47 protein-coding genes, 3 tRNA genes, 1 other RNA gene and 1 pseudogene (2 of these 52 only partly in view) are annotated in these 57671 nt (G+C 59.7%); 27 read left to right on the top strand and 25 right to left on the bottom strand.

Translation table 11 applies throughout. The features are described 5' to 3' along the window. The 4 genes in view from WFM45_RS12530 to yejF are tightly spaced (at most 9 nt apart) and all read left to right on the top strand, a layout consistent with a single transcriptional unit that may run on beyond the window. Positions 1 to 1249, top strand: partial view of an extracellular solute-binding protein gene (locus tag WFM45_RS12530; RefSeq protein ID WP_033632554.1) — the 3' portion only. It extends 560 nt beyond the left edge of the window; only the last 1249 of its 1809 coding nucleotides appear in the window; its start codon lies beyond the left edge, outside the window; its stop codon occupies positions 1247 to 1249. 9 nt (positions 1250 to 1258) lie between these two features. Next, positions 1259 to 2350 (top strand): microcin C ABC transporter permease YejB, encoded by a 1092-nt coding sequence (locus WFM45_RS12535; protein WP_004935753.1) that lies wholly within the window; start codon positions 1259 to 1261, stop codon positions 2348 to 2350. Further along, positions 2347 to 3372, top strand: a complete 1026-nt coding sequence (locus WFM45_RS12540) for an ABC transporter permease (RefSeq protein WP_048324427.1) — start codon at positions 2347 to 2349, stop codon at positions 3370 to 3372. Before WFM45_RS12535 ends, WFM45_RS12540 begins: the two co-directional genes overlap by 4 nt. 1 nt (position 3373) lies before the next feature. Further along, positions 3374 to 4975, top strand: coding sequence for a microcin C ABC transporter ATP-binding protein YejF (gene yejF / locus WFM45_RS12545; protein WP_336955896.1), 1602 nt, complete (start codon positions 3374 to 3376; stop codon positions 4973 to 4975). 8 nt (positions 4976 to 4983) lie between these two features. Here the strand turns inward: yejF and WFM45_RS12550 are convergent, their stop codons facing one another. The 3 genes from WFM45_RS12550 to rsuA all read right to left on the bottom strand — a co-directional run bounded on the left by WFM45_RS12550 (position 4984) and on the right by rsuA (position 7874). Beyond that, positions 4984 to 5328, bottom strand: coding sequence for a YejG family protein (locus WFM45_RS12550; RefSeq protein WP_004935763.1), 345 nt, complete (start codon positions 5326 to 5328; stop codon positions 4984 to 4986). Between the two features lie 594 nt (positions 5329 to 5922). After that, entirely contained in the window at positions 5923 to 7119 is a 1197-nt protein-coding gene (locus WFM45_RS12555; protein WP_015378537.1) for a Bcr/CflA family multidrug efflux MFS transporter, read from the bottom strand. Between the two features lie 41 nt (positions 7120 to 7160). After that, entirely contained in the window at positions 7161 to 7874 is a 714-nt protein-coding gene (gene rsuA, locus WFM45_RS12560) for a 16S rRNA pseudouridine(516) synthase RsuA (protein WP_004935770.1), read from the bottom strand. A 319-nt stretch (positions 7875 to 8193) separates the two neighbouring features. On the opposite strand from rsuA, the gene WFM45_RS12565 reads away from it, so the two are divergent. Both WFM45_RS12565 and rplY read left to right on the top strand, forming a co-directional pair. After that, entirely contained in the window at positions 8194 to 9951 is a 1758-nt protein-coding gene (locus tag WFM45_RS12565; protein ID WP_336955898.1) for a DEAD/DEAH box helicase, read from the top strand. 162 nt (positions 9952 to 10113) lie between these two features. Then, positions 10114 to 10398, top strand: a complete 285-nt coding sequence (rplY, locus tag WFM45_RS12570; RefSeq protein ID WP_004935776.1) for a 50S ribosomal protein L25 — start codon at positions 10114 to 10116, stop codon at positions 10396 to 10398. Between the two features lie 84 nt (positions 10399 to 10482). Here the strand turns inward: rplY and yejK are convergent, their stop codons facing one another. Continuing rightward, positions 10483 to 11490 carry a nucleoid-associated protein YejK gene (gene yejK / locus WFM45_RS12575; protein WP_004935779.1) on the bottom strand — a complete coding sequence of 336 codons (1008 nt, stop codon included), beginning with the start codon at positions 11488 to 11490 and terminating at the stop codon, positions 10483 to 10485. Between the two features lie 211 nt (positions 11491 to 11701). Here yejK and WFM45_RS12580 point away from each other — a divergent pair, with 211 nt between their 5' ends. From WFM45_RS12580 to WFM45_RS12595, 4 genes are all read left to right on the top strand, one after another. Beyond that, a complete protein-coding gene (locus WFM45_RS12580) occupies positions 11702 to 11929 on the top strand; it encodes a YejL family protein (RefSeq protein WP_004935782.1) in 228 nt (75 codons plus the stop codon). Between the two features lie 9 nt (positions 11930 to 11938). Next, positions 11939 to 13720, top strand: a complete 1782-nt coding sequence (gene yejM, locus WFM45_RS12585) for an LPS biosynthesis-modulating metalloenzyme YejM (protein WP_048324436.1) — start codon at positions 11939 to 11941, stop codon at positions 13718 to 13720. A gap of 78 nt (positions 13721 to 13798) precedes the next feature. Then, a tRNA-Pro gene (locus WFM45_RS12590) sits at positions 13799 to 13875 on the top strand. Positions 13876 to 13909: 34 nt separating this feature from the next. Next, a non-coding RNA gene (locus tag WFM45_RS12595) (RtT sRNA) lies at positions 13910 to 14039 on the top strand. Between the two features lie 47 nt (positions 14040 to 14086). Here WFM45_RS12595 and ttrA read toward each other — a convergent pair. The 3 genes from ttrA to ttrB are packed head-to-tail and all read right to left on the bottom strand — an operon-like array spanning position 14087 to position 18910. Further along, positions 14087 to 17158 carry a tetrathionate reductase subunit TtrA gene (gene ttrA / locus WFM45_RS12600; protein ID WP_235363102.1) on the bottom strand — a complete coding sequence of 1024 codons (3072 nt, stop codon included), beginning with the start codon at positions 17156 to 17158 and terminating at the stop codon, positions 14087 to 14089. Beyond that, the gene (ttrC, locus tag WFM45_RS12605) at positions 17151 to 18176 is read right to left on the bottom strand and encodes a tetrathionate reductase subunit TtrC (RefSeq protein WP_336955905.1); all 1026 of its coding nucleotides are present in this window, start codon (positions 18174 to 18176) and stop codon (positions 17151 to 17153) included. The genes ttrA and ttrC overlap by 8 nt, the downstream gene beginning before the upstream one ends. Beyond that, complete coding sequence (ttrB, locus tag WFM45_RS12610; protein ID WP_015378545.1) at positions 18173 to 18910, bottom strand: tetrathionate reductase subunit TtrB; 738 nt, start codon at positions 18908 to 18910, stop codon at positions 18173 to 18175. The genes ttrC and ttrB overlap by 4 nt, the downstream gene beginning before the upstream one ends. 229 nt (positions 18911 to 19139) lie before the next feature. Here ttrB and ttrS point away from each other — a divergent pair, with 229 nt between their 5' ends. The 4 genes from ttrS (at position 19140) to WFM45_RS12630 (ending at position 23272) form a co-directional block, all read left to right on the top strand. Then, positions 19140 to 20858 (top strand): tetrathionate respiration histidine kinase TtrS, encoded by a 1719-nt coding sequence (gene ttrS / locus WFM45_RS12615; RefSeq protein WP_229705519.1) that lies wholly within the window; start codon positions 19140 to 19142, stop codon positions 20856 to 20858. Beyond that, the gene (ttrR, locus tag WFM45_RS12620; RefSeq protein ID WP_336955908.1) at positions 20833 to 21432 is read left to right on the top strand and encodes a tetrathionate respiration response regulator TtrR; all 600 of its coding nucleotides are present in this window, start codon (positions 20833 to 20835) and stop codon (positions 21430 to 21432) included. Before ttrS ends, ttrR begins: the two co-directional genes overlap by 26 nt. Positions 21433 to 21523: 91 nt before the next feature. Then, positions 21524 to 21766, top strand: a complete 243-nt coding sequence (locus WFM45_RS12625; protein ID WP_197753366.1) for a DinI-like family protein — start codon at positions 21524 to 21526, stop codon at positions 21764 to 21766. A 357-nt stretch (positions 21767 to 22123) separates the two neighbouring features. After that, positions 22124 to 23272: an acyltransferase family protein gene (locus tag WFM45_RS12630; protein WP_336955910.1), complete on the top strand. Its 1149-nt coding sequence runs from the start codon at positions 22124 to 22126 to the stop codon at positions 23270 to 23272. 161 nt (positions 23273 to 23433) lie between these two features. Here WFM45_RS12630 and WFM45_RS12635 read toward each other — a convergent pair. The 4 genes from WFM45_RS12635 to blaSPR form a co-directional block, all read right to left on the bottom strand. Further along, positions 23434 to 23509: transfer RNA gene (locus WFM45_RS12635), tRNA-Thr, on the bottom strand. Positions 23510 to 23515: 6 nt separating this feature from the next. Further along, a tRNA-Ser gene (locus WFM45_RS12640) sits at positions 23516 to 23603 on the bottom strand. Between the two features lie 157 nt (positions 23604 to 23760). Next, entirely contained in the window at positions 23761 to 24090 is a 330-nt protein-coding gene (gene osmE / locus WFM45_RS12645; RefSeq protein WP_004935874.1) for an osmotically-inducible lipoprotein OsmE, read from the bottom strand. A 102-nt stretch (positions 24091 to 24192) separates the two neighbouring features. Continuing rightward, positions 24193 to 25092, bottom strand: a complete 900-nt coding sequence (blaSPR, locus tag WFM45_RS12650; protein WP_085337395.1) for an SPR family subclass B3 metallo-beta-lactamase — start codon at positions 25090 to 25092, stop codon at positions 24193 to 24195. Positions 25093 to 25174: 82 nt separating this feature from the next. Here blaSPR and WFM45_RS12655 point away from each other — a divergent pair, with 82 nt between their 5' ends. Further along, positions 25175 to 26077: a LysR family transcriptional regulator gene (locus WFM45_RS12655; protein ID WP_015378549.1), complete on the top strand. Its 903-nt coding sequence runs from the start codon at positions 25175 to 25177 to the stop codon at positions 26075 to 26077. A 6-nt stretch (positions 26078 to 26083) separates the two neighbouring features. Here WFM45_RS12655 and WFM45_RS12660 read toward each other — a convergent pair whose 3' ends face one another. Then, positions 26084 to 26551 (bottom strand): nuclear transport factor 2 family protein, encoded by a 468-nt coding sequence (locus WFM45_RS12660; RefSeq protein ID WP_033633619.1) that lies wholly within the window; start codon positions 26549 to 26551, stop codon positions 26084 to 26086. 105 nt (positions 26552 to 26656) lie between these two features. Between WFM45_RS12660 and WFM45_RS12665 the strand changes: the two genes are divergently transcribed. Continuing rightward, complete coding sequence (locus WFM45_RS12665) at positions 26657 to 27235, top strand: TetR/AcrR family transcriptional regulator (RefSeq protein WP_033632529.1); 579 nt, start codon at positions 26657 to 26659, stop codon at positions 27233 to 27235. Here WFM45_RS12665 and WFM45_RS12670 read toward each other — a convergent pair. Next, entirely contained in the window at positions 27229 to 27645 is a 417-nt protein-coding gene (locus WFM45_RS12670) for a VOC family protein (protein WP_082996570.1), read from the bottom strand. The genes WFM45_RS12665 and WFM45_RS12670 overlap by 7 nt on opposite strands. Positions 27646 to 27796: 151 nt before the next feature. Beyond that, entirely contained in the window at positions 27797 to 28927 is a 1131-nt protein-coding gene (gene ompC, locus WFM45_RS12675; protein ID WP_031300730.1) for a porin OmpC, read from the bottom strand. A 695-nt stretch (positions 28928 to 29622) separates the two neighbouring features. Here ompC and WFM45_RS12680 point away from each other — a divergent pair. The 4 genes and pseudogenes from WFM45_RS12680 (at position 29623) to rcsB (ending at position 34605) form a co-directional block, all read left to right on the top strand. Further along, positions 29623 to 30030, top strand: coding sequence for a DUF4186 domain-containing protein (locus tag WFM45_RS12680; protein ID WP_072010097.1), 408 nt, complete (start codon positions 29623 to 29625; stop codon positions 30028 to 30030). A 54-nt stretch (positions 30031 to 30084) separates the two neighbouring features. Continuing rightward, positions 30085 to 31239 carry an MFS transporter gene (locus tag WFM45_RS12685; protein WP_031300733.1) on the top strand — a complete coding sequence of 385 codons (1155 nt, stop codon included), beginning with the start codon at positions 30085 to 30087 and terminating at the stop codon, positions 31237 to 31239. 20 nt (positions 31240 to 31259) lie between these two features. Then, complete coding sequence (rcsD, locus tag WFM45_RS12690; RefSeq protein ID WP_085337394.1) at positions 31260 to 33962, top strand: phosphotransferase RcsD; 2703 nt, start codon at positions 31260 to 31262, stop codon at positions 33960 to 33962. Then, a pseudogene (gene rcsB / locus WFM45_RS12695) lies at positions 33955 to 34605 on the top strand (response regulator transcription factor RcsB). Before rcsD ends, rcsB begins: the two are co-directional and overlap by 8 nt. Before the next feature lie 61 nt (positions 34606 to 34666). Here rcsB and rcsC read toward each other — a convergent pair. Both rcsC and gyrA read right to left on the bottom strand, forming a co-directional pair. Next, positions 34667 to 37528: a two-component system sensor histidine kinase RcsC gene (gene rcsC, locus WFM45_RS12700; RefSeq protein ID WP_033632526.1), complete on the bottom strand. Its 2862-nt coding sequence runs from the start codon at positions 37526 to 37528 to the stop codon at positions 34667 to 34669. A gap of 166 nt (positions 37529 to 37694) precedes the next feature. Beyond that, positions 37695 to 40337 (bottom strand): DNA topoisomerase (ATP-hydrolyzing) subunit A, encoded by a 2643-nt coding sequence (gyrA, locus tag WFM45_RS12705; RefSeq protein ID WP_015378557.1) that lies wholly within the window; start codon positions 40335 to 40337, stop codon positions 37695 to 37697. Positions 40338 to 40549: 212 nt separating this feature from the next. Between gyrA and ubiG the strand changes: the two genes are divergently transcribed. The 4 genes from ubiG (at position 40550) to yfaE (ending at position 45464) form a co-directional block, all read left to right on the top strand. Beyond that, positions 40550 to 41275, top strand: coding sequence for a bifunctional 2-polyprenyl-6-hydroxyphenol methylase/3-demethylubiquinol 3-O-methyltransferase UbiG (gene ubiG, locus WFM45_RS12710; RefSeq protein WP_004935909.1), 726 nt, complete (start codon positions 40550 to 40552; stop codon positions 41273 to 41275). Positions 41276 to 41713: 438 nt separating this feature from the next. Beyond that, positions 41714 to 44002 (top strand): class 1a ribonucleoside-diphosphate reductase subunit alpha, encoded by a 2289-nt coding sequence (gene nrdA / locus WFM45_RS12715; protein ID WP_004935912.1) that lies wholly within the window; start codon positions 41714 to 41716, stop codon positions 44000 to 44002. Between the two features lie 67 nt (positions 44003 to 44069). After that, positions 44070 to 45200: a class Ia ribonucleoside-diphosphate reductase subunit beta gene (nrdB, locus tag WFM45_RS12720; protein ID WP_004935915.1), complete on the top strand. Its 1131-nt coding sequence runs from the start codon at positions 44070 to 44072 to the stop codon at positions 45198 to 45200. Positions 45201 to 45203: 3 nt separating this feature from the next. Continuing rightward, positions 45204 to 45464, top strand: coding sequence for a class I ribonucleotide reductase maintenance protein YfaE (gene yfaE, locus WFM45_RS12725; RefSeq protein WP_019453695.1), 261 nt, complete (start codon positions 45204 to 45206; stop codon positions 45462 to 45464). 59 nt (positions 45465 to 45523) lie between these two features. On the opposite strand, the gene WFM45_RS12730 is transcribed toward yfaE, so the two are convergent. Together WFM45_RS12730 and WFM45_RS12735 are read right to left on the bottom strand one after the other, a co-directional pair. Then, on the bottom strand, positions 45524 to 45676 hold the full coding sequence (locus WFM45_RS12730; RefSeq protein ID WP_004935921.1) for a Hok/Gef family protein: 153 nt from the start codon (positions 45674 to 45676) through the stop codon (positions 45524 to 45526). A 231-nt stretch (positions 45677 to 45907) separates the two neighbouring features. Continuing rightward, positions 45908 to 46624 carry an AraC family transcriptional regulator gene (locus WFM45_RS12735; protein WP_250602137.1) on the bottom strand — a complete coding sequence of 239 codons (717 nt, stop codon included), beginning with the start codon at positions 46622 to 46624 and terminating at the stop codon, positions 45908 to 45910. A gap of 221 nt (positions 46625 to 46845) precedes the next feature. Between WFM45_RS12735 and WFM45_RS12740 the strand changes: the two genes are divergently transcribed. Beyond that, positions 46846 to 48081: an FAD-dependent oxidoreductase gene (locus tag WFM45_RS12740; RefSeq protein ID WP_250602138.1), complete on the top strand. Its 1236-nt coding sequence runs from the start codon at positions 46846 to 46848 to the stop codon at positions 48079 to 48081. On the opposite strand, the gene WFM45_RS12745 is transcribed toward WFM45_RS12740, so the two are convergent. After that, positions 48071 to 49267 (bottom strand): nicotinamide mononucleotide deamidase-related protein YfaY, encoded by a 1197-nt coding sequence (locus tag WFM45_RS12745; RefSeq protein ID WP_033632521.1) that lies wholly within the window; start codon positions 49265 to 49267, stop codon positions 48071 to 48073. The genes WFM45_RS12740 and WFM45_RS12745 overlap by 11 nt on opposite strands. 245 nt (positions 49268 to 49512) lie before the next feature. On the opposite strand from WFM45_RS12745, the gene tyrP reads away from it, so the two are divergent. Further along, positions 49513 to 50721: a tyrosine transporter TyrP gene (gene tyrP / locus WFM45_RS12750; RefSeq protein ID WP_015378562.1), complete on the top strand. Its 1209-nt coding sequence runs from the start codon at positions 49513 to 49515 to the stop codon at positions 50719 to 50721. A 61-nt stretch (positions 50722 to 50782) separates the two neighbouring features. On the opposite strand, the gene WFM45_RS12755 is transcribed toward tyrP, so the two are convergent. Beyond that, the gene (locus WFM45_RS12755; RefSeq protein WP_004935943.1) at positions 50783 to 51322 is read right to left on the bottom strand and encodes a YfaZ family outer membrane protein; all 540 of its coding nucleotides are present in this window, start codon (positions 51320 to 51322) and stop codon (positions 50783 to 50785) included. A gap of 338 nt (positions 51323 to 51660) precedes the next feature. On the opposite strand from WFM45_RS12755, the gene katA reads away from it, so the two are divergent. Further along, positions 51661 to 53097 carry a catalase KatA gene (katA, locus tag WFM45_RS12760; RefSeq protein WP_015378563.1) on the top strand — a complete coding sequence of 479 codons (1437 nt, stop codon included), beginning with the start codon at positions 51661 to 51663 and terminating at the stop codon, positions 53095 to 53097. Positions 53098 to 53140: 43 nt separating this feature from the next. Here katA and menE read toward each other — a convergent pair whose 3' ends face one another. The 5 genes in view from menE to menD are tightly spaced (at most 11 nt apart) and all read right to left on the bottom strand, a layout consistent with a single transcriptional unit that may run on beyond the window. Continuing rightward, complete coding sequence (gene menE / locus WFM45_RS12765; RefSeq protein WP_336955926.1) at positions 53141 to 54526, bottom strand: o-succinylbenzoate--CoA ligase; 1386 nt, start codon at positions 54524 to 54526, stop codon at positions 53141 to 53143. Next, positions 54514 to 55497 (bottom strand): o-succinylbenzoate synthase, encoded by a 984-nt coding sequence (gene menC, locus WFM45_RS12770; RefSeq protein WP_336955928.1) that lies wholly within the window; start codon positions 55495 to 55497, stop codon positions 54514 to 54516. The genes menE and menC overlap by 13 nt, the downstream gene beginning before the upstream one ends. Further along, positions 55497 to 56354 carry a 1,4-dihydroxy-2-naphthoyl-CoA synthase gene (menB, locus tag WFM45_RS12775; RefSeq protein ID WP_015378566.1) on the bottom strand — a complete coding sequence of 286 codons (858 nt, stop codon included), beginning with the start codon at positions 56352 to 56354 and terminating at the stop codon, positions 55497 to 55499. Before menB ends, menC begins: the two co-directional genes overlap by 1 nt. An 11-nt stretch (positions 56355 to 56365) precedes the next feature. Further along, positions 56366 to 57136 carry a 2-succinyl-6-hydroxy-2,4-cyclohexadiene-1-carboxylate synthase gene (gene menH / locus WFM45_RS12780; protein ID WP_033632518.1) on the bottom strand — a complete coding sequence of 257 codons (771 nt, stop codon included), beginning with the start codon at positions 57134 to 57136 and terminating at the stop codon, positions 56366 to 56368. Beyond that, positions 57133 to 57671, bottom strand: the final stretch of a protein-coding gene (gene menD, locus WFM45_RS12785; protein WP_336955929.1) for a 2-succinyl-5-enolpyruvyl-6-hydroxy-3-cyclohexene-1-carboxylic-acid synthase. It continues 1138 nt past the right edge of the window; 539 of the gene's 1677 nt are visible here — the last part of the coding sequence; its start codon lies off the right edge, out of view; the stop codon is at positions 57133 to 57135. The genes menH and menD overlap by 4 nt, the downstream gene beginning before the upstream one ends.

Here is a 57671-nt window from a genome sequence, read left to right on the forward strand (position 1 = left end):
GCGCGTATTGCCGGAAAGCTTCTGGAAAAACCATAAGCTCAACGAACCGCTCAGCACCCCGCCGCTCGCCAGCGGCCCGTATAAAATCGGCGATTACCGCCTCGGCCAGTACATCACCTATCAGCGGGTGCGCGACTACTGGGCCGCCAATCTGCCGGTGAACCGCGGCCGCTACAACTTCGACAGCATTCGCTACGATTATTATCTGGACGATAAGGTATCGCTGGAAGCCTTCAAGGCCGGCGCCTACGATTTCCGCATCGAGCCGTCGCCCAAAAGCTGGGCCACCCAATATCAGGGCGGCAACTTCGCGCGCAACTACATCATCAAGCAGGACGAGACCAACCAGGCGGCTCAGAATACCCGCTGGCTGGCGTTCAATCTGCAAAAACCGCTGTTCGCCGATCGTCGGGTACGGGAAGCAATCGGCCTGGCTTTCGATTTTAACTGGATGAACAAGGCGCTGTATTACAACGCCTATCAGCGCGCCGACAGCTATTTCCAAAACACCGCCTACGCCGCCCGCGGCTACCCGGACGCCGCTGAACTGGCCTTGCTGGCACCGCTCAAGGGCCAGATACCGCCGGAGGTATTTACCAGCATCTACCAACCGCCCTCCTCCGACGGCAGCGGCAACGATCGACAAAACCTGCTGAAGGCGACCCAACTGCTGAAAGAAGCCGGTTGGGTGGTCAAAAATCAAAAGCTGGTCAACGCCAAAACCGGCCAGCCGTTCACCTTTGAACTGATGCTGCTGAGCGGCAGCAACTTCCAGTACGTGCTGCCGTTCCGCCACAACCTGCAGCGGTTGGGCATCGAGATGCAAATCCGCGAGATTGACGCCTCACAGTACACCCGCCGCATGCGCGAGCGCGATTTCGACATGATGTCGACGGTGTATATGGCGATGCCGTTCCCCAGCGCCGATCTGCAAATTCTGTGGGATTCGCAGTACATCGATTCCAGCTATAACACCCCAGGCGTCAAAGATCCGGCGGTCGACAGCCTGGTCAGGCAAATCGCCGCCCATCAGGGCGACGAAAACGCCCTGTTGCCGCTCGGCCGCGCGCTGGACCGGGTGCTGACCTGGAACAACTACATGCTGCCGATGTGGTACTCCAACCACGACCGCTACGCCTATTGGGACAAGTTCTCCACGCCGTCGATCCGCCCGGCCTATGCGATCGGCTTCGACAACTGGTGGTACGACGTCAACAAGGCGGCGCGCTTACCGGCTCAGCGGCAATAAGGAGTCGGAATGGCGGCCTATCTGATACGCAGACTGTTATTGGTGATCCCCACGCTGTGGGCGATCATCACCATCAACTTTTTTATCGTGCAAATCGCCCCCGGCGGTCCGGTCGATCAGGCCATCGCCGCCATTGAGCTGGGGCACGGCAGCGGGTTTGGCAGCGGCGGTGTCGGCGAAGGCCTGGGCCACGCCCGGACGGGCATCGCGGCTGGCGACGGCCAATATCGCGGTTCGCGCGGCCTGGATCCGGAGGTGATCGCCGAGATCACTAAGCGTTACGGCTTCGACAAACCGCTGCACGAGCGCTACTTCACCATGCTGTGGAACTATATGCGCTTCGACTTCGGCGACAGCCTGTTTCGCGGCGCTTCGGTGATGCAGCTGATCGGCCAGAGCCTGCCGGTCTCCATCACGCTGGGCCTCTGGAGCACGCTGATCATCTATCTGGTGTCGATCCCGCTCGGCATCCGCAAGGCCGTCCACAACGGCAGCGCGTTCGATACCTGGAGCAGCACGCTGATTATCATCGGCTACGCCATTCCGGCTTTTCTGTTCGCCATTCTGATGATCGTGCTGTTCGCCGGCGGCAGCTACCTGGACTGGTTCCCGCTGCGCGGCCTGGTATCGAGCAACTTCGACACCCTCTCATGGCCGGCGAAGATCGCCGACTACCTGTGGCACATCACCCTGCCGGTGCTGGCGACGGTGATCGGCGGTTTCGCCACCCTGACCATGCTGACCAAGAACTCATTCCTCGACGAGATCCGCAAACAGTACGTCACCACCGCCCGCGCCAAGGGGCTGGACGAGAAAAAAATCCTCTACCGCCACGTGTTCCGCAACGCCATGCTGCTGGTGATCGCCGGTTTTCCGGCCACCTTTATCAGCATGTTCTTCACCGGCTCGCTGCTGATTGAAGTGATGTTCTCGCTCAACGGCCTGGGGCTGCTGGGTTACGACGCCACGCTGCAGCGCGACTACCCGGTGATGTTCGGCACGCTGTATATCTTCACCCTGATCGGCCTGCTGTTGAATATCCTCAGCGATATCACCTACACCCTGGTCGATCCGCGCATTGACTTCGAGGCCCGCCAATGAGCCGCCTTAGCCCGATCAACCAGGCGCGCTGGGCGCGTTTTCGCCGCAATCGCCGCGGCTACTGGTCGCTGTGGATCTTTTTGGTGCTGTTCACCCTGAGCCTGGCCGCCGATCTGATCGCCAACGACAAACCGCTGTTGGTGCGTTATGAAGGCCGGTTGTACCTGCCGTTTATGATTAGCTACAGCGAAACCGCCTTCGGCGGCGAACTGAATACCGAAGCCGACTATCAGGATCCGTTCGTGCAGCGGCAGATCGAACGGCACGGCTGGGCGGTCTGGGCACCGGTCCGCTTCAGTTACGACACCATCAACTTCGCCACTGAGGTGCCCTTCCCTTCGCCGCCTTCGCGGCACAACCTGCTGGGCACCGACAGCAACGGCGGCGACGTGCTGGCTCGGGTGCTGTACGGTTTTCGCATTTCGATGTTGTTCGGTCTGGCGCTGACGCTGTTTTCCAGCCTGATCGGCGTGTGCGTCGGCGCGACGCAGGGGTATTACGGCGGGCGTTTCGATCTGTGGGGACAGCGCTTTATCGAAGTGTGGTCGGGCATGCCGACGCTGTTTCTGATCATTCTGCTGTCGAGCATCGTCCAGCCCAATTTCTGGTGGCTGCTCGGCATCACCATCCTGTTCGGCTGGATGAGCCTGGTGGGCGTGGTGCGCGCCGAATTCCTGCGCACCCGCAATTTTGACTATATCCGCGCCGCGCGCGCCATGGGCGTGCCGGATCGGGTAATCATGTCCCGCCATATGCTGCCCAACGCCATGGTGGCGACGCTGACCTTCCTGCCGTTTATCCTCTGCGGCTCGATCACCACCCTGACGTCGCTCGATTTCCTCGGTTTCGGTCTGCCGATAGGCTCGCCGTCGCTCGGTGAATTGCTGCTGCAAGGCAAAAACAATCTGCAGGCGCCGTGGCTCGGCATCACCGCCTTCCTGGTATTGGCAGTGCTGCTGTCGTTATTAATCTTTATCGGCGAAGCGGTGCGCGACGCCTTTGACCCCAGCAAGGCGCATTGATATGGCCACTCCTTTGCTCGCTATTCAGGATCTCAGCATCGCCTTCCGTCAGGGCGACACCGTCACGCCGGTGGTCAACGAACTCTCGCTACAAATAGCGCCGGCGGAAACGCTGGCGCTGGTAGGGGAATCCGGCTCCGGTAAAAGCGTCACCGCCCTGTCGATACTGCGTCTGCTGCCCGCGCCGCCGGTGGTTTACCCTGCCGGCGATATTCTGTTCAACGGCGAGTCGTTGCTGCATGCGCCGGAGACTGACCTGCGCAAGGTGCGCGGCAATCAGATCGCGATGATCTTTCAGGAACCGATGGTGTCGCTTAACCCACTGCACACCATCGAGAAACAGCTGGCGGAAGTGCTGATGCTGCACCGCGGCCTGCGGCGCGAAGCCGCGCGCGCAGAGATCGTCGAATGCCTGAAGCGCGTCGGCATCCGTCAGGCCAAAAACCGGCTGCAGGACTATCCGCACCAGCTGTCCGGCGGCGAACGCCAGCGGGTAATGATCGCCATGGCGGTGTTGACCCGCCCGAAACTGCTGATCGCCGACGAACCCACCACCGCGCTCGACGTGACTATCCAGGCGCAGATCCTGACGCTGCTGCAAGAATTGAAGCAGGAGATGGGCATGGGGTTGCTGTTCATCACCCATAATCTGAATATCGTGCGCCGCCTGGCAGACAACGTGGCGGTGATGCGCCAGGGGCGCTGCGTAGAGCAAAACGGCCGCGCGCAGCTGTTCAGCCGGCCGCAACATCCCTACACACAGCAGCTGCTGGCCGCCGAAGACGTCGGTGAGCCGCTGCCGCTGCCCACCGCGCGCCCCGGCGATGAGCGGCCGCTGCTCAAGGTGGAAGATCTGCAGGTGCGCTTCCCCATCCGGCGCGGCCTGCTGCGCCGCACGGTGGATTATCACTATGCATTGAAATCATTGAGTTTCGAGCTGCGCGCCGGGGAAAGCGTGGGGCTGGTGGGCGAATCCGGCTCGGGTAAAAGCACCACCGGGCTTGCGTTGTTGCGTCTGCTGGCCTCGCAGGGCGCCATCTGGTTCGACGGCGAACCACTGCACCCGCTCACGATGAAGCAGATGCTGCCCTACCGCAGCCGAATGCAAATCGTCTTCCAGGATCCTTATTCCGCCCTGAATCCGCGCCTGAACGTGCAGCAGATCATCGCCGAGGGGCTGGAAGTGCACCAGCGGCTTAGCGCCGAGCAGCGGGAACAACGCGTGATCGAGGTGTTGCGGGAAGTTGGCCTGGATCCGCAGCTTCGCCACCGCTATCCCACCGAGTTTTCCGGCGGCCAGCGCCAGCGTATCGCCATCGCGCGCGCGCTGATCCTGCAACCGCAGCTGCTGATCCTCGACGAGCCGACCTCTTCACTGGATAAATCGGTGCAGGCGCAGATCCTGACGCTGCTGAAATCGCTGCAGCAACGCCACCGGTTGGCTTATCTGTTCATCAGCCATGACCTGCAGGTGGTGCGTTCGCTATGTCACCAGGTCATCGTACTGCGACAGGGGGAAGTGGTTGAACAGGGAGACTGCCGGGCGATTTTCGCGGCGCCCGCAGCCGACTATACCCGTCAACTGCTGCAGTTGGCGGATTAGCGGCGAATTCAGAAGGGGTATTGCGCGCTGAGTGGTTCGGCGATCGCGGCACCGACGTTTTTCAGGCGGCACATGGTGGCGCTCTCGTCGCTGCGCTGCACGAACAGGCAAGGTTCCCCTTCCCATTCGACGATCGCACAGTCGACCTGAATCTCCTGCAGCGACAGATTGAGCTGTTGCATGACCTGCCAGGCCTCGGCCCCTTCATGGCTGAGCAGCTTCAGCCCAATCAGGTTGTTATCTTCGTCTATTCCGTTAAACGGAATCGGTTCGACCTTCACGCCGGTGAAACCGGATAGCCAACGATAACTTTGCGGCAAGCGATGCACTACCGAAAGTTGGATACTCTCCACATGAAATCCCTAGTTTGAAAAGGTGAAACACTTTTACCTGACAGGGTTACTAAGTTATAGCCGTTGACTCCCGACTCTGCCGCGCACAAATGTTATTTAAATGTAAATTTTGCCGCAAGCCATTAACCTGACCCCGTGCTTGCCGATGCCGTGCCACTTTTTGGCGCGCCGTGCGGTGTTATTTCACGGCATTTTGCGACTCAGCTCGCATTTTTGCGTTATATGTAACCCTTTCCCGCAGCGATCTCAACTCTTTTTTCTTGCAATGCGACTACTTTTTCGTCGCCATATTTTTACAATGAAGAAACATCTCACCCGTCACGTTAGCGCTGCCACCGCTGCTAATACCTTGATTTACATCAATCCTAATACAAATCCCCCGCGCGGCTCAGCCGACAGCGCGCCGCGCCTCCCGGGGAATATTGGGCGGCACGGCGGCGGAATTTTTTAACAAAAAGCACACAGGTGAGAAAGTGGCCAATTAATTAGCTTGCGTATATTTAGCAACAAATTTTTCATTGCCGGTTGCACCCTGAAATGGCAGGGCGCAACCCCGTGACGATACGGAGCGACACGCCCCGAATCGGGAGAACGTCAGGCTGCGCGATCGCGCGGCCGGCTGGCGTAAACATAGAACAGCACCGCCACGATGCTGCACAGCGCCATCGAGGTGACCATTGGCCAAGCGCTTTTGCCCGGCGCCATCGACAGCACCGCCCCCACCAGCGCACCGATGCTGAAGCGCAACGTGCCGGCCAGGGAAGAAGCGGTGCCCGCCATATGCGGAAAATCATCCAGGATCACCGCCATGGCGTTGGAGGAGATCATCGCGATGCACCCCAGATAGACCGCAACGCCGATCACCAGCGCCCAGAAGCCCAGGCCCACGGTGCTCACCGCCATTAGCCACAGCCCCATCGCCAGCTGTACCAGCAGCCCCAGCTTGAACATCTTGACCGCGCCGAAGCGCCGCACGTTGCGGCTGTTGATCAGCGTCGTCAGGAACAGGAAGACGATGTTCAGCGCAAAATAGTAACCGAAATGCTGCGGCGAAACGTGGTTCAGTTCGATGTAGACGAACGGCCCGGCGCTGAGGAACGAGAACATGCCCGCAAACGAGAAGGCGCTGGCCAACATGTAACTCAGCACCCGCTTATGGCGGAACAGCGAACCGAAGTTGCCCAGCGTGGTGCGCAGGTGGAACCGCTGGCGCCGCTCTTTCGGCAGCGTCTCCTTGATGAACAAGGCTACCAGCAGCGAACCGATCAGCGCCGCAGCGCCCATGGTCCAGAAGATGGCGTGCCAGCTGAACCACAGCAGCAGCGCACCGCCGATCATCGGCGCCAGCAGCGGCGCAATGGTCATCACCAGAATGACGAACGACATCATGCGCGAGAACTCATCCTTGGTGAACATATCGCGCATCAGGGCGTTGATCACCACGCTGGCGGCGGCCGCCGCCAAACCGTGCAGGAAACGCAGCCCAATCAGTTGATCAATCGACTGCGCCATGGCACAGGCGCAGCCGGCGATGGCGAAGATCAGCGTTCCCCACAGGATCACCGGCTTGCGGCCGATGCTGTCCGACATCGGCCCATAGAACAGCTGCCCGAAGGCAAAGCCGAGCATATAGGCGCTGAGCGTCATCTGCACGCTGCCGGACTCGACGCCAAACTGGGCAGCGATCACCGGCATACTGGGCAGGTACATGTCGATGGCCAACGGCATCAACATGGACAACAGGCCCAGAATGAAAATCAAACCGAGATGAGAGGTTCGGTTCTGTTGCACGTTCCACGACTCCTTAATCGGCCGCAATCAATGATCGGTTATCAGTCCTGCAGGTGCGGCGCGCCCACGCTGGCGATCTCTTCTTCTGTCAATGGGCGGTATTCGCCCGGCGCCAGATCGTCATCCAGCACGATGGCGCCGATGCGCTCACGGTGCAACGCGATCACCCGGTTGCCGACGGCGGCGAACATCCGCTTCACCTGGTGGTAGCGCCCTTCGCTGATGGTCAAGCGCACCACGTGCTCGTCGACCTGCTCCAGCGTCGCCGGCCGCGTCAGATCTTTCTCGTTGTGCAGTTGCACCCCTTCAGCGAAACGCTGCGCGGTGTCTTCCGCCAACGGGTGCTCCAACGTGACCAAATAGGTTTTCTCGCAGTGGTGGCGCGGCGACGTGACACGGTGCGACCATTGACCGTCGTCGGTCATCAGCACCAGCCCTGTGGTGTCGATATCCAACCGCCCGGCGGCGTGCAGCTTGTACGCGACCGGCTCATCGAGGAAATACAGCACCGTCGGATGATCGGGATCGTCGGTAGAGCAGACGTAGCCCTGCGGTTTGTTGAGCATGAAATAGCGCGGGCCGTTCTGCTGCTGCAGCGGATTGCCGTCGAACGCCACTTCTTGCTCCGGGGTCAGTTTGACAGCCCCGCTCTTCACTACCTCACCGTCCACGGTGACGCGTTTAGCCCGAAGTTCGCGCGCGACCAGCGCACGGCTGATGCCTAACTGCTGAGATAAAAACTTGTCCAATCGCATGGGATCTGCTTTGCCTGTCGTTGTTATGATCGCATTGATCGTATTGCCAAAATATGACGCCCGCCGTTGCACCGGGTGCAAATAGCAGGTTCAGGGGGGGAATCGCGTGGGGGAACAGCGATTGCTGTCACACAAGTATAGCGACACAACGCGTTGCCCGACAGAGGTAATTTTCACGCTTCTCGCACCGCGCGCGCGCAGAAGGCATAATAGTAGAAATTTTTCGGCCGCCCGGGGCGTAAAATGTCGCTGTTTCTGTGGGAACGGGGGCGACAAGATCTGTACCCGGCGGCCCATTCCACTCTACGGCGTTCATTTTATGGCCTTTACCCTACGCCCCTACCAACTGGAAGCGGTCGAAGCCACCATCAACCATTTTCGGCAGCGTCCCGAACCGGCGCTGATCGTGCTGCCGACCGGCGCCGGCAAAAGCCTGGTGATCGCCGAACTGGCGAAGCGCGCCCGTGGGCGGGTGCTGGTGTTGGCGCACGTCAAGGAACTGGTGGCGCAAAACCACGCCAAATACTGCGCCTACGGCCTGGAGGCGGACATCTTCGCCGCCGGTCTGCAACAAAAAGAGAGCGCCGGCAAAGTGGTGTTCGGCAGCGTGCAGTCGGTGGCGCGCAACCTGCCGCTGTTCGACGGCGCCTTTTCGCTGCTGATCGTCGATGAATGCCACCGCATCAGTGACGACGACGACAGCCAGTACCAACAAATCATCCAGCATTTGCAGAAAACCAACCCGCAGCTGCGGCTGCTGGGGTTGACCGCCACGCCCTATCGTCTGGGCAAGGGCTGGATTTACCAGTATCACTACCACGGTTTTACCCGCGGCGACGGCGCCAGCCTGTTTCGCGACTGCATCTATGAGCTGCCGCTGCGCTATATGATTAAGAACGGCTTCCTGGTGCCGCCTGAGCGGCTGGACATGCCGATTGTGCAGTACGATTTCAGCCGGCTGGAGGCCAGAAGCAACGGCCTGTTCAGCGAAGCGGATCTGAACCGCGAGCTGAAGCGGCAAAACCGCGTCACGCCGCACATTATCAGCCAGATTGTGGAGTACGCCGACGATCGCAAAGGGGTGATGATCTTCGCCGCCACCGTCGAGCACGCCCGCGAGATCCACGACCTGCTGCCGAACGGCGAGGCCGCGCTGGTCAGCGCAGAAACACCGCCCGCCGAGCGCGATGCGCTGATCGAGGCGTTCAAACAACAGCAGTTGCGCTATCTGGTCAACGTAGCGGTATTGACCACCGGTTTCGACGCGCCGCACGTCGATCTGATCGCGATCCTGCGCCCGACCGAGTCCGTCAGCCTGTATCAGCAGATCGTCGGCCGCGGGCTGCGGCTGGCGCCCGGCAAGGAGGATTGTCTGATCCTCGACTATGCCGGCAACCCGCACGATCTGTTCACGCCGGAGGTCGGCGTCAGCAAGCCGCACGGCGACAGCCAGCCGGTGCAGGTGTTCTGCCCGGCCTGCGGCTTCGCCAATCTGTTCTGGGGCAAGTGCACCGAGAACGGCGATATCATCGAGCACTACGGCCGCCGCTGTCAGGGCTGGCTGGAAGACGACGACGGCCACCGCGAACAGTGCGATTACCGCTTCCGGTTCAAGAGCTGCCCGCACTGCGGCGCGGAGAACGACATCGCCGCACGCCGCTGCCATCAGTGTCAGGAGGTGCTGGTCGATCCCGACGACATGCTGAAAGCGGCGCTGAAGCTGAAAGACGCGCTGGTGCTGCGCTGCGGCGGCATGGAACTGCAGAGCGGCCGCGATGACAAGGGCGAATGGCTGAAGGCCACCTATTACGACGAGGACGGCACCAGCACCAGCGAGCGCTTCCGCCTGCAGACGCCGGCGCAGCGCAAAGCGTTCGAGATGCTGTTCCTGCGCCCGCACCAGCGCGCGCCGGGCGTGCCGTTCGCCTGGCACACCGCCGCCGACGTGCTGGCGCAACAGCAGGCGCTGCGCCATCCGGATTTCGTGGTGGCGCGCAAACGCGGCCAGTTTTGGCAGGTGCGCGAGAAAGTGTTCGATTATCAAGGCCGTTTCCGCCGCGCCAATCAATTGACCTGAGCGAACGGTCCCCAATCTGGACAGGTTTTCGTTGCCCTGCAGGCGGCTTTCCGTTAAAATGCCGCGCGCTTTACTTGGGCCTGCCCAGCGTTAAAGCGGATTTCCGAACTTGCTACTTGGGTCGCCTGTAGCAGGGTAAATTTTCTTTTAAGAGAAAAAACAATGTTCACTATCAATGCAGAAGTACGTAAAGACCAGGGTAAAGGTGCGAGCCGCCGCCTGCGTGCAGCAAACAAATTCCCAGCTATCGTTTACGGTGGCAAAGAAGCTGCAGTTTCCATCGAATTGGACCATGATTCTGTTAAGAACATGGAAGCTAAACCAGAATTCTACAGCGAAGCAGTAACTCTGGTTATCGACGGTAAAGAAACCAAAGTTAAGGTTCAGGCTGTACAGCGTCACCCGTTCAAGCCAAAACTGGCTCACATCGACTTCGTTCGCGTTTAATCGCTACGTTTTCGAACCTTTCGGGACGCCGAAATAAAGAACGCCGCAATTGCGGCGTTTTTTATTGTCTGCGATCCGGCGCGCTTACTTGCCGCTGCCGGTCCGGCGCTGCAGCTGATCGCGCAGGTTCGGCGGCGTGCCTCTGATGGTCAGCGTGTCGGTGGCCGCATCCCAGAAAATGCGCTCGCCCAACAGCATGGCGTCGAAATTCAGGCTGATACCGCCGCCGCTGCCGGCAAATTTGGTCAGCTGGCGCAGCGTGCCGCGATCCGCCGGGAAGCTTTCCTCCAACTCATACCCTTGCTCGCTGGAGAACTGCATGAAGTCTTTCTCGCCGACCGGCGACAGCTCCTGCGACAGGGCCTGCAGTTCAATCTCTTCGCCCGCCTGCAGCTGTTCGTTGCAGTAGCTGTACACCTGTTGGCGCACCGACTGGCGCTCGTTCTTGTCCAACTGCGCATCGGCGCAGTAGTCGTCCACCGCCTGCAGCAGCCCGCGGTTTTGCGCCTTGGTGTCCAACCCTTCGGACGCCGCCAGGAAATCCATGAAGAAATCGGCGACCTTGCGGCCTACGCGCCCGCGCAGGAAGGTCAGATAGCGGGTCGATTCCGGGTTGGTTTCCCATTCGGTCAGATCGATGCGCGCGACGATATCGGCGTTGTTGATGTCCAGATAGTGCGTGGTGTTGATATCTAGCTCTTCGTTGACGCGCATGCTGTTACGGCTGTTCAGCACCGCGATCAGCAAGTACTCCACCGCCAGATAACGGTATTGGCCGAACAGCACCACGCCGCCTTCGGCAAACGGATACTTCGCCAGTTCGTCGCGCAGGCGGCCGGTCGCCGCGCGGCTGAAGGCCAGAAAGTCCTTATCGTCCTTGCGGCAAGTGCGCAGCGCTTCCGCCAGTTCGCTGCCTTCGTTGAACAGGCCCAAGGCCTTGCTCTTGGCGCTGTAGACGCGATGCAGTTCCGTCATCATTTCTTCCACCGCCGCGTTGGTGGGAAGCAAGGTATCGCGCAACACCACGTCCAGCGTTTGCTCGTCGCGTTTCACCAATTGGTGCAGAGCGATCTGGTCGATATCCAGACTCATGATAAATCCTCCTGTTCTTTAGGCGCGTATTCAAACACTGAAGACCCCGCCCTGCAATACTAAAAAGCGGCGGCAAACCGGAAAGGCGCAGCGGGGCCCCGCCCCGGCGCGGGCGAACAATTTCCCGAATGACAGGAAGTGATAAAAGAGCGGAAAATCACTGCCCTATACGGTAAGATAGGGCACTTTGCAGATTACTAAGCGCAATTTTATGCCACAATCATCCCGTTACAGTGACGAACACGTTGAACAACTGCTCTCAGAGCTGGTCAATGTTCTGGAAAAACACCATACCCCCACCGATCTTTCCCTGATGGTGCTGGGCAACATGGTCACTAATTTGATCAACACCAGCGTTGCCCCCGCGCAGCGGAAAACCCTGGCGAGATCGTTCGCGGAAGCCTTGCAGGCTTCTGTCCGTGAAGATAAAGCACATTAATATTGACTTATGGTGACAAACCGTCAGCGTTATCGTGAAAAAGTCTCCCAGATGATCAGCTGGGGGCACTGGTTCGCCTTATTCAACATCCTGCTCGCCCTTGGGCTGGGCAGCCGCTACCTGTTTGTCACCGACTGGCCCGCATCCCTGCTGGGCCGGGTCTATGCTTTTGTCAGCCTGCTGGGGCATTTCAGCTTTATCGTGTTCGCCGGCTATTTGCTGGTGATCTTCCCGCTCACCTTCGTGGTGATGTCGCAGCGGCTGCTGCGATTTATTTCCGCCGCGTTGGCCACCATCGGGCTCACGCTGTTGCTGGTCGACAGCGAAGTGTTCTCCCATTTCCACCTGCACCTCAATCCGGTGGTGTGGGATCTGGTGGTCAACCCGGATCAAAGCGAACTGTCGCGTGACTGGCAGCTGATGTTTATCTGCGTGCCGGTGATCTTCCTGGTGGAGATGCTGTTCGGCACCTGGAGCTGGCAGAAGCTGCGCAGCCTGAACCGCCGCCGCTTCGGCAAGCCGCTGGCGGCGCTGTTTATCAGCGCCTTTTTCGCGTCGCACCTGATTTATATCTGGGCCGACGCCAACTTCTATCGCCCGATCACCATGCAGCGGGCCAACCTGCCGCTCTCGTACCCGATGACCGCGCGCAAGTTCCTCGAGAAACACGGCCTGCTCGACCAGCAAGAGTATGAGCGCCGTCTGGTGCAACAGGGCAACCCGGAAGCGGTATCGGTGGAGTATCCGCTCAGCGATCTCAGCTACGGCGATAAAGGCAGCGGCTATAACCTGCTGATGATCGTAGTGGACGGCATTCGCGCCAAAGACGTGGCGCAGGACATGCCAACCCTGACCCGCTTCGCCCAGGAAAACGTGCGTTTCAGCGATCACTACAGTTCGGGCAACCATGCCGATACCGGGCTGTTCGGCCTGTTCTACGGCATTTCCCCGACCTATCTGGACAGCGTGCTCGCTGGCCGCAAGCCGTCGGCACTGATCAATGCGCTCGGCGATCGGGGCTACCAGCTGGGGCTGTTCTCCTCCGATGGCTTCAATGCCAGCCTGTATCGCCAGGCCCTGTTGACCGACTTCTCGCTGCCGACGCCGGCGCCGCAAAGCGACGCCCAAACCACCCAGCAATGGCAACGTTGGTTGGCAGACCAGGGTAGCAAAGAGCCGTGGTTCTCCTATATCAACTTCAGCGGCGCCGAGCCGACCGAAGGCGACAAAAAACCGGTTCCGGCCGACTTTATTCGGCGCTACCGCACCGGCGCGCAAGATGTGGATGCTCAGATAGCCCGGGTGCTGGACACGCTGAAACAGCGCGGCCTGCTGGATAAAACCGTGGTGGTGATCACCGCCGAGCACGGCGTCGAGTTCAACGACAGCGGCAAAGGCCAATGGGGCGCCGGCACCGCCTTCAACCAGGCGCAACTGCAGGTGCCGTTGGTGATCCACTGGCCGGGCACCCCGGCGCAGACCATCAGCAAGCTGACCGGCCATAACGACGTCATGCGCACCTTGATGCAACGCCTGCTGCACGTGCAAACCGCGCCGAAAGACTATTCGCAAGGCGAGGATCTGTTCACCGCCCAGCGCCGCAACAACTGGATCGCCACCGGCGATGGCAACCAGCTGGTGATCACCACGCCGACACAAACGCTGATGCTGGACAACAATGGCAACTATCGCGTCTACGATCAGAACGGCGAAGAGATAAAGGACGAGAAACCGCAGCTTGCTCTGCTGTTGCAGGTGTTGACCGATGTAAAACGCTTTATCGCCAACTAACTGCTTAAAACTAAAGCAATCAAGTGGCGAGGCGCTTGCATTAACATCGGGAATCGGTAGTATGATTTTTCATAGCGTCGGCATGTAGCGCAGCCTGGTAGCGCACCGTCATGGGGTGTCGGGGGTCGGAGGTTCGAATCCTCTCATGCCGACCAAATTCAAGAAAACCTGCTGTTACAGCAGGTTTTTTTTCGTCTGCACGTCGAGAGGATGAGAATCTCCGCAGGAGGTTTGAGCCGAACGAAGTGAGACCACGTTGCTTTAGCAACGGCCCGCAGGGCAAGCATCGAAGATGCGCATAATCCTCTCATGCCGACCAAATTCAAGAAAACCTGCTGTTACAGCAGGTTTTTTTTCGTCTGCCGTTTACGCGGAAAGTTTAACGATCGCCGCCGGAATACCCTGACGCACCGCCGCACCGGTCACCCAATCCAGCCAGGTGTTCGGCACTTCGCGCGTCGGATCGGCAAAGCCCAAATCGTTGAGATTGATGCCGGCGGCGATGCGCTCATCCATCGCCAGCGGTTCGCCGTCCAGGTAGTGCTGGCTGGCTCCCATCTCCCGGTGGCCGTAGCCGTGTTCCACCGCGATCACGCCGGGCATCACCCCCGCCAGCAAACTGATCTGCGCCTCGCGGCTGCCGCCCGGCGTGCTGATGCGCACCCAATCACCGTGTTGAATGCCGAAACGCGCTCCGTCCGCCGGGTTCAAGGCCACCAGGTTCACCGGCTTCACGTCGTGCAGGCGCCGGATCACCGCGGTGGAGCTGCTCATCACATTAGATTTGAAGGACATCAGGCGCAGCGGCCACTGCCGTTCTGGGTAGAGCGCTTCCACCGCGCGGCCGTCCGACAAACGCGCCGGGTAGCAGGTGGGGCAGCCGCTGAAACGCTCGCCGGTGATCGCATGCCGGTGCTTCGCCACTTCCGCATTCCAGATCTGCAGCGGTTTCTCCCAGCGGTTGCCCACGCTGCCGTCGCGGCGGCCGCTGTCGTGATCGGCGAAGCGGCCGCCGCGGCTGTAGATAAACGCCACGCGGTCGATCTCATCGGCGCGCAGCGTCTGCGCCAGCTGCGGCAGCAAGCGATCGACACCGCTCAGCGTCAGTTCGTCCGCCCTCGCGGCCGGCACCGGCGCCTTGCCGGAAAACGCCACGTTGGCGGCGGCGCGCAGATAATAATCCTCGGCACGGTTGAGCGGCAGCAGCCCGCCCTGGCCGTCGCCGATAGCGCGATCGCCGAACCCCGGCAGCGCCAGGCGTTTGGCGACGGCAATGCAAAACGCCTCCATGGAAATCGGCTGCCCTTGCGCCGTTTGCGCAGTCGCCGGCGTCACTATCGGCCAGCGCGCGGTGGTGGCCTTACTGGCGACGCCGCCCCAGGGGGCGCTGAATCCCCAACTCTCAAAATTATGGGTGTCCGGGACGATATAGTCGGCCAGCGCCGTCGTTTCGTTGATAAACGCATCGATAGCGATAAACAGCGGCAAACGCGCCGGATCTTTCAGCCGCTCCTCCGCCACGCCGCGCAACCCGGCGATACCGTACAAGGGGTTGGTCATGTTCGAGATCCAGGCTTTCAGCCCGTAGGGGTACCCCGCCAACGCCGAGGTCAGCAGCTCGGTCAACTGCCCGGCGACGAACGGATACCAGGGCGCCCTGGCCGGCCAGGGCGAAACGCCCGCCGCCACTTTTTCGCGGTATTCGTCGGAGGTTTCATAGGCGGCCTTGCTGCGCGCGATATTCAGCCCTTTCGGTTTTACCAGGCCAGGAAACTCGACCAGGTTATAGCGCGGCCCCTCGGCGAAGCCGTTGAATTTACCGCCGCCGACGAACACGCCCCCCGCCAGGCTCAGGTTGCCGATCAGCACGTTAAGCATCATCACCGCCCAGGTATTGTAAAACCCGTTCGCCGCCATCATCCCGCCATGGGCGATCACTGCCGCCTTGCGCCCGTGGGCGGTAAAGGCCTCGGCCAATGCCGCGATGCGTGCCACCGGCACGCCGCATTGCCGGCTGTACGCCTCCGGCGACAGCTTGTCGGCGGCCTCTTTCAAACACTGGAAGCCGCTTTTCACCTCCACCTGCGCGCCATCGTGCAGCGTCACCGTACGGGTTACCCACAGCTCGGCGCTGTCGCACGTCTCGGCCGCCACCAGCTCACCCGCGCCGTTGACCACCAGCGGCGACGCCGACCCGGCACCGTTCAGATCGGCCTGCGTCAGATGCTGCCCCGCCCGCGGATGCTCGCTCTCGGCGATCACCAGATGCGTGGCGTTGGTCCAGCTCTTCTCGCCGGCGCGTTGCATGGCGGCCTCCGACGGGATGGCGAGATAATCGGCCTGATAACGCCGGTGGTCGAGGATCCAACGGATCATCGCCATCGCCAGCGCCGAGTCGGTACCCGGCAATATCGGGATCCAATGGCCATGATCGTCCGCCAACGTGGTGGTCAGCGGCAGCGCCGGCGCCACTACCGCATAACGGAATTCGCTGCGCAATCTGGCGCTGGCCAATTGCCGGGCCTGGCGCTTGAACGGGTTGCCGGACTGCGCCGGTGAGGTCCCCATAAACAGCGCGAATTCGACCTGTTCCCAGTCCGGTTTCACGTGCGGGTTCTTGTCCAGATCGTTCATCAACGCGCCGGAACCGGCACGGTAGGCCAGCCCGCAGTAAGCGCCGTGCGCGCCGAAGTTTTTGCTGCCGAAACTGTTCTGGGCGAAGCGCCGCAGGAAGCTATCGCGCCCGTCGTCACCGGCATTGGTCACCAATAGCTGGTTGGCTTTTGGCCCCAGCCCCGGCCGTCGGGCATCGATCGGCGTCTCCAGATCGCGGATCGCCCGCAGGCCGTCCACATGCCCCTCGCCGAACAGATTGCCGCCCTCCACCACTTCGGCGATCAACTGCTCAAAGCTGATGCGCTGCCACTTGCCCTCGCCGCGTTTGCCGACGCGCTTCATCGGCTCCAGGACGCGCAGCGGGCTGTAAAGCCCCTCCAGCAACGTGGCGCCGCGCGCGCAGGCGGTGGAACGGGCGTCGAGGCCGCTTTCGCCGCCCAACTGCGCCAACGCGTCCTGCAGCGGCAACGCAGAGTCGACGTGCCGTTCCTGAGACAACGGATGATAAGGGTTGCCGGCAATGCGCAATACCCGGTCGGTCTGCCTGTCCACCCGTACCCGCACGCCGCATTGCGTCCAGCAGCCGAAACATTGGGTCATCGAGATGGCCTGTTGCGGATTGCCTTGCCATTCCGGCATTGCCCGCCCTTCTGGCGGCAGGGAGTTGCCGTTGATGCGATCCAGAGTCACCCGCCCTGAGGTACCGTGAATCAAGCCGTCGATCGCCCGTTTGGCGACTTCGCGATAGCTCAGGCCGAAAGCGGACAATCCGCCGAAGGCCAGGCCCACTTTCAACCACTGACGCCGGGTGAGTTTAGCCATGTTGTTTTCTCCGCAGTAAAAACGCCTGTGCTTCACGCACCATGATCATTAACGCCAGCCACAAGCCGAAGGTGCCGACGATCGCCAGCAAACCGTCAGTGCCGAGCGGCAGGCTATAAGAGGAGTTAGACGCGCTGTATTTCGGGATGGTTTGTACTTCGATCAACAGCGTCCAGCGCATCAGCCAGCTCAGCCCTAGTGCGCCGGCCACCAGCAGCGGCGCACCACCGCGCGGCAAGCGCCGATAGCCGGCCCAGGCGGCGCACGCCAGCGTCAGCCCCCATAGCGCAATCCATCCCGCGGCATACCGGCGCGCCATCGCCTGCGTCTGCAGCCAGTGGCGTACCGCCGCGCTGGATAACGTATCGCCGCATACCCACAGCAGGATCGCCCCGCCGAGCAGCAGCAGTGTCAGCAACATCCCGCGCGCCAGCGGCGCCTGCTGACCGGGCCGTTCGCGCATCGCCAGCAGCAGCAAAGCCAAGAGCGCCTGCAGCGCGCTGAGGAACATCACGATCGGAAACCCGTAGCTGAACCAGATTGGGCGCGCACGCACGATGGAAACCTCTCGCCCGGTGTACAACAGCAGGCCGATAGCCACCAGCGCGCAGGCGGGCGCTATCCCACGCAACAGCGCAACCGGTCTGCCCGTCAGCCGCGTAAATTCAATCGCGATAAACCACAGGCCGATCAGCAGGGTAAACAGCGGCAAGAACAGCGCGCCCCACGGCATCCACGACCAGGGCGTCGGGTAGGCGTAGAAATGCCAGAAACGGGCGGTTTGATGCAGGTCGGCGGTCAGCGCCAGCGGCGCGGTAATGGCGCACGTCAGCCCGATAAACAGCGCCATGCGCTCCAGATGCGCGGCGTTATCTCCACCGCGCCAGCGCCACACGCAGGCCAGCAGCGCGGCGCAGGCGGCGATGCCGATAAAGAAGAAATATTGTACGGCCCACGGCAGCCAGCTCACCGCCTGCGGCTGGCTCAGCACTTCTGCGATCATCAGTTGGCGGCTCATCGTCTTTCTCCCCATAAGGCGACCTGCGCCCGCCCCGGCAGCGGCGTGACGAAGGCGTCATCCAGCCCCAGATAGAACACGTGGGGCGCGGTTTGGTTCTCCGGCTTGAGGACTTTTATCTCGACCTCGTGGCGCCGCAGCAGCTTGCTCAGCGTGCTGTGCGGATCGCGCATATCGCCGATGATCCGCGCCCCTCCCACGCACGACTCCACGCATGCCGGCAACAATCCCGCCTCCAGCCGGTGCACGCAAAAGGTGCATTTGTCCGCCGTTTGGGTTGTGTGATTGATAAAACGGGCATCGTACGGACAGGCCTGTACGCAATAGGCGCAACCCACGCAGCGTTTGTTGTCGACCACCACGATCCCGTCCTCGCGCTGGAAGGTAGCCTGCACCGGGCACACCGGCACGCAAGGCGGGTTGTCGCAGTGATTGCACAGCCTGGGCAACAGCACGTTGGTCGCAGCGGCTTCGCCTTCGAGGCTGACCTGATACTGGTTTACCGTGGTGCGAAACTCCCCGTGCGGCGTCTGGTTTTCAATGGCGCAGCTCACGGTACAAGCCTGGCACCCTACGCAGCGCCGCAGGTCGATCAGCATCGCGTAACGGCGGCTCGCATCCCCCTCGCGCCGTGTCGGTGCTAACGTCAGCCCGGCCTCCGCCACGGAGATCAGCGAAGCCCCCGCCGTCAACACGCCCAGCCGCTGTAAAAACTGCCGTTTACCGAAATCCATGCGCCTCTCCCACGTCCTGGGCATCACCCCGATCACGCTATTGATGCCCGTTAGATGAATAAACAATGTCGATGATTTACAGTGTAAAAATGACATTGGGCTCAGCTCTATTGTGGTTAACCACATACCGGACCTAACGTTGATCTAAAACAAGTGACGGCAGGCAGATTACCCATCAGGAGGGGCCGTGAGGGTCGTGTTATTACTGCTGCTCAGTCTCGGCTGGGGGATGGCGGCGCAGGCGGGCGAGTGGTCGGTCGGCGTGCTGGCGATGCGCGGCGATGCGGCGACCGCGCGTGACTGGCAGCCGCTGATCGACAGGCTCAACGGCAGCGTCGGCGGTGAGCGCTTCCGCCTGCAGCCGCTTGATCTGGCGCAGATGCGCGAAGCGGTCAATCGGGGCAGCGTGCAGTTCGTGGTCACTAATCCGGCGCAGTTCGTGCAGTTGAACAGCCACTATCATCTGCGCTGGCTGGCGTCGTTGCGCGCCGCCAACGGCGATCGGGCAACGGGCAACATCATCGGCAGCGTGATTTTGGTGCGGCGCGACAGCGGCATAACGACGCCGCAGGCGCTGATGGGCAAAACGGTGGGCGCCATCGCGCCGCAGGCCTTCGGCGGCTATCTGACCGGCTATAAGGCGCTCAGCGATGCCGGTATGCGGCCCGAGCGCGATTTTCACCTGCGCTTTACCGGTTTCCCTGCCGACGCCCTGCTCTATCTGTTGCGCGAGCGCGCCATTCAGGCCGCCATCGTTCCCGTCTGTCTGCTGGAGAAAATGGGTCGGGAAGGCTTGATCAACCCGGCGGATTTTCGCCCGCTGTTGCAACGGCCCACATCGGTGCCCTGCGTCACCAGCACGCCGCTTTATCCCAACTGGTCGTTCGCCGCTCTGCCCGGTCTGGATAACTCACTGGTGGACGCGGTGGCAAGAGCCTTGCTGACCGCACCGCCGCAGTCTCCCTTTCAGTGGGGCGCACCGGCCTCGACCAGCGCGGTGGAAGCGCTGCTGCGCGCCGTCAATCAGCACCCGGAACAGCGGCGCCTGTGGCTGGATATCAAGAGCTGGCTGATCCAGCATCAGACGGCCGTCAGCCTGTCGCTGGCGGTGCTGGCGCTGTTGATCGTCAACCATATCTGGATCGCGCTGCTGGTGCGCCGGCGCGGGCGACAGCTGCTCCATGCAGGAGAACAGCTGCGCCGTCAGGAGCAGGCGCTGGAGAACGCCAGGCAGTTGAACGTGCTGGGAGAGATGGCCTCCGGCTTTGCGCATGAGCTCAACCAGCCGCTGGCAGCCATTCGCCACTATGCGCAAGGGTGCCTGATCCAACTGCGCAAAACGGACGCCGGGCACCCGCTGCTGACGCCGCTGGAAAATATTGATCGGCAGGCGCAGCGTGGCGGCGAGACGATTCATAACCTGCGCCAGTGGGTGCAACCCCCCACCGAGACGGTAGACAAGGCGAGCTGGCGCCCCATCGCGGTAAACGAAACCGCCGAGCGGGTGTGGGCACTGCTGCGCCTGACGCAGCGCTACCCCGACCTGAAACTGTTCAACAACGTGGCGCCTTCGCTGAGGCTAACCCTGCCGCCGGCGCTGCTGGAACAGCTGCTGGCGAACCTGCTGCTGAATGCGGCGCAGGCCGGCGCCAACGCCGTCTGGCTTTCCGCCGACGAGCACGAACGGGCGCTCGATGTACGTTTGCAGGACAACGCGGGCGGGATGAGCGCGGCCGGGCTGGAGCAGGCTTTCCGCCCCTTCAACACCACCAAGGCCGGCGGCATGGGGCTGGGGTTGGCTATTTGCCGCCGTCTGGCCCGCTATGGCGACGGCGAGATCCAACTGGCTAACGGACCCGCCCCCGACAGCCGCAAGGGGCTATGCGTCACCCTGCATTTCATATTTAACGATGAGGAAAACCATGTCGCTAATTCATCTGGTGGATGATGACGTCGCCGTCACCGACGCCTGCCATTTTTTACTGACCAGCCTCGGCCACGACGTGCAATGCTGGAATGACAGCACCGACTTTTTGGCGCAGGCCGATCTGTTTCAGACCGGGATCGTCTTGCTGGACATGCGGATGCCGAAGTTCGATGGCCACCAGGTTTACGGGGAGCTGCGCCGCCTCGGCAGCACGCTGGCGGTGGTGTTCCTGTCCGGCCATGGCGACGTGCCGATGGCGGTGGAGCAGATGAAGTACGGCGCGGTGGACTTCCTGCAAAAACCGATCGCCGCTGAACCGCTGATCGCCGCCCTCGAACGGGCGCGGCAGGTCTCGGCCAAAGCCTGGCGACGCCATGAAACTTGCGGCCGCTACCGCACGCTCACGCCGAAAGAACGCGACATCGCGCAGCTGGTGGTACGAGGCATGATGAACAGGGAAATGGCGGAGCGGTTGAATATCGCCCTGCGCACCGTAGAGGTTCACCGGGCGAAAGTGATGGAGAAAATGCAAGCCGCCAGCCTGGCGGAATTAGTGATTCAGTTGCAGGGGTTACCGCACGCCGCGCACGAATGAACGCATCATGCAAAATTCCGCGCCCCCTCTTGCCAACCGGCCTTCCTCAGGCCAGAATACTGTACATTAAATCAGTGTTTACAGGTGAGTCATGTTTGTAGAATTGGTGTACGACAAACGCAACGTCGCTGGGCTGCCCAACGCCGCCGAGATTATTCGCAACGAGCTGGAAAAACGCGTGCATGCGCTGTTCCCGGAAGCTGACGTGCGCGTGAAACCGATGCAGGCCAACGGCCTGAACTCCGACGCCAGCAAAAGCGATCGTGAGAAGCTGAACCGAATGTTGGAAGAGATGTTCGAAGAAGCGGATCAGTGGCTGGCTATTGATTGTTGATAAGCGGCCTGGACCGTTGAATCCTACTAATAGCTGAACATGGATCTAGCACCAGCAGGCCTTTATGCAAGCAGGGAGTATGGCAATACCTTGTCCGCCGGCTATCCTCCCTTCCTTCTGAGAAAGAAATCACGACTAGAGCTGCATGTGCAATTATCATATATGACGCTCTTCGACTCTCGTTCGTATAACTGAATAATTTCAAACCTATAGTAAAACCAGACAAAACCATAAACTACATATGGTTTATATTCAGAATTTGCCAGCTAATCTCATAACATATCTCATGCTATAATGTCGGAAACACCTTCAACTCATTGGAACTAATGATGAAAATTTATTTTGGGGTTTCTCCTTATGCAACCTGCTAAAAAATGGTCACAGGAACTCGAAGGGTTACGCGGCCTGGCATCGCTTTGGGTTGTTTTGGGACATATCTGCATTTTAACCAGCTTCCATCTGCCTATTCTTTCTGACCCGGCTATTGGTGTAGATCTGTTCATCCTACTTTCTGGCTACCTGATGGCCAAAAACTATGTGGAACGCAAGGAAAAAGAACCTTGGACTGACTCATCAACATTTAAAAAATTTTGGATTAGGCGGTTCTTTCGCATCGCGCCGCTTTACTATCTCTTACTGATTCTGGCGATCGCATTCGGTAGCTACTTTGGTGAAGCCAGAGACATCATTGGCCACTTCTACAGCGAAACGCAAACCAACAGCTCACGCTATAGCGACCATTCATTTTTGAACGTATTCACACACGTCACCTTTATGTTTGGCTTCCTGCCTGATTATTCATTCAATACGGTGCTACCCGACTGGAGCATCGGATTGGAAATGCAGTTCTATTTAATTTTCCCGTTCATCATGTTGGCCGTCTTGAAACTGGGATTTGCCCGAGCATGTCTCTTCGCCGTTCTGCTGTGTGGGCTCGCCAAGTTTTTAGTACCGAGTTACTTTGCTGCCTTCCCCATGCCTTCCATGATTCTGATAAAACTGAACTTGTTTATCGCGGGCATGCTGATGGCCGAATCAATCCGGAAAAAGAGCGTCCAATATATTGCTTATGCTTTGTTGACCGTACTAGGTAGCGTATATTTGCCAAACGAATTGAATAAATATCACATACTTGCTCAGGTAGGTCTGATCTTAATGATGATCACAATGCTTTGGGCTCGGAGTGAAGAGAGTAAATGGGCGCGCGTGTTGCGTTTGCCTCGTTGGTTCCTGACAAACCGCTTTAGCGTATTTCTGGGGGACGTCTCATACTCAGTCTATTTACTTCATCTATTGATAGTCCTACCAGTGGTCGCTTATTTGCTATCAAACACATCGTTTGCAGAGCTTTCTTCACTAATGCGATTTATTGTTGCATCAGGGATTATTCTCCCGATCACTTATGGGATCGCAACATTACTGTATCACTTTATTGAAAAACCGGGCATCAAGTTCGGTAAAATGCTTATCAGCCGCAAACAAGCGAAAGCCATAGTGCTGCCGTAATTCTCTGTCGGGACTCAATACGATGGACATTTATCGGATTTGCTTCCACGCCACCAGGGGCATTAATTCCCCTGGCGCCCTCAAGTAGAAGACTACCTCCTGAGGAGGTAGTTTTGGGCTTACAGCAAAAAGCCCCAGCATCACTGCTGGGGCCTCTGTCATGGTGCCGGCTACCGGAATCGAACTGGTGACCTACTGATTACAAGTCAGTTGCTCTACCTACTGAGCTAAGCCGGCTGAATTTGGCGGAAGGACAGAGATTCGAACTCTGGGAGCTGTTACACTCGACGGTTTTCAAGACCGTTGCCTTAAACCACTCGGCCATCCTTCCAATGGGCGCTGATATTAGCGATACCGTTATGAAATGTCTATCATTTTGATGCAAAAAAATGGCATGGGCGGTGCAGTTGCCTAAACTTCAGGCCTTAAACGCTTAAAAAATGAAAAGCCCCGCAAAAGCGAGGCTTTTATGTTCGGCTGAAACGCGATTACTTCGGCTGCGAATCGTAGTCGGAACAGGTTTGATAGCCCTTGTTCATGACATGGCCCGTGTCGTTGTAGCTGACAAAGTACGTTTGCACTTTGCCATCGCGCGGCGCGACCGCATAGGTATCGCAAGTGCCTTGCGCATGAATCAGCGTGGCAGACGTCGACGGCGGACCGGCAATCGCCCGCACCTGCTGCTTGGTCATCCCTACTTTGACATCGCTGACCACCGGCTCATTGACATAGCTGGTTGCGCGGTCATAGGCGGTGCAGCCGGCAAGAATGGAAAATACCGCGGCAGTGCCGACGGCCAAAACCAACTTCTTCGTCATAGCTTGTCCTCTTGGAGTGCATTTGTTGTTCCCTAAGTCTAGAAGCGAGAAGGCTTTTCTACAAATTCCCGTTTGTCGATCGGTGCGGTTTATGCTTGTCGATCAGCGTTTGACGTTTTCCTGTCGTTTCAGCTGCTCTTCAAACCCCTGCTGTGACTCCTGCACGTAACGCTGCAGCCCTGCGGGATCGATAAATGCCTGCGTATCGCCGGCCCGCAAACGCCGCCATTTGTCGGCTAAAGCGAAACGCGTCCCTTTATTGGCGATAAATATATCCGCCTGCACCCGTGCCAAACGGGCGAAACTGCCGCGAATGTCCTCAATCAGCTGCGGATAGTTTTTGTTGCCGATCAGGTAGTAATCCGGTGTAGCCAGGCTGTCAGCATAGATAAAGCGATACGGCTTGCCGTTATGCCGTAGCGTGGTCAACCACGACGTCGCGCCCGGCAGATGCCCCGGCGTCATCATCGCGGTCAGCGTCAGGCCGCCAAGGGTGATGCTGTCGCCATCGGCAACCACAATATCCGTTTGCACGGCCGGGAAAGTGAGCATATCCCCCAACGCGAAATCCTGCCGCCCACCTAACGCCAACTGCCGCGCATTGGCCGCGCTGGCCACCAGCCTCGCGCCGCTCCAGCGTTTCAGCTGCGCAATGCCGCCGGCCTGATCGAGCCTTGCATGGCTGTTCAGGATATATTTCAGATCCTTAATGCTGAACCCCAGCCGTTCGATATTCGCTTTGATGCCCGGTGCACTGCTCTCCAACCCCGCATCGATCAAAATCAATCCCTGCGGCGTGCTCAACAATACCGACGACAGGTTGCTCGTGCCGACGTAATACACCTGCTCAAAGATCTGGAACGGCGTTATCGGCTGCGCCCACTCTTCAAACAGCGAGTATGGCGGAGCGCTAGACAACGGCTGCGCCGGGTCTAACTTCGCCTGCGTGGAGAAGCTCAAGGAAAAGGCCATCGCCATCAGATAATGCATGCTTTTTTTCATTTTTCTCTTCTGTCTGTGTCAACCGGGCAGGAGTATACTCGGCCTGATATTGAACAGTATTCAATTAAAAAAAGGACAATTGATGAATATTCTACAAATGGACATGAATCTGCTGAAAGTGCTGTATCTGCTGATGGTAACGGGTTCCAGCCGTAAAACCGCCGAGCGGCTGGGCATCAGCACCTCCGCCGTCAGTCATGCGCTGGCTCGCCTGCGGGAAGTGTTGGATGACCCGCTGTTTCGCCGAGAAGGACATCGCCAGGTTCCCACCCTGTTTGCACTGTCGTTGAAAGACAAGTTGGCGCCGCTGTTCTCCTCGCTGGACAGTGAAATGTTCGGCCAACAACCGCAGGCGCCGCGTCGCTTCACGCTGGTGGCGCCCCCCGCTCTGCACCCTATTCTGTTGCCTTTGCTGGCGGAAAAGGGCGCCGCTTGCCATGCCGATATTCACTGCCAAAACTTTGAACGACGCGCCTGGCGCGAAGAGCTGCTTGAGGGGAGCGTCGATCTGGTGCTGGCGGTGGGCGATCATCAACAACGCACCAGCGCACTGCATTATGAAGCGCTTGGGCGCACTCGCCTGATTGCGCTGTATGGCCCGCCGCTATACCCAGTCCTGCAAGATAAACGCGCGCTGGCCTTCAGCGAACTGGCGGATTACGCGCATTATTATTGCCATCCGTGGCCACAAACGGAAAACGAGCTGGATCGGCAGCTTGAGCGCCAGGGGTTGCACCGCCGCATTGCCCTGAACTGCGCCGACTACGCACAACTTCCACCGGTGCTGCGCCGCGCGCCGTTGCTGGCGGTAGTGCCTCAACCATGGTTTACCGCCCAGCCCGACAAGCACGGGTTAAGCGCGCTGCCGATTAGCGATAACCTGGCTATCGGTCACCTTTTTTCTCAATACCGAAAAGGCGAGCCGGAGTGGCGAAAGCGGCTGATTTCCGCCATCCACGCCGAGCTGCGACACTACTACCGCTAAGTAGGATCAGAAACCGAAATCGCTCAGCGCCGGGACATCGTCCGGGCGCCGACCGAGCGGCCAATGAAAACGCCGATCCTGTTCGCGAATCGGCATGTCGTTGATGCAGGCATGGCGGTTAATCATCAACCCTTCCTGATTGAACTCCCAGTTTTCATTGCCGAAGCTGCGATACCAGTTGCCGGAATCGTCGCGCCACTCATAGGCGAAACGCACCGCGATGCGCGCGCCGTCAAACGCCCACAGTTCCTTAATCAGCCGATACTCCAGCTCTTTCGCCCACTTGCGTTGCAAAAATGCGACCACCGCCGCGCGGCCGTCGACAAACTCTGCGCGATTACGCCAATGGGTATCGAGAGAATAGACCTGCGACACCCGCTCAGGATCGCGGCTGTTCCAGGCATCCTCCGCCAACCGCACTTTTTCGCTGGCCGATTCACGGGTGAAAGGCGGTAATGGGGGTTTAATGCTCATGATCATCTCCTGCGTAATAATGTAGACAACTCTGTCTACATTATTACGCTAGCGCATGTAGACAGAGTTGTCTACAATCACTCGAAAATAGCCTGGGAGAAAATGATGACCGCCGATCGCAATACCTTACCCGCCCGCCAGCGCATCCTGTTGACGGCTCACGATCTGTTTTATCAGGAAGGGATCCGCGCCACCGGCATCGATCGCATCATCAAAGAATCAGGTGTCACTAAAGTGACGTTTTACCGCCACTTTCCCAGCAAGAACGATTTGATTACGGCGTTTTTAGCCTATCGCCACCAGCAGTGGCTCACCTGGTTCAGCACAGCGCTGGATCGCCATGTGGCACAAACCGGCGGGTTGCTGCCGGCGCTGGCGCCCTGCCTGGCGGAATGGTTCGACGATCCGCGCTTTCGCGGCTGCGCGTTTATCAATACGGCGGTGGAAATCGCCGATCTGCTGCCGGAAAGCCTGCAAATCGCCGGCTGGCATAAACGGCAAATGGCGGATGAACTGGCGCGTCACCTGCCCGCCGGCCCACAGCGGGAACAGCGGGCGGCAATGCTGGCGATGCTGATCGACGGCGCCATCGTCAGAGTGCAGATAGAGCGGCAACCGCAGGCCGCGCTGCAGGTGCTGAATGCCGCATTGAACATGTTGGCGCAAGGCGGGTTCGATCAGTAATTGGCCCAAATGCCCGGCGTCACCAGTTCCAACAGATGGGCGTCGGGATCGCGAAAATAAATGCTCTCCCCGCCGTGTTCCCAGCGCATCCGCCCCTCAATCTCCACGCCGTTGACCACCAGATGCCGTTCCCAGTGCGGCAACTGCTCTTTCGCCACCGCCAGCCCGATATGCGCCGGCCCCACGCCATCATGCGCAGGAATAAACCCGGTCGGGTAGTGCGCCCCACGCAGCGAATCACCTTCGATAAACAACAACAGTACGCTTCGATCGCCGACGTTGTAGGCGCGAAACCGTTCGTTGGCGGCCATCGTCGGCAGCTTCAGCACCTCCCGGTAAAACGCGTCCGCGCGTTCAATATCGCTGACGTACAGCACCGTTTCTATCACCCTGTCGATTTTGAGTTCCATAATAGCCTCCGCTCTGTTTTCCATTCTGACAGCGTAGGTCGAACGGAGGCGAGCCAAAGCGCTTCCCGAGCCGACAACGGATCAATCCGTGCTTTATAGGCAAAAAAAAACGCGGCCCGAAGGCCGCGCTGTGTCATTCACACGCTGGTGCTTAGAACTGGTAAACCAGGCCCACGGCAACCACGTTGTCGGTGTTGATGCCGGCAGCGTCGGTGAAATCGTTGTTGTCCACCAGGTTGATTTTGTAATCAACATAGGTAGACATGTTTTTGTTGAAGAAGTAGGTCGCACCCAGGTCGACGAATTTGACCAGGTCTTGATCGCCGTAGTCCTTGCCGTTGCCGGCGCGGCCCAGGTCTTTACCTTTGGTCTGGTTATAGCCCACGAACGGACGCAGACCGAAGTCGAACTGGTAGTGCGCATAGGCTTCGAAGCTCTGCGCCTTGTTGGCGTAGCCGTAAACGCTGCTGTCGGAGCTGCCGAAACGCGCCGCGTTGTAGGACTGGGTGAACATCACCGCCAGATAGACATCGTTGGCGTCATATTTCAGACCGCCGGAGTAACCTTCCGCCTTGTCGCCGCGGCCCATGATGTTCTGGTGACCGTTACCGCCGTTCTGCTCGCTGGTGCGGCGAGAGTTAAAGAAGGCGCCCGCGGCGCTGATGCCGTAGCCCATGTCATAGCTCATGGACATGCCGTAGCCTTCGCCGTTTTGGCCCAGAACGTCACGACCGTTGTTGGTCTCTTCGCCGTTGCCGTTTTTACCCTGGTACTGCAGGGCGAAGTTCAGGCCGTCAACCAGACCGAAGAAGTCGTTGTTACGGTAGGTCGCCAGGCCGCTGGAACGCTGGAACATGAACTGGTCGGCGCCGTAGGTCATACCGTCGAACTCGGGCTGCAAGTCGGTATACGCCGCGACGTCGTACAGCACGCCGGTGTTACGGCCGTAGTCGAAGGAGCCGTAGTCGCCGAATTTCAGACCGGCGAAGCCGTAACGGGTGAAGTTCTTGTTGTCCTGGCTTTCAGCGTGGTTCAGGTTCGCCTGATATTCCCACTGGCCGTAACCGGTCAGCTGATCGCTGATTTGCGTTTCGCCGCGCAGGCCAAAACGCATATAAGACTGATCGCCGTCCACGCCGTTGTTGCTGGAGAAATAGTGAAGCCCGTTTACTTTACCGTACAAATCCAGTTTATTACCGTCTTTGTTGTAGATTTCCGCCGCGCCTGCTGTGCCTGCAACCAGCAGTGCGGGTACCATCAGAGAGAGTACTCGAAGTTTCATCGTTATTATCCTCGTTAATTATGTCGAGCTACGGCCACTGCCCTTTTCGAGCATTATTAGCACGACTGTGCATTACCATTCTGGTAACAAGGGTTATATTAATCCAGAAAGAAAATGATACCAAGTATCCGATAGTGTTTCATTGTAATTAATAAAGGTTTCAAAATGTAAATACGCGCGAACTTTCACAAAACATTACAGACAAACAAAATAAAGCACTTAAAGATAAAAAATAGACTAATTGATAAAAAATCATGTAGTTATACATATCTTTAAGAAAAAAAAGCCAACCATACAATTGAGCGAGACAATAAGCACATTGTGCCAAAACGCGAACCACGCGCAGCCGCTATAATCACCTCGCTATCATCATTATTTTCATTATTACCTTCATTATCCGAAGATAATTTCTGCATTCCTTTAACCGGCTTCTGGCCGGTTTTTTATTTTCCTCCCTACTCTCCTCACAATTTTAGCCCGTACAAATAGCACGCAAATAAATAACCTAATGATATAGTTTCATTAATTTACTTTCGCACTAATTGCTAATCTTTTTCCTTATTTTAGTCTACAAATTGAACTTGCTTTTCATTTCGTGCTTTATCTCATCGATTATTTCCCGCCGCAGGCAAAATTAGCCGCAGAGATTCAGTTCTGGTAATCTGAAAAAAGCGCACCTTCAGCGAGTAAAATTCATGATGTCCTTTCAACCCGACGTGCTGTGGCGGCGGCTGCAAAGTTCCCCCTTCCGCGCTCGCTTCCGTTTAAATGCCAAGGACCAGACTTATCTCGAGGGTAAGGGATTGCCGCTGATCCTCAGCCATGCCCGCGATTTTATCGACCGCCGCCTGGCCGCCGCCCACCCTAAAAACGACGGCAAGCAAACCCCGATGCGTGGCCACCCGGTGTTCGTCGCCCAGCACGCCACTGCCACCTGCTGCCGCGGCTGTCTGGAAAAGTGGCACGGCATACCGCAGGGCGTCGCGCTGGACGAACAGCAAAAGGACTATATTGTCCAGGCTATCGCGCTGTGGCTGGTGCGCAGAGGCGGTGCCAGAGATGTGTCAGGCACGAATATTTTCGACCCTGATCGCGGATTGTGATAAAAACTGTCAGTAACTTTCACCATTCTTTTGACCCAAGATCCTGACGCTTACATGACAGCCACCTTGTGCAATGAACAGCAAACGCCCGGCGTTCCTCAACAGATCGCCACCCGTCTGGCCTTTTTCGTCGCCGGTCTCGGCATGGCCGCCTGGGCGCCGCTGGTCCCCTTCGCCAAAGCGCGCATCGGTATCGATGACGGCTCGCTCGGCCTGTTGCTGCTCTGTATCGGCGCCGGCTCCATGTTGGCGATGCCGCTGACCGGTTTCCTGACCGGCAAACTGGGTTGCCGTGCGGTGATCCTGATGGCCGGGCTCGGGTTGTGCATCGATCTGCCGCTGTTGGCGCTGATGGACTCCCTCGGCGGCATGGCCGCGGCGCTGCTGCTGTTCGGCGCGGCGATCGGCATGATCGACGTAGCGATGAACGTGCAGGCGGTGATCGTCGAACGCGCCAGCGGCAAGGCGATGATGTCCGGTTTTCACGGTTTCTTCAGCATCGGCGGCATTGCCGGCGCCGGCGGCGTCAGCGCGCTGCTGTGGCTGGGGCTGACGCCGCTGCAATCCACCCTGCTCACCGTGCTGGCGGTGATCGCGCTGCTGACGCTGGCCAGCCGCCATCTGCTGCGTGAGAGCGGCGCCGATGACGGCGGGCCGATGTTCGTCTTGCCGCGCGGCTGGGTGATGTTCATCGGCATTCTGTGCTTTATCATGTTTCTGGCGGAAGGATCGATGCTCGACTGGAGCGCGCTGTTTCTCACCACATTGCGCGGCGTCGAACACAGCCAGGCCGGTCTGGGCTATGCGCTGTTTTCCATCACCATGACGCTTGGCCGGCTCAATGGCGATCGGGTGGTGAACTCACTGGGCCGCTACCGGGTGCTGCTGCTGGGCAGCCTGTGTGCCGCTCTCGGCCTGAGCCTGGCCATCGCCTTCAATCACGCTACCGTTTCGCTGGTCGGTTTCATGCTGGTCGGCCTGGGCGCCTCGAACGTCGTGCCGATCCTGTTCAGCGCCGCAGGCAACCAGCGCGACATGCCGGCCAACTTGGCGATCGCCTCCGTCACCACCGTCGGCTATGCCGGTATTCTGGCCGGCCCGGCGCTGATCGGCTTCATCGCTCAGTTTTCCAGCCTGACGGTGGCCTTCGCTTGCGTAGCCGCTCTGCTGTTGGCGGTGGCCGCCAGCGCCAGGGCCGTCACTCGCTGATTCAGGAATGCGCAGCCACTATGCAAAATAAACAATTGACCATAAGCTCCAGCAACATTACCCGCTGCTTCCTGCTGTTTATCGTGCTGCTGACGATCGGCATCGGCCTGTATGGCTACAACTACACCAACGCCTGGCTGGCAGAAAAGAAGTACACGCTGAACAGCATCGCCGGTTCGCTGCAAAAGCGTATCGATGCCTACCGCTATATGACCTATCAGGTCTATGACAAATTCGGCAATGCGCCGGCGCAGAATGTCGATCCCGGTTTGCAGGAAACCCGCCTGCGGCCCGATGTCTATTATGTCGAGAAACCGCACAAGAAAACCGACGCGGTGATCTTCGGCAGCCATGACGAAAACACGCTGGCGATGATCGCCAACATCTCGGACTACCTGGACACCCGCTGGGGCGCCAAGACCGAGAACTACGCCATGTATTACCTCAATGGTCAGGACAATAGCCTCAGCCTGATCACCACCCAGCCGCTCAAAGAGCTGGCTTCGCGCTTTCGGGAAAGCTACCTGACCACCTCGGCGGACGAACGCCGCGCCGAGATGCTGCAACAGGCCAATATGCTCGACGAACGCGAGAGCTTTTCCGACCTGCGCAAGCAGCGCTTCCAGAACGCCTATTCGTTTTCGATTCGCACCACTTTCAATCAGCCGGGGCATCTGGCGACGGTGATCGCCTTCGATTTGCCAATCAACGACATCATTCCGGCCAATCTGGCCCGCGCCAATTTCCTGCTGCTGCCGGACGATGTCGATCTCGACGATAGCGCCATCCCGGCGGAAACCGTCCTCGGTACCCATGCGACGATGAGTGGCGGCTGGGTGGAGTTCAGCGCCGCTCTGCCCAATGCGCCGCTGAAGGTGGTGTATCGCGTTTCGGCCATCAATCTGGCCATTGATCTGCTGCGCAACAACATTTGGCTGATCGCAGTCAACCTGCTGCTGCTGGCGCTGTCGATGCTGAGCATCTACTTTATCCGCCGCCAGTACATTCGCCCGAGCGAAAACATGGCGGTAGAGCTGGAGGCCGAGCGCGCGCTGAATAAGGAGATCGTCTCCAGCCTGCCCTCCGGCCTGCTGGTCTACAGCTTCGCCAACAATACGGTGATCGCCAGCAACAAAATCGCCGAGCATCTGCTGCCGCACCTCAGCCTGCAAAAGATCGCCCATATGGCCGAACAGCATCACGGGGTGATCCAGGCGACGGTCAACAACGAGGTGTATGAAATCCGCATTTTCCGCAGCCAGCTGTCGCCGGACACCTACCTGTTCCTGATGCACGATCAGGATAAAGAGGTGATGGTGAATAAGCGGCTGCAGCAGGCGCGGCGCGAATACGACAAGAACGTGCAGGCGCGCAAACTGATGTTGCACAACCTGGGCATCGAACTGAATCAGCCGGTGCGCCAGATGCACGATCTGGTCGACAGCCTGCGCAACCAGCCGGATGAGGAACAACAGCAGGCTCTGCTGGGCCAACTGACGGCGGCGTCGTCGTCGGTGCTGGGATTGATCGATAACATCACTCTGCTGACGCGGCTGGAAACCCAGGACTGGCAACCCACGCGCGAGCCGTTCAACCCGGCGGCGATGATCGACGAGTTGCTGCTGGAAGCCCTGCCCGCCCTCAATCAAAAGGGGCTGGCGCTGTTCAAGCATTTCCAGCTGGACGTCGAGCAGAACTATATCGGCGATGCCAACGCGCTGCGCAAGGTGATCTCGCTGCTGGTGCATTACGCCATTATCACCACCGCCTGCGGCAAGGTTTCTCTGGTTATCGACCATGAGCCCGAGCACCCTGACCGCCTGATTTTCCAAATCAACGACACCGGCTCCGGCATCTCCAACGAAGAGATCAGCAACCTTAACTATCCGTTCCTCAGCCAGACGCTGGTGGATCGCTTCAACCACGGTTCCGGCCTCACTTTCTTCCTGTGCAATCAGCTGTGCAAAAAGCTTAACGGCCAGTTGGACATTCGCAGCAAGGTGGATATCGGCACTCGCTACACCATTCGCGTCGCCATGGAGATGGAGAAAAAAGAGCCGCAGGAGCAGGAAAAGCTGCTCGACGGCGTCACCGCCTTGCTGGACGTCACGTCGGATGAAGTGCGCGGCATCGTGACCCGTCTGCTGCAGGCCTACGGCGCCGACTGCCTCGTCGCCGAAGATCGCGCGGTCAACCGCGATTATGACGTGCTGCTGACCGATAACCCGCAGCGCGCCGATGATTACACCCTGTTGCTGGCGACCGATGAGCCGGGCTGGCAAGCGCTGGATAAACGCTACATTCGGGTGAACTATAATCTGAACGGCGCATTAATCGACGCCGTGCTGATGCTGATCGAACAGCAAATGGCCGCGCTGGAACAGGAAGAAAGCCCGCTTTCATTGAGCTCAGAAGATATCCAACTCTATGAAAAACAATTGAAATCAAGTGATTACTATGGGCTGTTTGTCGATACAGTACCCGACGATGTCAAAAAACTGTATACTGAGGCGGGCAGCAGTGATTTCAATGCGCTGTCACAAACCGCACACCGCCTGAAAGGCGTGTTTGCCATGTTAAATCTGCTTCCCGGCAAGCAGCTGTGCGAATCGTTAGAACAGCGCATCGCAGAAGGTGATGCGCCCGAGATCGAGAATAACATCAGTCAGATTGATTTTTTCGTCAGCAGACTGCTGAAGCAAGGTAGCCAACAACATGAATAACCTGAACGTAATTATTGCTGATGACCATCCTATCGTACTGTTTGGCATCCGGAAGTCACTTGAGCAAATTGAATGAGTGAATGTCGTTGGGGAGTTCGAAGACTCAACCGCACTGATCAACAATCTGTCCAAGCTGGACGCTAACGTGCTGATCACCGATCTGTCGATGCCGGGTGACAAATATGGCGACGGCATCACGCTGATTAAATACATCAAGCGCCACTATCCGCAGTTGTCGATCATCGTGCTGACCATGAACAACAACCCGGCGATCCTGAGCGCGGTATTGGATCTGGATATCGAAGGCATCGTGCTGAAACAAGGCGCGCCGACCGATCTGCCGAAGGCGCTGGCCGCCCTGCAAAAAGGCAAGAAGTTCACGCCGGAAAGCGTCTCCAAACTGCTGGAGAAGATCAGCGCCAGCGGCTATGGCGACAAACGCCTGTCGCCGAAAGAGAGCGAAGTGCTGCGTCTGTTCGCCGAAGGTTTCCTGGTGACCGAAATCGCCAAGAAACTCAACCGCAGCATCAAAACCATCAGCAGCCAGAAGAAATCGGCGATGATGAAGCTGGGCGTCGAGAACGACATTGCCCTGCTCAACTACCTCTCGTCCGTCAGCATGACGCCGTTGGACAAAGACTAAAGCCCGCCTCACGGCAGGTTAACGCCAAACAGGCACGGCATCCGCCGTGCCTGTTTGCTTTTCAGGCCTCGCTGCGGTTGTAGCGTACCTGCTGGCTGTAATAAGCCAATGTCTGCTCCAGCGTCTCCAGCGTAACCGGTTTCGACAGGCAATTATCCATGCCCGCCTCGAGGCAGCGCTGTTTCTCTTCCGCCAACGCGTTCGCCGTCACGCCGATCACCGGCGCGCTGAACTGCATCTGCCGCAGCGCCTGCGTCAGGCGATAGCCGTCCATGTTCGGCATATTGACGTCAGTCAGCACAATATCGACATGGTGCTGTTTCAGCACGCCGAGCGCGTCGACACCGTCGTTGGCGGTCACCACCTGATACCCCAGCGACCCCAGCTGATCGGAAAGCAGGCGACGGTTGATCGGATGATCGTCAACCACCAGCAGATAAATATCGCCGTTGTCCGCCGCACTGGCCTTGGCGGGCACCGGCAGCTGCACCAGCGCCTCTGCCGCGCCGTGGCCGACGCCGAACAATCGGTTGATTAAGGTCAGCGTTTCACGCGGCGTAGAGGTGCTGTGCATCCAATAGCCCGGCCGGGTTTCCTGCGATGGACCGATATGTTCGGTGGAGAATTGGATCTGAGCCAGCAGCGGCGTGTTCAGCATCAGCGGGTAATCGCTGAGCATCACCTCGCCGGCGGCGGTATCCTGCCCGTCATAGCGCTGGATATCGGCGCCGTAGCCGCCCAGAATCGCCATCAGGTAACTTTCCAGGCGCTGATTGCGGATATCCAGCCACAGCCGCCGGCCCTGCCAGGTATCGCTGGCCTGCGGGATCGGGAACTGGGCGTTAAACAATGGAATGCGAATGCTGAACAAGCTGCCCAGCCCCGGCTCGGACTCGACGGAGACGTCGCCGTCCATCAGGTTGACCAACTTCTCGCAGATCGCCAGCCCCAAACCGGTTCCCTGGAAGTGGCGCTGCACGCCGGTCCCCACCTGGAAGAACGGATCGAACAGGCGCGAGATTTCCTTCTCCGGGATGCCGACGCCGGTATCGCGCACGCTGAACTCCAGGTAACTGCCGCGGGTGCAGACCTGCAGCACGATACAGCCGGTATCGGTGAACTTGATGGCGTTGTTCACCAGGTTGGAGAGCACCTGCTGCAGCCGAACCGGATCGCCGAAAATGCGCTCCGGCACGTTCTGTTCGATAAAGCAGTACAGCCCCAGACGTTTCTTCACCACCAGCGGCAAATAGTTGCCGGCGATATGGGTGATCACCTCCAGGCAGGAGAACTCGCGCGGTTCGATCTTCAGCTGCTCGGACTCGATTTTGGAGAAATCGAGAATATCGCTGATGATTTTCAGCAGCAGGCCGGAAGAGTTATTCATCGCGTTGACCAGCCGATCGACCCCTTGCGGCAGCGCCTTGGTCTGCAGCAAATCGAGGTTGCCGATAATGCCGTACAGCGGCGTGCGCAACTCATGGCTGACGGTGGCCAGGAACATCGATTTGGACTGGCTGGCCTGCTCCGCCGCCGCCGCCATCTCCTGCAGCGACTCTTCCATCTTCACGCGCGCGCTGACGTCCACCAGTACGCAGATCGCCACCTCTTCGTTACGGTAGCGCGAGTGGACAAAGCTGATCTGCAGGTTGTTATTGTTGCTGGTCATCACATCGACGAAATTCGCCTGCTGTTCGCAAATGATGCGCGTAATGCGATCGCGATCTTCGTGGGTCAACAGGTTGATGTAGTTATGCGCCAGTTCGTTACTCAGGATATTGGTGCCGTCGCTGATACGCAGGATGCAGATGCCCACCGGCGCCGAGGCGACAATCTTGCGGTTGAACTGCTCGTGTTCTTCCAGACGGAAGGCGTTCTCCTCCGCCGGCAAGAACATCTTGCGCTCAAACAGCCAGGCCAGCGTGAACAGCACGATAGCCGATAACAGGTTCAGCAACAGCGCGTTGAGGATCAGCATCTTGAAGCGTTCCACCACGCTCTTCACCGGCAGCGCATAAACGATGCTCAATGACGAAGGCGGCAACGCTTTCTTCAGGATCAGGTCGCGGTAATTGTCGACATAGCCGAAGTAGGCATGATCTGCGGGATAGTGGTTAAGTGAGGCGGCATAGCGATCGCCGTCCGCCAGGCGCAGCACCGGCTCGTTATTCTCATCCAGCAGCGTGACGCCGATCGGCAGGCTGCCGGCGGTAACGAAATCTTCCAGCCGGACGGTTTGCTCGATGCCCAGCAGCGCCTCCAGCTTATTACCGATATAGAGAGGCGTCAGCACATACAGATAACCGATGTCGGGCCGCTGCGCGCTGGGGCTGATCCAATACAGGTTGTTGTCTTTGTCCTGATTCTTGGCGTTGCGGTATTTCAGAATGCGCTCATGCAGGGACTTCAGCACGTTTTCCCGATTGGCGCTCGCGTTGCCGCCGCCGAACTCCGCCATACACAGGCTGTCGCCGCCGATGAAGAACACCCGGTTAAGATCGTAGGCCGCCACGAAGTTCTCTTTCCAATACTGGATCAGGCCGCTCAGCGAATCGAGCGAACTGCGGTAGGTGGTGCTCAGCGCGCAGTTGGACTCCGGGTACAGCGGAAAGAATTGCGGCGGGCTGCCTTTGCCGGGAAACACGCCGCTGAACATGTCCAGGCTGCTGACCGAACCGTTGAGGCGATTCTCCGCCATATACTTGATGTCGCGGATGATGTCGGCGGAATGGCGGATGTAGCCCTGCGCCTGATCGAAGCTGAGGTTGTACTCCTGGCGGATGTCCGATTCTTTCTGATGCAGGATATTCAGAATATAAAAGGTGGTGAGCAGCGCCCCCAACGACCACAGCAAAATCGCCAGCACCCGGAACAAATAGCGGGATATTTTCAGCGTAGTTCGAAAAGAGGCTAAGTATTTCAATCGGATACCATACGAAAGTCAGTGACGGCGCGCGTTGTCGCCGGCGCGGCGGCCGGCGGCTCGGTGCGCCAATTAAACCATATAACTGAAAAAGGGCCTAGCATCGCTGCCAGGCCCTTTTGTCTCAGTGCATTACGGTGTCGGCATGCCGACGCCCTCACCTTGCTTAAACGTTGTCGTCGTCCATCGGCTCAGCCGCGTCGTCGCCATCGTCCAGCGGCGTGCTGTCTTCTTCCACCGCTTCCGCGCCCGGTTCCAGGCTGTCCAGCTCTTCGTCTTCCACCGGTTCGGCCACGCGCTGCAGACCGACGACGTTTTCGTCTTCCGCCGTGCGGATCAGCGTCACGCCCTGGGTGTTACGACCGACCACGCTGACTTCCGAAACGCGGGTACGCACCAGCGTGCCGGCATCGGTGATCATCATGATCTGATCGCTGGTTTCCACCTGCACCGCGCCGACCACCTGGCCGTTACGCTCGCTCACCTTGATGGAGATAACCCCCTGGGTGGCGCGTGACTTGGTCGGATACTCGGTCACCGCGGTGCGTTTACCGAAGCCGTTTTGCGTCACGGTCAGGATGTCGCCCTCGCCGCGCGGCACGATCAGTGAGATCACGCTGTCGCCTTCGCCGAGGTTGATGCCGCGCACGCCGGTCGCGGTACGGCCCATCGAACGCACCTGCGTTTCCGGGAAGCGCACGACTTTACCGTTGGCGGAGAACAGCATCACTTCGTTGCTGCCGTCGGTCAGATCGACGCCGATCAGCTCGTCGCCCTCGTTGAGGTTGACGGCGATGATGCCGGCGCTGCGTGGGCGGCTGAACTCGGTCAGCGCAGTTTTCTTCACGGTACCGCTGGCGGTGGCCATGAACACGTGGCGCCCTTCTTCATACTCGCGCACCGGCAGAATGGCGGTGATACGCTCGTCGGCTTCCAGCGGCAGCAGGTTGACGATCGGGCGACCGCGCGCGCCGCGGCTGGCTTCAGGCAGTTGGTACACCTTCATCCAGTACAGGCGGCCACGGCTGGAGAAGCACAGGATCGTATCATGGGTGTTGGCCACCAGCAGGCGATCGATAAAGTCTTCTTCTTTAATACGCGCGGCGGACTTGCCTTTGCCGCCGCGGCGCTGCGCTTCATAGTCGGACAGCGGCTGATACTTCACGTAGCCCTGGTGAGACAGGGTCACCACCACGTCTTCCTGGTTGATCAGGTCTTCGATGTTGATGTCGGAAGTATTGGCGGTGATCTCGGTGCGGCGGCCGTCGTTGTACAGCTCTTTGACCGCCACCAGCTCTTCGCGGATCACTTCCATCAGGCGCTCTGGGCTTTCCAGAATAAAGATCAGCTCGGCGATAAAGTTGAGCAGCTCTTTATATTCGTCCAGCAGCTTTTCGTGCTCCAGGCCGGTCAGTTTCTGCAGGCGCAGATCCAGAATCGCCTGAGCCTGCTGCTCGGTCAGGTAGTATTTGCCGTCGCGGATGCCGAACTCCGGCTCCAGCCACTCAGGGCGAGCGGCGTCGTCACCGGCGCGTTCCAGCATGGCGCTGACGTTGCCCAGATCCCACGGCTGCGCCACCAGCGCGACTTTCGCTTCCGCCGGCGTCGGCGCACGGCGAATCAGCTCGATGATCGGATCGATGTTAGCCAACGCGATAGCCAGCGCTTCCAGGATATGGGCGCGATCACGGGCCTTGCGCAGTTCGAAGATGGTGCGGCGGGTGACCACTTCGCGGCGGTGGCGCACGAAGGCTTCGAGGATATCTTTCAGGTTCAGCAGCTTAGGCTGCCCCTGATGCAGCGCGACCATGTTGATGCCGAAGGTGACCTGCAGCTGCGTCAGCGCATACAGGTTGTTCAGCACCACTTCGCCGACCGCGTCGCGTTTGACTTCGATCACGATGCGCATGCCGTCTTTATCGGACTCGTCACGCAGCGCGCTGATGCCTTCTACGCGTTTTTCTTTCACCAGCTCGGCGATCTTCTCGATCAGACGCGCCTTGTTCACCTGATACGGGATTTCGTGAACGATGATGGTTTCGCGCCCGGTCTTGGCGTCGGCTTCCACTTCCGCGCGCGCGCGCAGGTAGACTTTGCCGCGCCCGGTGCGGTAGGCCTCTTCAATGCCGCGGCGGCCGTTGATGATCGCCGCCGTCGGGAAGTCCGGCCCCGGGATGTGTTCCATCAGCCCTTCGATGCTGATGTTTTCATCGTCGATATAGGCCAGGCAGCCGTTGACGACTTCCGCCAGGTTGTGCGGCGGAATATTGGTGGCCATGCCCACGGCGATGCCCGACGAGCCGTTGACCAGCAGGTTCGGGATCTTGGTCGGCATGACGGCCGGGATCTGCTCGGTGCCATCATAGTTAGGCACGAAGTCGACGGTTTCTTTTTCCAGATCCGCCAACAGTTCGTGAGCAATCTTGGACATGCGCACTTCGGTATAACGCATCGCCGCCGCGGAGTCGCCGTCGACGGAACCGAAGTTACCCTGGCCGTCCACCAGCATGTAGCGCAGTGAAAACGGCTGAGCCATACGCACGATAGTGTCGTAAACCGCGCTGTCACCGTGCGGGTGATATTTACCGATCACGTCCCCGACGACACGGGCCGATTTCTTGTATGGTTTATTCCAGTCGTTACCCAATACGCTCATCGCGTACAGAACGCGGCGGTGAACCGGCTTCAGTCCATCACGAACATCTGGCAGCGCACGTCCGACAATAACGGACATCGCATAGTCCAGATACGAGTTTTTCAACTCGTCTTCGATGTTTACCGGTGTGATTTCTCTGGCAAGGTCGCTCATGGAGCTGCTATCCCTCTACTAATGATTCATCTGCCCGCTGCCATAGTGGCAAAGGTGTAAAACTATATCACAAAGCACGCTTTACGGGAAAATAACCGCCGCTGTTTCACGGAAATTGTGCAGATAAGTGCGCTAAAAACGCATCGGCACAGACGATGCCGCGCCGGAACATGTATAATCCGCGCAACGAGAACAAGGAGCCAGACAAGCCCATGAACGCAGAATCATCCAGCCGAGTGCAAAACGTTGACCACCAGGAAATCGCCAAGTTCGAGGCCGTCGCCTCCCGCTGGTGGGATCTGGAAGGCGAGTTCAAACCGCTGCACCGCATCAACCCGCTGCGCCTGAACTACATCATGCAGCGCGCCGGCGGCATTTTTGACAAGCAGGTGCTCGACGTGGGCTGCGGCGGCGGCATTCTGGCGGAGAGCATGGCGCGCGAAGGCGCCAAGGTAACCGGGCTGGACATGGGCGCGGAGCCGCTGCAGGTCGCCCGGCTGCACGCGCTGGAAAGCGGCATGGACGTCACCTATGTGCAGGAGACGGTGGAAAGCCACGCTCAGGCCAACCCGCAGCGCTACGACGTGGTCACCTGCATGGAGATGCTGGAGCACGTGCCCGATCCGGCCTCGGTGGTGCGCGCCTGCGCCCAACTGGTGAAACCGGGCGGCCACGTGTTCTTCTCCACCATCAACCGCAACACCAAAGCCTGGCTGATGGCGGTGATCGGCGCGGAGTACGTGCTGAAGATGGTGCCGCAGGGCACCCACGATCATAAGAAGTTCATTCGCCCTTCCGAATTGATCGGCTGGGTCGACGGCACGCCGCTGCGCGAAAAGCACATGATCGGCCTGCATTACAACCCGATCACCGATCATTTCAAGCTTGGACGCAACGTTGACGTGAACTACATGGTGCACACCCAGCACGAAGGTTGAGCGCTGTAAACCGCGCCGGCCCTGCGTTATCGGGGTTCGGCGCCAACGCGCTGTTAGGAAAAATACCTAATTTCCGCGACTTCGATCAAAATCGTGGTTGTAGACAGTTTTTTAGAATATTAAATCAGATCAATATGCCGTTTTTTTCTAACGTTTAATAAAGCGCCAAACGATCGGTTTTTTCAGTTTTTAAGGAAAATCTGATCTCGCTTATTGACAAGCTTGTCGCGCCAGTCACGGCGCGCACTGCGAACGGCAAGTTACATTTCACCCCCAAGTTATCCACAAATTAGGCCGGTTTTGTTCACTTGCAAACGCCGTTTTTTCTCACTATCTTGTTACCTCACCGACATACAACCCCTATATATAGTGTTTACATACTGAGCAGAGCGACTACACTTCTGCTTAGGGGCACCATACGGACAGGTAAAACACCACATGAACCAAAGTCTGCTTGTAACTAAACGCGATGGCCGTAAAGAGCGCATCAACCTCGACAAAATCCACCGGGTCATCGATTGGGCCGCAGAAGGATTGCACAACGTCTCGGTTTCTCAAGTAGAGTTGCGTTCCCACATTCAGTTTTATGACGGCATCAAAACCGCCGACATTCACGAAACCATCATCAAAGCCGCTGCCGATCTGATCTCCCGCGATGCGCCGGACTATCAGTACCTGGCCGCTCGCCTGGCGATCTTCCACCTGCGCAAAAAGGCTTACGGCCAGTTCGAGCCGCCGAAGCTGCACGCTCACGTGACGCGCATGGTCGAGATGGGCAAATACGATAAACATCTGCTGGAAGACTACAGCGCTGAAGAGTTCGAGCAGATGGACTCCTTTATCGATCACTGGCGCGACATGAACTTCTCTTATGCCGCCGTCAAGCAGCTGGAAGGCAAGTATCTGGTGCAGAACCGCGTCAGCGGCGAGATCTACGAAAGCGCCCAGTTCCTGTACATGCTGGTGTCCGCTTGCCTGTTCTCCAACTACCCGCGTGAAACTCGTCTGGACTACGTCAAACGTTTCTACGACGCGATTTCCACCTTCAAGATTTCGCTGCCAACGCCGATCATGTCCGGCGTGCGCACCCCAACCCGTCAATTCAGCTCCTGCGTGCTGATCGAGTGCGGCGACAGCCTGGACTCCATCAACGCCACCTCCAGCGCCATTGTGAAATACGTTTCGCAACGCGCCGGTATCGGCATCAACGCCGGCCGCATCCGCGCGCTGGGCAGCCCGATCCGTGGCGGGGAAGCTTTCCATACCGGCTGCATTCCGTTCTACAAACACTTCCAGACCGCCGTCAAATCCTGCTCGCAGGGCGGCGTGCGCGGTGGCGCGGCAACGCTGTTCTACCCGATGTGGCACCTGGAAGTGGAAAGCCTGCTGGTGCTGAAAAACAACCGTGGCGTTGAAGGCAACCGCGTGCGTCACATGGACTACGGCGTGCAGCTGAACCGCCTGATGTACCAGCGTCTGATCAAGGGCGAAGACATCACCCTGTTCAGCCCGTCCGACGTGCCGGGGCTGTATGACGCATTCTTCGCCGATCAGGACGAATTCGAGCGTCTGTACACCCAGTACGAAAAAGACGACAGCATTCGCCAGAAGCGCGTGAAAGCGGTTGAGCTGTTCTCGCTGATGATGCAAGAGCGCGCCTCTACCGGCCGCATCTACATTCAGAACGTCGACCACTGCAACACCCATAGCCCGTTCGATCCGCAGATCGCGCCGGTGCGTCAGTCCAACCTGTGCCTGGAAATCGCCCTGCCGACCAAGCCGCTGGAAGACGTCAACGACGAGAACGGCGAAATTGCGCTGTGCACCCTGTCCGCCTTCAACCTGGGCGCGATCGACAGCCTGGACGATCTGGAAGAGCTGGCGACCCTGGCGGTGCGTTCACTCGACGCCCTGCTGGATTATCAGGATTATCCGATCAAGGCCGCGCACCGTGGCGCGATGGGGCGTCGCACCCTGGGCATTGGCGTGATCAACTTCGCCTATTACCTGGCGAAGAACGGCGTGCGCTACTCCGATGGCAGCGCCAACAACCTGACCCACAAAACGTTCGAAGCCATTCAGTACTACCTGCTGAAAGCCTCCAACCGCCTGGCTCAGGAACAAGGCGCTTGCCCGTGGTTCAAAGAAACCACCTATTCGCAGGGCATCCTGCCGATCGACACCTACAAGAAAGACCTGGATGCGATCTGCAACGAACCGCTGCACTACGACTGGGAAACCCTGCGTAAAGAGATCCAGGAAACCGGTCTGCGCAACTCGACGCTGTCCGCCCTGATGCCGTCGGAAACCTCTTCGCAGATTTCCAACGCCACCAACGGCATCGAGCCGCCGCGCGGCCACATCAGCATCAAGGCGTCGAAAGACGGCATCCTGCGCCAGGTAGTGCCGGAGTATGAGCGTCTGAAAGACAACTACGAGCTGCTGTGGGAAATGCCGAGCAACGACGGCTATCTGCAGCTGGTGGGGCTGATGCAGAAATTCATCGACCAGTCGATTTCGGCCAACACCAACTACGATCCGACCCGCTTCCCGGGCGGCAAGGTGCCGATGAAGCAGCTGTTGAAAGACCTGCTCACCACCTACAAGTTCGGCGTGAAAACGCTGTACTACCAAAACACCCGCGACGGCGCGGAAGACGCCCAGGAAGATTTGCAGCCTGCCAAGGCCGGCGATGACGACTGCGAAAGCGGCGCCTGCAAGATCTAAAGTTTGACCTAGCGGGCCGGAATTTTCCGGCCCCTTCATTTAGCCACGTTACGATGGATTCAGGCTTATGGCTTACACCACTTTTTCTCAGACCAAAAACGACCAGCTGCAAGAGCCGATGTTCTTCGGCCAATCGGTAAACGTTGCGCGTTTCGACCAGCAAAAGCATGAAATCTTCGAAAAACTGATCGAAAAACAGCTCTCCTTCTTCTGGCGCCCGGAAGAGGTTGACGTCTCTCGCGATCGCATCGATTATCAGGCGCTGCCGGAGCACGAGAAGCACATCTTCATCAGCAACCTGAAGTATCAGACCCTGCTGGACTCCATTCAGGGCCGCAGCCCGAACGTCGCCCTGCTGCCGCTGATCTCGATCCCTGAACTGGAAACCTGGGTGGAAACCTGGTCGTTCTCCGAGACCATCCACTCCCGTTCCTACACCCACATCATCCGCAACATCGTCAACGATCCGGCGCTGGTGTTCGACGACATCGTCACCAACGAAGAGATCAAGAAGCGCGCGAAAGACATTTCCGGCTACTACGACGATCTGATCGAGATGACCAGCTACTATCACCTGCTGGGTGAAGGCACCCACCAGGTGAACGGTAAAACCGTCACCGTCAATCTGCGTGCGCTGAAGAAGCAGCTGTACCTGTGCCTGATGAGCGTGAACGCGCTGGAAGCGATCCGCTTCTACGTCAGCTTTGCCTGCTCCTTCGCGTTCGCCGAGCGCGAATTGATGGAAGGCAACGCCAAGATCATCAAGCTGATCGCTCGCGACGAAGCGCTGCACCTGACCGGCACCCAGCACATGCTGAACCTGATGCGTTCCGGTGCGGACGATCCAGAAATGGCGGAGATCGCCGAGGAGTGCCAGCAAGAGTGCTACGATCTGTTCGTGCTGGCCGCTCAGCAGGAGAAAGAGTGGGCGGAATACCTGTTCCGCGACGGCTCGATGATTGGCCTGAACAAAGACATCCTGTGCCAGTATGTGGAATACATCACCAATATCCGCATGCAGGCGGTCGGCCTCGGTCTGCCGTTCGAAACCCGCTCCAACCCGATCCCGTGGATCAACGCCTGGTTGGTGTCCGACAACGTGCAGGTAGCGCCGCAGGAAGTGGAAGTGAGCTCTTACCTGGTTGGCCAGATCGACTCGGAGATCAACGCCGACGACCTGAGCGACTTCGAACTGTAAGCGATGGCGACGCCAACCGTGACGCTGCGCGCCGCCGGCACGCAGCTCTCTTGCCCCAACAGTGAAAACTGCCTGCTCGACGTGCTGGAACTGCACGACGTGCAGGTGGAGTACCAATGCCGCTCCGGCTATTGCGGCGCCTGCCGCCTGAAGCTGGTGAAAGGTGAAGTGGCCTACCGCCAACAGCCGCTGGCGTTTATCAACGCCGGCGAGATCCTGCCCTGCTGCTGCATGCCGCTGACAGATATCGAGCTGGAAATTTAACGTCGGGTGCCGGAAACCGCGCCTGGAGACCAGAAGGCGGGGTTGCCCCCGCCCTAGGATTACCGCTTCACCTCACACGCCAACCTGATCAGGATAGTGATATTTTCCTGGTAGATTTTCAGCTCGCACAGCGAGTCTCTTATCATCCAGATAAATAGCAAAACCGTAATACATACAACGGTTAGCGAGTGAAACACATGCCTTAAGCGCATGCTTGCCTCCTTGCTGTGAAGGGGCTACCATACCGGTGTCTAGGCGGTATGTGCAGCCCCATTCTGATTGAGAGTCAGTCTGGGGCTTTCATCTATCCGCCTTGTCACACAATGCCCAAGACGAACAGTCTCAAGCACCCGTCAAGAGAGTAACAGCATTCCCTCACCGCGAATATCCCCTATAAGATTATGATTAATCAGGGATATATAACTATCCTCAAAGTATTTCGCTTAGCGCCCCTTTCCCGCCGATGTGGAAAAATAACGCGCCGGGGAATCGCCGAAGGCTTTACGAAACATGGCGATAAAATTGCTCGGCGAGGCATACCCCAGCGCCTCCGCAATCTGCAGCACCGTTTCGCCTTCGGCCAGCTTCGCCAACGCATATGACAACCGGGCCTGCTGACGCCACTGGGCAAAACTCAACCCCGTCTCGCCGATCATCAGCCGCCGCAGGGTACGCGGCGACATCGCCCCCCATTCAGCCCACGCCTCCAGTGAACGTTCGCTCCCCGGTTGCGCCAGCAAGGCCTGCAGAACGCCGGCCAGGCGCGGATGGGACGACATCGGTAAATACAGCGGCTCCGTCGGCGCCAGCCGTATCTCATCCCGCATCACCTGCGCCATACGATCCTGTTCCAGGGTAAGCGCGCTGCGTTTGTCCCAACCTTCCGCACGCTGAGCCAGCGCCTGCAGCACGGCGCTGATGCCGATAACGCAAGGTGTATTCGACAGATCGTGGCAGGCCTCCGGCGCCAGCAGCAAACTCCAGCCGCTCAGAGCGCCGCAGACCTGCACCCGGTGCTCCGTCGCCGGCGGGATCCAACCCGCCCGCTGCGGCGGCAGCACCCAATCGCCCTGCGCCGTGCGTACATGCAGCAAGCCGCTTTCGACGCACAGCAACTGCCCGCGCACATGCTGATGCCAGTCGTATTCTCGCGTGCCCAACCGATACTCCCGGCCTGCCGCGTCGCGGCCGCCAAGCGCGATAAGCCAGGGGCCCGCGGACCATTCGCTGCAGTCAGCGTCGAGGGCATGAAGGTTTGCATCCATATTGGCCACTAATCACTATTTTTAGTCCAGATACCGTTATACCAACCTTTTCCTGCGCCGACATAATGAAATGCTTCCGGCCGCTACCGTCTGTGGCCACTGTTTCACGAGGGAATATGATGACAACACTCAGCATTGGCATTATCGGCGCAGGGCCCGGCGGCCTGTGTCTGGCTCAGGGACTTCGGCGCTTCGGCATCCACGCCACGGTATTTGAACGCGACGCCACGCCGCAGGCGCGCGATCAGGGCTACCGGCTGCGCATCGATCCGTCGGGCCAGCAGGCGCTGGCCGCCTGCCTGCCGCCGGCACACTACCGGTTGCTCTGCGCCGGCAGCGCGCAAAACAGCGGCGAGAGCAATCTATGGGATCCGCAGCTTGCCCCGCTCACCGGCCGGCGCCCCGAGCACTGGTTGCCCTCCAGCCAGCGACAAACGCAGGAACCGAGCGGCGATCTCGGCATTCATCGCCAAACGCTGCGCGAGATCCTGCTTGCCGGCCTGCAAGACCAGGTGCGCTTCGGCCATACCTTGCGTGAATTTGCACAAACGCCGCAGGGCGTGGAACTGCAGTTCGCCAACGGCGAGCAAGTGCGGGTCGATGTGCTGATCGCCGCCGACGGCGTCAACTCGCTGGTACGGCGGCGCTGCCTGCCTGAGGCGGGGCCCAAAGACAGCGGCGCGGTCACCCTTTACGGTAAAACGCCGCTCGATGCGGCGACCGGAGCCCAATTGGCCCCCGAACTGCTGAACGGCGTATCGGTGATCTTCGCCGACGGCGTGTCGCTGGTGCTTGAACCGATGCGCTTTCAGGCCCCCATGGCGCAGTTGGCGGCCGACTACGCGCCCGATTGCCGCCTATCACCGGTCGACGACTATCTCTATTGGGCCTGCATCGGATCGGCTGGGCGTCTCGGCGGGCCGGTGCGAACTGAGGGAACCGCTGCGCTGCAGGCGCGCGTACGACATATCTCGCAGGGATGGGCGCCCGCCTTGCAAACGGCGTTAGCGCTGGCGGATCCCCTGTCGCTCAGCGTGCGGACGGTGCAGGTTACGGCGGCGATGCCAGAATGGCGCAGCGAACGCATCGCCTTTCTCGGCGACGCCGTGCACGCCATGAGCCCGGCGGGTGGGCTCGGCGCCAACACCGCGCTGGTAGACGCCGCCAGCCTGGCGGCGCATCTGGCGCACTCAGACAGCGCCGCGCAGGCGCTCAGGAACTACGGTAGAGAGCTGCAAACGCGAGGCGCCGCGGCAATACGTCTTTCACGCCTGGCGTCCGAACGGCTGATGCAGCGCGATGAAGCCGACAAGACGGGAGACTCAGCAACGCCAATACCCGTCACTCGATAATTTCCACCACCTCCAGCCAGGCGTTTTTACCGCACGCCTGGCCCCCATTCAGCCAGCGGCGCAGCATATCCAACGCCAGCATCGCCACCGACTCCTGCCGCAGCCGCAGGCCGTGGCGCGACGCGCGATAACGCACGGTCTGGCCAATGCCGCCGCGCGGCGTGTGCAGCGCAATGCTCACCTGCTCATCGCGCATGGCGCTGACCGCCAACGCCAACGGCGCACCGGTCAATTCCGCCAGCGAGCGGGCGCGCGCCAGCGTCGTTTCCAGCGTTTCGATGCAGTGCGCCGGCAGCAGCTCGCCCCCCGCCAGCGGCGCCCCTTCGCTCTGCAGCTGCAGATTGATCAAACCGCCGCTGAACTGCTCGCTCAACGCCAGCTTCAGCCCTTGCTGATTCAGACGCTGCGTCAGCGTCGCCGGCAACCCGTCGGTGCCTTCAAAGATGCAGTTGTCCCCCGCCACTTCGCGCACGCGTCGCCAGGCCAGCTCCATCTCCGCGCGCCGGCTTTCCGGCCCGGTCAGCTTCAGTTCGATGATCGGGCTGGAGGAACGGTAACCCAACACCACATCCGGCGGCAGCGGCAGGCCGTCCAGCTCGGCGGCCAGATCGCTCTCGGAGGTGCCGAAGGTGGTCAGGCGCAGGCACAGCGGCGGTGCCGGCAAGGTGAAGCGCTGGCGCAGACGCGGCACGATCTGCTGTTCGACCATCACTTTGAATTCCGACGGCACGCCGGGGGTGAAGAACATCAGGCATTGGTTCAGCTGCAGCGCGAACCCGCAGGCGGTGCCTACCGGGTTATCCAGCATTTCCGCGTTGGCCGGGATCTGCGCCTGCTTGCGGTTGGAAGGGGCCATCGGCCGCCCGCGCTCGGCGAAATAGGCTTCCATGCGCGCCAACCAGTCAGCCCGTTCGACCAGCTCTACGCCGCTGGCTTTCGCGGCGGCCAGCGCGCTGAGATCGTCGCTGGTCGGCCCCAGGCCGCCGTTGACGATCAACACATCGGCGATGTGGCTGCGTTCCTGCAGGATCTCGATCAACGCAGAGAGGCTGTCCCCGACCGTTTCACGCCCGCTCATCGGCACGCCCTGCTGGAACAGGTAGTCCGCCAGCCAGGCGGCGTTGGTATCAATAATTTGCCCGTGCAGCACCTCATCGCCGGTGCTGAGCATCTCCACCCTTAACATTGATCTCTCCCACATTTTTTGGTCATTCCACTATAGAAGCCCGTAAATAACTTTTCACTAGCCGCCTGCGGATAATTTCAGCCATGGGTTCGTTTCTCATGCGCCATGCAGCCCGCCGCAATGTAAACATTACTGTACATCATGCGTAACGTCGGTTTGACACAAATTAGGGCTTCCACTATCCTGCCATCCTCATAAATCGTTACCTATAATTTTCAAAATCTTTCGGCTGGTAGAGAAAAAACGTGAAGAATCGCACTCTTGGCAGTGTTTTTATCGTGGCGGGCACCACCATTGGCGCCGGGATGCTGGCGATGCCGCTGGCGGCGGCCGGCGTCGGCTTCGGCGTCACGCTGGCCTTACTGGTCGGGCTGTGGCTGTTGATGTGTTACACCGCGCTGCTGCTGGTAGAGGTTTACCAGCATGAACAGGCGGATACCGGTCTGGGTACCCTCGCCAAACGTTATCTCGGCGGCGGCGGCCAGTGGCTGACCAGCTTCAGCATGATGTTCCTGATGTACGCCCTCACCGCCGCCTACATTAGCGGCGCCGGCGAATTGCTCGCCACCAGCATCAGCCAATGGACGTCACAGGACTTCCCGGTGTCGCTCGGCGTCCTGCTGTTCACCCTGGTGGCCGGCGGCGTGGTGTGCATCGGCACCCACTCGGTCGACTTGTTCAACCGCATCCTGTTCAGCGCCAAAGTGGTGTTTCTGGTGGTGATGCTCGGCCTGATGTTGCCGAATATCCACCAAACCAACCTGATGACGTTGCCGCTGGAGCAAGGCCTGGCGCTGTCGGCCATTCCGGTGATCTTCACCTCCTTCGGTTTCCACGGCAGCGTGCCGAGCATCGTCAACTACATGGGCGGCAACATTCGCAAACTGCGCTGGGTGTTTATCATCGGCAGCGCCATCCCGCTGATGGCCTATATCTTCTGGCAGCTGGCGACGCTGGGCAGCATCAGCTCCGACACCTTCGTCGGCATTCTGGCGCAGCAGGCCGGGCTGAATGGCCTGTTGCAAGCGGTGCGCGACGCGGTGGCTTCACCGCACGTTGAACTGGCGGTGCACCTGTTCGCCGATCTCGCGCTGGCGACCTCGTTCCTCGGCGTCGCGCTCGGGCTGTTCGATTTCCTGGCCGACCTGTTCAAGCGGCAAGATAACGTGCGTGGCCGCCTGCAAACCGGCGCCATCACCTTCCTGCCGCCGCTGGCCTTCGCGCTGTTCTACCCTCGCGGCTTCGTGCTGGCGTTGGGTTTCGCCGCCATCGCCCTGTCGGTGCTGGCGCTGCTGCTGCCTTCGCTGTTGGTGTGGAAAACCCGCCAAAAGCATCAGGCGCAGTATCGCGTCTGGGGCGGCACCCCTGCGCTGGCGCTGGTGTTTGTATGCGGGGTAACGGTGATCGCCATTCAACTGGGCATCGCCAGCGGCATGCTGCCGGCGGTCGGGTAAGCGACGAAAGACAAGAAATGATAAAGAAAAAGGGGCCGCAATGGCCCCTTTTTGCTGAGCGTCAGAAGCTCAGCCCTACGCCGACATAAGGGCCATCGGCCAGGGTGTTGTCGCGACGCCCGTCTTTGCCTTCCATCTGCATGTAACGGTAGCCCACGTCCACGCTCAGCGGACGGAACTTCCAGCGCAGGCCGCCGCTGGCTTCGTTATAGGCCTTCACGCCGCTGGTGAAAGACTCAGGGGCAAAGTAACCTTCGCCGTGCAGGCTGAAGTAACGGTTAATTTCCCACTCCAGGCCGCCGCCCAGCGCCACCGCCCCGCCGCTCTTCCCGTCTTTCGGGCTGAGGTACAGCGCTTTGGCGCCCACGGTCGCCGTCAACGGCCCCAGCGGCACGCCGAAGTTCAACCCCACGCTGCCGACGTTGCCGTCATGGTCGCTGCGCGCCCAGTTGCCGGTCAGGCCCAGACCTGAAGAGCCGGTGCTCATGCCAACGCCCAGGTTGGTGTAGTGCTGCCCGGCTTCGCCCGACACGCTGATGGCGTTCGCCGCGCCGGTCACCAACAGCAATCCTGCCGCGCACGCGACCCAAGTCTTTTTCATCATCTTTCCCTCTGGTTTGTCATCCGTACCGAATGATCGAATCAACGCATAATAATAACGTCACGAGTCTATACCAAAGCTCAATGCGTATTTAAGGGATAAAAGCGAAAAAATTCTTCAATAATCAAATAAATGTAAATATTTGCAAACAACAATCTATATTCGTCAAGGCGATGCCAACGATAACCGAGACCTATTTGCCGTCGCTCGGCAATAGGGCTACAACTAGTAGTGGCTTTGACCGAGGTCAGGGGAAGAAGCCCCGCCAAAGGACTATGCTGATGAACGCTTAAACCGCCCGAGTCTTTACTTAAATGCACTACGATAAGGAGCAAGTGATGAGCAAGAAAGGACTGACCACCGCAGCCGGCGCCCCGGTTGTCGATAACAATAACGTGATCACCGCAGGCAAACGCGGCCCGATGCTGTTGCAGGACGTGTGGTTCCTGGAAAAACTGGCCCACTTCGACCGTGAAGTCATCCCCGAGCGCCGCATGCATGCCAAGGGATCCGGCGCCTACGGCACCTTTACCGTCACCCACGACATCACCCGCTACACGCGCGCCAAGATCTTCTCCGAAATCGGTAAGCAGACCGACATGTTTATCCGCTTCTCCACCGTCGCCGGTGAACGCGGCGCCGCCGACGCCGAACGCGACATTCGCGGCTTCGCCATGAAGTTCTATACCGAAGAAGGCAACTGGGATTTGGTGGGTAACGATACGCCGGTGTTCTATCTGCGCGATCCGCTGAAATTCCCCGATCTCAACCACGTGGTGAAACGCGATCCGCATACCAACCTGCGCAACCCGGTCTACAAGTGGGACTTCTTCTCCCACCTGCCGGAATCACTGCACCAGTTGACCATCGACTTCAGCGATCGCGGTATTCCGAAGTCCTACCGCCACATGCACGGCTTCGGCAGCCACACCTTCAGCTTTATCAATGCCGCCAACGAGCGCTTCTGGGTGAAATTCCACTTCCGCTGCGAACAAGGCATTGAAAACCTGATGGATGAAGAAGCGGAAGCGATCATCGCCAAGGATCGCGAAAGCTCACAGCGCGATCTGTTCGAGGCGATCAAACGCGGCGACTTCCCGCGCTGGAAGCTGCAAATTCAGATCATGCCGGAACACGAGGCCTCGCAGACGCCCTATAACCCATTCGATCTGACCAAGGTGTGGCCGCACGGCGACTACCCGCTGATCGACGTCGGTTATTTCGAGCTGAACCGCAATCCCGACAACTACTTCTCCGAGGTCGAGCAGGTGGCGATGAACCCCGCCAACGTGGTGCCGGGCATCAGTTTCTCGCCGGATAAAATGCTGCAGGGCCGTCTGTTCTCCTATGGCGATGCGCACCGCTACCGTCTGGGCGTCAACCACCACCAGATCCCGGTGAACGGCGCCAAGTGCCCGTTCCACAACTACCATCGCGACGGCGCGATGCGCGTGGACGGCAACAGCGGCAATGGCGCCACCTACGAACCAAACAGCTTCGGCCTGTTCCAGGAGCAGCCGGACTTCAGCGAACCACCGCTGAGCATTGAGGGCGCGGCCGACCACTGGAACCATCGTGAAGACGACGATTACTACAGCCAGCCGCGCGCGCTGTTCAACCTGCTGAGCGCCGAAGAGCACCAGCGCATGTTCACCCGCATCGCCGGCGAACTGTCGCAGGTGCCGGAACAGATCCAGCGCCGTCAGGTCGAGCTGTTCACCAAGGTGCACCCGGACTACGGCGCCGGCGTCGCCAAGGCGTTGGGGCTGAAATAACCTTCTGCAGCCATCCACTCAGCCGCCCTTTCGGGCGGCTTTTTTATGCCTGGGAGAGACGCTGCGCCACCCACTGCTGCAACTGGCGGCGCGAAATCTTGATGCCGCCGTTTTTCAGTTCCTCGGGCAACGGGAGCAACGCCACCGGGCGTTGGAAATTGGCCAGCTGGTTCTGCGACCAGGCGAGCAGCGCCCCCAACGACAGCGCCGGATCGCCGTCGATCACCGCCACCGGCCGCTGGCCGAACTCAGCGTCCGCCATCGGCACCACAAACGCCTGCGTGATCTGCGGGTGCGCCGCCAGCACGCGTTCGATATCCTCGGGCTGCACCCCTTCGCCGCCGCTGAAAAACAGGTTGTCCAGCCGGCCGAGAATGCGCAGTTCCCCCTCCTCCATCACGCCGCGATCGCGGGTCGCGAACCAGCCCTGCTCATCGGCCAACGGCTGCAGATGCCCATGACGCCAGTAGCCGAGCGCCAGGCTGTCGGCGCGGATCCAGACCTCTTCGTCCACCAGTTTTACTTCGCGGCCGCCGAGCGGCAGGCCGACGCCCGGCCGCGCATCGGCGCGCTTGGCGCACACCGTGGAGGCCAGTTCGGTCAGCCCGTAGCCGCACCAGCAGCGGATCCCCGCCGCCTCCGCCCGTTCGGTCAGCTCCACCGGGATCATCGCGCCGCCGAGCAGCACCGCTTTCAACGTCATGCCCGTCAGCGGTTGCGCCAATAGCCGCCAGAGCTGCGTCGGCACCAGCGAGGCGTGCGTGCATCCTGCCAATGCCTCCGCCAGCGGGTGCGTCTCGCGCACCGCCAGCCGCGCGCCCGCCGCCAGCCAGCGCCAGACGATGCCCTGACCGGAGACGTGAAACAGCGGCAGTGACAACAGCCAGCAATCCTCGCGTTGAAAATCCATCAGCTGCAACACCCCGGCGGCGCTGGCCAGATGATTGGCGTAGCTGTGCGCCGCCGCCTTCGGCATGCCGCTGGAACCGGAAGTCAACGTCAGCGTCGCCAGACGCTGCGCATCCCACGTCGGCAGGTCTGGCCAACGCGGCTCGGTCGAGGGAGGCGTCAATCGAATCACCTCTTCCGGCAGCGCCGGCAACGGATCCGGGCCGAAGACAAAGGCCATATCCAATTCCGGCAACAGCTGCGCCAGCAGCGGCGTCGGCAAGGCAGGATTGAGCGGCAACAGGCGTGCGCCGCACTGCAATAGCGCCAGATAGGCCAGCAGCAGCGGATAGCTGTTTTTACCGCACAGCGCCACGCCGCAGCCCGGTTCTACGCCCTGATGCTGGAAATCCGCCGCCAGCTCATCCACCTGGCTTTGCAACGCCAGCCAGCTCAGCGGCCGTTCGCCGAGCAACAGCGCCGTCGCCTGCGGCTGAAGGCGCGCCCAGTGCCGCCACGGCCAATCGCTTAACCGCGCCATAGACACTCCAGCGCCGAAACATCCAGCAGCGGCAACGCGCTGCCCGGCCACGGGCGCAGCACCTGCGCCTTCATCAACCCCAGCGTGTCCAGCCCCGGCACGGTGTCCGGCGTCAGCCAATGGGCGATGCGCGCCAGCTGGGTCAACCCCAGGCTGGATTCGAGGCTGGAACTGATCAACGCCGTCAGCCCCTCCGCGTGCGCCTGCGCCACCAGCGCCTGACAGCGCGCCAGGCTGCCGACCAGCGTCGGCTTGATCACGATGGCCGCCACACCCGGCTCGGCCTGCACCACAAAGTCCACCTCCCGCACGCTCTCATCCCAGGCGATGGCGATACCGGTCGCCCGGGCGAAGTCGCGCGATTCATCACGGGTCTTGCAGGGCTCCTCCAAAAAGGCGATGCGATCGCGCCACGCCGGGTTGACGTATTTGGCGAAGCCGTCGGCCTTGGCACGGCTCCAACTGCGGTTGGCGTCCAGCCGCAGCCGCAGATCCGGCAGCGCCTCCAGCAGCACGTTGACGATCATGCCGTCGCGCACCGCCTCATACAGCCCTACTTTCACCTTGGCGACTTTCTCGCCCGGCAAAGCGCTCAATGTCTCGAACAGCTCGTCCGGATCGCCGGTACACAGCGGCGCCTTGCGGAAATCCGCCTGCGTCGGCAAGCGCTGCTCCAGCTCGGCCTGCGCACAGCTGAGCCCAAAGGCCACCGAGGGCAGCGCGCTGTGCTCCGGTTCGTTGTCCGCCAGCCACGCCTGCAGCCAGTCCAATGCGGCCCGTTCGGCCTGCGCCGGCGTTTCCCGGCTGAACTCCGGCAGCGGCGCGATCTCGCCCCACCCCTCACGCTCGCCCTGACGCAGCTGCACCACCCATCCGTCACGCGTTTTCAACCGCTGATTGCGCAGCACCACGCCCGCCTCCATCGGCAGGCTGTAACGGTATAGCGCCGCGCTGCGGTTTGCCCCGCTCATTACGGGTTACGCTTGAATTTGCTGAAGTCCGGCTGGCGCTTCTCGTTGAAGGCGTTGCGCCCTTCCTGCCCTTCGTCGGTCATGTAGAACAACATGGTGGCGTTGCCCGCCAGCTCCTGCAAACCGGCCTGGCCGTCGCAGTCGGCATTCAGCGCCGCCTTCAGGCAGCGCAGCGCCATCGGGCTGTTCTGCAGCATTTCGCGGCACCAGCGCACCGTCTCTTTTTCCAGATCGGCCAGCGGCACCACCGTATTGACCAGCCCCATGTCCAGCGCGGCGGCGGCGTCGTACTGGCGGCACAGGAACCAGATTTCGCGCGCCTTCTTCTGGCCGACGATGCGCGCCATGTAAGACGCCCCCCAGCCGCCGTCGAACGAGCCCACTTTCGGGCCGGTCTGGCCGAAGATGGCGTTATCCGCCGCGATGGTCAGATCGCACATCATGTGCAACACGTGGCCGCCGCCGATCGAATAGCCGGCCACCATCGCCACCACCGGTTTCGGGCAGGTGCGGATCTGGCGCTGGAAGTCCAGCACGTTGAGGTGGTGTACGCCGCTGTCGTCGCGATAGCCGCCGTAGTCGCCGCGCACTTTCTGATCGCCGCCGGAGCAGAAGGCCTTATCGCCGGCGCCGGTCAGAATAATGACGCCGATGCCGTCGTCGTAACGGGCGTTGGCCAGCGCGTCGAGCATCTCTTTGACCGTTTGCGGGCGAAACGCATTGCGCACCTGCGGCCGGTTGATGGTGATTTTGGCGATGCCGTCGGCGGACTTGTGATACAGAATGTCTTCGAAATCGCCGGTGCAATCCTGCCAGGCGATGGCGGCATACAGCTGTTCTTCATTCGGATAAAGCATGTTCGGTTCCTTTAACCAGGGTTAACGAGAAAGGTCTGCAGCTCGGCGACGAAATCCTGCGGATTGGCCAGATGCGCGTTGTGGCCGGCCTGCGGCACGATGCGCAACGGCAACCCGGCGTCGCGCGCCAGCCGTTGAAATTTGGGATCGTTCTCACCGCACAGCACCCGTAGCGGCACGGTCAGTTGGCGCAGCTGCGGTGCCAGATAGGGCTGCCGCCCGAGCGACGTGGCTTCGAGCATGTCGGCGATCGCCGGGCCGCTGTTGACCGAGCGCGCGGCGATCAGCGCCTGGCGGTGCACGTGGCTGAGCTCTTTGAACACCGGTTGCTGATACCAGTCCGCCAGGACTTCGGCAATCGGCTCACTGCGAAAACGCGCCGCCCATCGCGCATCCTGCTCGCAACGATCGCGGCGCTGTTGTTCGTCCTCAAGCCCCGGGTTGCCGCCCTCGACCAGCACGCCTTGCAGACCGTCGTGGCGTCCGTGGCAAGCGTGATACATGGCGATGCGCCCGCCGAGCGAGTAGCCCACCAGCCAATAACGCTCGATATTGCGCAGTTGCAGGGTCGCGGCGATTTGCGCGCTGATGTCGTCGAAGCCGCGGCAGCTCACCGCCACGGAATCGCCGTGGCCGGGCAGATCGATGGCCAACGACGGCCATTCCGGGCAGCGCGCGGCGATCACCCGCCATTCATTGTTGTTGCCGAGCAGGCCATGCAACCATATCAGCCAGGGGCGGCCCGCTTCGCCCTGTTGCAAAATTCGCGTCGCCAGCATCATTGCACCGCCATCTGTTGCACCAGGTATTGCAGGCTTTCGGCCCCTGCGCTCGGCGGCACCTGCAACTCTATCAACGTGGCGCCGCCGTGCCGCCAGCCTTGCTCAACCGCCTGTTGCAGCTGGCGCCAGTTTTCCGGCCGCGCATAGTCAAGCTGGAACATCGCCGCCGCGTGGCTGAACTCAACGTTCTGCGGCATGCAGTAAAAGCGCTGACGCTCCTCTTCCGGCGTCGGCAGCAGTGAGAAAATTTGGCCGCCGTTGTTATTGACGACGATCAGCACCGTCGGCGCCGAACAGTGGCGCAGCAGCGCCAGCGCATTGAGGTCATACAGGGCGGAAAGGTCGCCCACCACCGCCAACGTCGGCCGGGCGGTGGCGCGCTGTACGCCGGCGGCGGTGGAAATCAGACCGTCGATGCCGCTGGCGCCGCGGTTGCTGAATACCGGGTAAGCGGCAGGCAGCATCGTTAACGCGTCGATCAGTCGCACCACCAGGCTGTTGCCGAGAAACAGCTGGCCGTTCTCCGGCAGCAGTT

Origin of the sequence: Serratia sp. KG1D, assembly GCF_037150675.1 — a bacterium.
Classification (GTDB): Bacteria; Pseudomonadota; Gammaproteobacteria; order Enterobacterales; family Enterobacteriaceae; genus Serratia; species Serratia nematodiphila.

What these genes read in the sequence shown, in the direction of transcription:
- WFM45_RS12535 (WP_004935753.1), top strand. Translation starts at nt 1,259, where the DNA reads ATGGCGGCCTATCTGATACGCAGACTGTTATTGGTGATCCCCACGCTG.
- WFM45_RS12540 (WP_048324427.1), top strand. Translation starts at nt 2,347, where the DNA reads ATGAGCCGCCTTAGCCCGATCAACCAGGCGCGCTGGGCGCGTTTTCGC.
- yejF (WP_336955896.1), top strand. Translation starts at nt 3,374, where the DNA reads ATGGCCACTCCTTTGCTCGCTATTCAGGATCTCAGCATCGCCTTCCGT.
- rsuA (WP_004935770.1), bottom strand. Translation starts at nt 7,874, where the DNA reads ATGCGATTGGACAAGTTTTTATCTCAGCAGTTAGGCATCAGCCGTGCG.
- WFM45_RS12565 (WP_336955898.1), top strand. Translation starts at nt 8,194, where the DNA reads ATGGCCTTTACCCTACGCCCCTACCAACTGGAAGCGGTCGAAGCCACC.
- rplY (WP_004935776.1), top strand. Translation starts at nt 10,114, where the DNA reads ATGTTCACTATCAATGCAGAAGTACGTAAAGACCAGGGTAAAGGTGCG.
- yejK (WP_004935779.1), bottom strand. Translation starts at nt 11,490, where the DNA reads ATGAGTCTGGATATCGACCAGATCGCTCTGCACCAATTGGTGAAACGC.
- WFM45_RS12580 (WP_004935782.1), top strand. Translation starts at nt 11,702, where the DNA reads ATGCCACAATCATCCCGTTACAGTGACGAACACGTTGAACAACTGCTC.
- yejM (WP_048324436.1), top strand. Translation starts at nt 11,939, where the DNA reads ATGGTGACAAACCGTCAGCGTTATCGTGAAAAAGTCTCCCAGATGATC.
- ttrA (WP_235363102.1), bottom strand. Translation starts at nt 17,158, where the DNA reads ATGGCTAAACTCACCCGGCGTCAGTGGTTGAAAGTGGGCCTGGCCTTC.
- ttrC (WP_336955905.1), bottom strand. Translation starts at nt 18,176, where the DNA reads ATGAGCCGCCAACTGATGATCGCAGAAGTGCTGAGCCAGCCGCAGGCG.
- ttrB (WP_015378545.1), bottom strand. Translation starts at nt 18,910, where the DNA reads ATGGATTTCGGTAAACGGCAGTTTTTACAGCGGCTGGGCGTGTTGACG.
- ttrS (WP_229705519.1), top strand. Translation starts at nt 19,140, where the DNA reads ATGGCGGCGCAGGCGGGCGAGTGGTCGGTCGGCGTGCTGGCGATGCGC.
- ttrR (WP_336955908.1), top strand. Translation starts at nt 20,833, where the DNA reads ATGTCGCTAATTCATCTGGTGGATGATGACGTCGCCGTCACCGACGCC.
- WFM45_RS12625 (WP_197753366.1), top strand. Translation starts at nt 21,524, where the DNA reads ATGTTTGTAGAATTGGTGTACGACAAACGCAACGTCGCTGGGCTGCCC.
- WFM45_RS12630 (WP_336955910.1), top strand. Translation starts at nt 22,124, where the DNA reads ATGCAACCTGCTAAAAAATGGTCACAGGAACTCGAAGGGTTACGCGGC.
- osmE (WP_004935874.1), bottom strand. Translation starts at nt 24,090, where the DNA reads ATGACGAAGAAGTTGGTTTTGGCCGTCGGCACTGCCGCGGTATTTTCC.
- blaSPR (WP_085337395.1), bottom strand. Translation starts at nt 25,092, where the DNA reads ATGAAAAAAAGCATGCATTATCTGATGGCGATGGCCTTTTCCTTGAGC.
- WFM45_RS12655 (WP_015378549.1), top strand. Translation starts at nt 25,175, where the DNA reads ATGAATATTCTACAAATGGACATGAATCTGCTGAAAGTGCTGTATCTG.
- WFM45_RS12660 (WP_033633619.1), bottom strand. Translation starts at nt 26,551, where the DNA reads ATGAGCATTAAACCCCCATTACCGCCTTTCACCCGTGAATCGGCCAGC.
- WFM45_RS12665 (WP_033632529.1), top strand. Translation starts at nt 26,657, where the DNA reads ATGACCGCCGATCGCAATACCTTACCCGCCCGCCAGCGCATCCTGTTG.
- WFM45_RS12670 (WP_082996570.1), bottom strand. Translation starts at nt 27,645, where the DNA reads ATGGAACTCAAAATCGACAGGGTGATAGAAACGGTGCTGTACGTCAGC.
- ompC (WP_031300730.1), bottom strand. Translation starts at nt 28,927, where the DNA reads ATGAAACTTCGAGTACTCTCTCTGATGGTACCCGCACTGCTGGTTGCA.
- WFM45_RS12680 (WP_072010097.1), top strand. Translation starts at nt 29,623, where the DNA reads ATGATGTCCTTTCAACCCGACGTGCTGTGGCGGCGGCTGCAAAGTTCC.
- WFM45_RS12685 (WP_031300733.1), top strand. Translation starts at nt 30,085, where the DNA reads ATGACAGCCACCTTGTGCAATGAACAGCAAACGCCCGGCGTTCCTCAA.
- rcsD (WP_085337394.1), top strand. Translation starts at nt 31,260, where the DNA reads ATGCAAAATAAACAATTGACCATAAGCTCCAGCAACATTACCCGCTGC.
- gyrA (WP_015378557.1), bottom strand. Translation starts at nt 40,337, where the DNA reads ATGAGCGACCTTGCCAGAGAAATCACACCGGTAAACATCGAAGACGAG.
- ubiG (WP_004935909.1), top strand. Translation starts at nt 40,550, where the DNA reads ATGAACGCAGAATCATCCAGCCGAGTGCAAAACGTTGACCACCAGGAA.
- nrdA (WP_004935912.1), top strand. Translation starts at nt 41,714, where the DNA reads ATGAACCAAAGTCTGCTTGTAACTAAACGCGATGGCCGTAAAGAGCGC.
- nrdB (WP_004935915.1), top strand. Translation starts at nt 44,070, where the DNA reads ATGGCTTACACCACTTTTTCTCAGACCAAAAACGACCAGCTGCAAGAG.
- yfaE (WP_019453695.1), top strand. Translation starts at nt 45,204, where the DNA reads ATGGCGACGCCAACCGTGACGCTGCGCGCCGCCGGCACGCAGCTCTCT.
- WFM45_RS12730 (WP_004935921.1), bottom strand. Translation starts at nt 45,676, where the DNA reads ATGCGCTTAAGGCATGTGTTTCACTCGCTAACCGTTGTATGTATTACG.
- WFM45_RS12740 (WP_250602138.1), top strand. Translation starts at nt 46,846, where the DNA reads ATGATGACAACACTCAGCATTGGCATTATCGGCGCAGGGCCCGGCGGC.
- WFM45_RS12745 (WP_033632521.1), bottom strand. Translation starts at nt 49,267, where the DNA reads ATGTTAAGGGTGGAGATGCTCAGCACCGGCGATGAGGTGCTGCACGGG.
- WFM45_RS12755 (WP_004935943.1), bottom strand. Translation starts at nt 51,322, where the DNA reads ATGAAAAAGACTTGGGTCGCGTGCGCGGCAGGATTGCTGTTGGTGACC.
- katA (WP_015378563.1), top strand. Translation starts at nt 51,661, where the DNA reads ATGAGCAAGAAAGGACTGACCACCGCAGCCGGCGCCCCGGTTGTCGAT.
- menE (WP_336955926.1), bottom strand. Translation starts at nt 54,526, where the DNA reads ATGGCGCGGTTAAGCGATTGGCCGTGGCGGCACTGGGCGCGCCTTCAG.
- menC (WP_336955928.1), bottom strand. Translation starts at nt 55,497, where the DNA reads ATGAGCGGGGCAAACCGCAGCGCGGCGCTATACCGTTACAGCCTGCCG.
- menB (WP_015378566.1), bottom strand. Translation starts at nt 56,354, where the DNA reads ATGCTTTATCCGAATGAAGAACAGCTGTATGCCGCCATCGCCTGGCAG.
- menH (WP_033632518.1), bottom strand. Translation starts at nt 57,136, where the DNA reads ATGATGCTGGCGACGCGAATTTTGCAACAGGGCGAAGCGGGCCGCCCC.